At 34.0% G+C, this 57671-nt stretch carries 59 protein-coding genes (1 of these 59 only partly in view); 41 read left to right on the forward strand and 18 right to left on the reverse strand.

What is annotated here, in order from left to right; genetic code table 11:
* Positions 1–181: 181 nt before the first annotated feature.
* The 3 genes from K0R77_RS07770 to K0R77_RS07780 all read right to left on the reverse strand — a co-directional run bounded on the left by K0R77_RS07770 (position 182) and on the right by K0R77_RS07780 (position 2573).
* Positions 182–817: a hypothetical protein gene (locus tag K0R77_RS07770; protein WP_300350752.1), complete on the reverse strand. Its 636-nt coding sequence runs from the start codon at positions 815–817 to the stop codon at positions 182–184.
* 661 nt (positions 818–1478) lie between these two features.
* Positions 1479–2285, reverse strand: a complete 807-nt coding sequence (locus tag K0R77_RS07775; RefSeq protein WP_300350754.1) for a GLPGLI family protein — start codon at positions 2283–2285, stop codon at positions 1479–1481.
* Between the two features lie 66 nt (positions 2286–2351).
* Positions 2352–2573: a hypothetical protein gene (locus K0R77_RS07780; protein ID WP_300350756.1), complete on the reverse strand. Its 222-nt coding sequence runs from the start codon at positions 2571–2573 to the stop codon at positions 2352–2354.
* A gap of 127 nt (positions 2574–2700) precedes the next feature.
* Here K0R77_RS07780 and K0R77_RS07785 point away from each other — a divergent pair, with 127 nt between their 5' ends.
* On the forward strand, positions 2701–3042 hold the full coding sequence (locus tag K0R77_RS07785; protein ID WP_300350758.1) for a helix-turn-helix transcriptional regulator: 342 nt from the start codon (positions 2701–2703) through the stop codon (positions 3040–3042).
* Between the two features lie 136 nt (positions 3043–3178).
* On the opposite strand, the gene K0R77_RS07790 is transcribed toward K0R77_RS07785, so the two are convergent.
* Entirely contained in the window at positions 3179–4339 is a 1161-nt protein-coding gene (locus tag K0R77_RS07790; RefSeq protein ID WP_300350760.1) for a DUF4062 domain-containing protein, read from the reverse strand.
* A gap of 160 nt (positions 4340–4499) precedes the next feature.
* Entirely contained in the window at positions 4500–4748 is a 249-nt protein-coding gene (locus tag K0R77_RS07795; protein ID WP_300350762.1) for a hypothetical protein, read from the reverse strand.
* Positions 4749–5188: 440 nt separating this feature from the next.
* Here K0R77_RS07795 and K0R77_RS07800 point away from each other — a divergent pair, with 440 nt between their 5' ends.
* From K0R77_RS07800 to K0R77_RS07820, 5 genes are all read left to right on the forward strand, one after another.
* Positions 5189–5887 (forward strand): DUF6261 family protein, encoded by a 699-nt coding sequence (locus tag K0R77_RS07800; protein ID WP_300350764.1) that lies wholly within the window; start codon positions 5189–5191, stop codon positions 5885–5887.
* Positions 5888–6965: 1078 nt separating this feature from the next.
* On the forward strand, positions 6966–7199 hold the full coding sequence (locus tag K0R77_RS07805) for a hypothetical protein (RefSeq protein WP_300350766.1): 234 nt from the start codon (positions 6966–6968) through the stop codon (positions 7197–7199).
* On the forward strand, positions 7171–7416 hold the full coding sequence (locus tag K0R77_RS07810; RefSeq protein ID WP_300350768.1) for a hypothetical protein: 246 nt from the start codon (positions 7171–7173) through the stop codon (positions 7414–7416). The genes K0R77_RS07805 and K0R77_RS07810 overlap by 29 nt, the downstream gene beginning before the upstream one ends.
* A 17-nt stretch (positions 7417–7433) precedes the next feature.
* Positions 7434–8192 carry an NAD(P)-binding domain-containing protein gene (locus tag K0R77_RS07815; protein ID WP_300350770.1) on the forward strand — a complete coding sequence of 253 codons (759 nt, stop codon included), beginning with the start codon at positions 7434–7436 and terminating at the stop codon, positions 8190–8192.
* A gap of 90 nt (positions 8193–8282) precedes the next feature.
* A complete protein-coding gene (locus K0R77_RS07820) occupies positions 8283–9035 on the forward strand; it encodes a TonB-dependent receptor plug domain-containing protein (protein ID WP_300350772.1) in 753 nt (250 codons plus the stop codon).
* A 33-nt stretch (positions 9036–9068) separates the two neighbouring features.
* Here K0R77_RS07820 and tpx (K0R77_RS07825) read toward each other — a convergent pair whose 3' ends face one another.
* Positions 9069–9641, reverse strand: coding sequence for a thiol peroxidase (gene tpx, locus K0R77_RS07825; protein WP_300350774.1), 573 nt, complete (start codon positions 9639–9641; stop codon positions 9069–9071).
* A gap of 269 nt (positions 9642–9910) precedes the next feature.
* Between tpx (K0R77_RS07825) and K0R77_RS07830 the strand changes: the two genes are divergently transcribed.
* Both K0R77_RS07830 and K0R77_RS07835 read left to right on the forward strand, forming a co-directional pair.
* Positions 9911–11539, forward strand: coding sequence for an NADP-dependent glyceraldehyde-3-phosphate dehydrogenase (locus K0R77_RS07830; protein WP_300350776.1), 1629 nt, complete (start codon positions 9911–9913; stop codon positions 11537–11539).
* Positions 11540–11632: 93 nt separating this feature from the next.
* Positions 11633–12619, forward strand: a complete 987-nt coding sequence (locus K0R77_RS07835; protein WP_300350779.1) for a WG repeat-containing protein — start codon at positions 11633–11635, stop codon at positions 12617–12619.
* Between the two features lie 122 nt (positions 12620–12741).
* Here the strand turns inward: K0R77_RS07835 and K0R77_RS07840 are convergent, their stop codons facing one another.
* Complete coding sequence (locus K0R77_RS07840) at positions 12742–13572, reverse strand: alpha/beta hydrolase (RefSeq protein WP_300350782.1); 831 nt, start codon at positions 13570–13572, stop codon at positions 12742–12744.
* Positions 13573–14031: 459 nt separating this feature from the next.
* On the opposite strand from K0R77_RS07840, the gene K0R77_RS07845 reads away from it, so the two are divergent.
* On the forward strand, positions 14032–14526 hold the full coding sequence (locus K0R77_RS07845) for an RNA polymerase sigma factor (RefSeq protein ID WP_300350784.1): 495 nt from the start codon (positions 14032–14034) through the stop codon (positions 14524–14526).
* A 25-nt stretch (positions 14527–14551) separates the two neighbouring features.
* A complete protein-coding gene (locus K0R77_RS07850; RefSeq protein ID WP_300350786.1) occupies positions 14552–15151 on the forward strand; it encodes a hypothetical protein in 600 nt (199 codons plus the stop codon).
* 106 nt (positions 15152–15257) lie between these two features.
* Here the strand turns inward: K0R77_RS07850 and K0R77_RS07855 are convergent, their stop codons facing one another.
* Complete coding sequence (locus tag K0R77_RS07855) at positions 15258–15818, reverse strand: YdcF family protein (RefSeq protein ID WP_300350789.1); 561 nt, start codon at positions 15816–15818, stop codon at positions 15258–15260.
* The gene (locus tag K0R77_RS07860) at positions 15818–17365 is read right to left on the reverse strand and encodes a S41 family peptidase (protein WP_300350791.1); all 1548 of its coding nucleotides are present in this window, start codon (positions 17363–17365) and stop codon (positions 15818–15820) included. Before K0R77_RS07860 ends, K0R77_RS07855 begins: the two co-directional genes overlap by 1 nt.
* A 152-nt stretch (positions 17366–17517) precedes the next feature.
* On the opposite strand from K0R77_RS07860, the gene K0R77_RS07865 reads away from it, so the two are divergent.
* A complete protein-coding gene (locus K0R77_RS07865) occupies positions 17518–18612 on the forward strand; it encodes an MBL fold metallo-hydrolase (RefSeq protein WP_300350794.1) in 1095 nt (364 codons plus the stop codon).
* 1 nt (position 18613) lies between these two features.
* Here K0R77_RS07865 and K0R77_RS07870 read toward each other — a convergent pair whose 3' ends face one another.
* On the reverse strand, positions 18614–18901 hold the full coding sequence (locus K0R77_RS07870) for an N-acetyltransferase (RefSeq protein WP_300350796.1): 288 nt from the start codon (positions 18899–18901) through the stop codon (positions 18614–18616).
* A 289-nt stretch (positions 18902–19190) separates the two neighbouring features.
* On the opposite strand from K0R77_RS07870, the gene K0R77_RS07875 reads away from it, so the two are divergent.
* The gene (locus tag K0R77_RS07875) at positions 19191–19619 is read left to right on the forward strand and encodes a hypothetical protein (protein ID WP_300350799.1); all 429 of its coding nucleotides are present in this window, start codon (positions 19191–19193) and stop codon (positions 19617–19619) included.
* A gap of 136 nt (positions 19620–19755) precedes the next feature.
* A complete protein-coding gene (locus tag K0R77_RS07880) occupies positions 19756–20946 on the forward strand; it encodes an MFS transporter (RefSeq protein ID WP_300350802.1) in 1191 nt (396 codons plus the stop codon).
* A gap of 117 nt (positions 20947–21063) precedes the next feature.
* Here K0R77_RS07880 and K0R77_RS07885 read toward each other — a convergent pair whose 3' ends face one another.
* Positions 21064–23283 (reverse strand): NADP-dependent isocitrate dehydrogenase, encoded by a 2220-nt coding sequence (locus K0R77_RS07885; protein WP_300350804.1) that lies wholly within the window; start codon positions 23281–23283, stop codon positions 21064–21066.
* A 172-nt stretch (positions 23284–23455) separates the two neighbouring features.
* Between K0R77_RS07885 and tpx (K0R77_RS07890) the strand changes: the two genes are divergently transcribed.
* From tpx (K0R77_RS07890) to gcvP, 25 genes are all read left to right on the forward strand, one after another.
* Complete coding sequence (gene tpx / locus K0R77_RS07890) at positions 23456–23953, forward strand: thiol peroxidase (RefSeq protein ID WP_300350807.1); 498 nt, start codon at positions 23456–23458, stop codon at positions 23951–23953.
* A gap of 91 nt (positions 23954–24044) precedes the next feature.
* Entirely contained in the window at positions 24045–26369 is a 2325-nt protein-coding gene (locus K0R77_RS07895) for an adenylate/guanylate cyclase domain-containing protein (protein ID WP_300350810.1), read from the forward strand.
* A 10-nt stretch (positions 26370–26379) separates the two neighbouring features.
* Complete coding sequence (locus tag K0R77_RS07900) at positions 26380–28431, forward strand: adenylate/guanylate cyclase domain-containing protein (RefSeq protein ID WP_300350812.1); 2052 nt, start codon at positions 26380–26382, stop codon at positions 28429–28431.
* A gap of 28 nt (positions 28432–28459) precedes the next feature.
* On the forward strand, positions 28460–29044 hold the full coding sequence (locus K0R77_RS07905) for an HD domain-containing protein (protein ID WP_300350814.1): 585 nt from the start codon (positions 28460–28462) through the stop codon (positions 29042–29044).
* A gap of 8 nt (positions 29045–29052) precedes the next feature.
* Positions 29053–29931, forward strand: coding sequence for a YitT family protein (locus K0R77_RS07910; RefSeq protein ID WP_300350816.1), 879 nt, complete (start codon positions 29053–29055; stop codon positions 29929–29931).
* Between the two features lie 53 nt (positions 29932–29984).
* A complete protein-coding gene (locus tag K0R77_RS07915; protein WP_300350819.1) occupies positions 29985–30533 on the forward strand; it encodes a GNAT family N-acetyltransferase in 549 nt (182 codons plus the stop codon).
* Positions 30534–30602: 69 nt separating this feature from the next.
* Positions 30603–31814 carry a DUF763 domain-containing protein gene (locus K0R77_RS07920; RefSeq protein ID WP_300350821.1) on the forward strand — a complete coding sequence of 404 codons (1212 nt, stop codon included), beginning with the start codon at positions 30603–30605 and terminating at the stop codon, positions 31812–31814.
* Positions 31815–32096: 282 nt separating this feature from the next.
* Positions 32097–32687 carry a Crp/Fnr family transcriptional regulator gene (locus K0R77_RS07925; RefSeq protein ID WP_300350824.1) on the forward strand — a complete coding sequence of 197 codons (591 nt, stop codon included), beginning with the start codon at positions 32097–32099 and terminating at the stop codon, positions 32685–32687.
* A 77-nt stretch (positions 32688–32764) separates the two neighbouring features.
* Positions 32765–32920, forward strand: a complete 156-nt coding sequence (locus K0R77_RS07930; RefSeq protein ID WP_300350828.1) for a hypothetical protein — start codon at positions 32765–32767, stop codon at positions 32918–32920.
* 62 nt (positions 32921–32982) lie between these two features.
* Positions 32983–33171 carry a hypothetical protein gene (locus K0R77_RS07935; RefSeq protein ID WP_300350830.1) on the forward strand — a complete coding sequence of 63 codons (189 nt, stop codon included), beginning with the start codon at positions 32983–32985 and terminating at the stop codon, positions 33169–33171.
* Positions 33172–33282: 111 nt separating this feature from the next.
* Positions 33283–33807, forward strand: a complete 525-nt coding sequence (locus K0R77_RS07940; RefSeq protein WP_300350833.1) for a DinB family protein — start codon at positions 33283–33285, stop codon at positions 33805–33807.
* Positions 33808–33921: 114 nt separating this feature from the next.
* Complete coding sequence (locus tag K0R77_RS07945; protein ID WP_300350835.1) at positions 33922–34353, forward strand: VOC family protein; 432 nt, start codon at positions 33922–33924, stop codon at positions 34351–34353.
* A gap of 66 nt (positions 34354–34419) precedes the next feature.
* Positions 34420–34833 (forward strand): SRPBCC family protein, encoded by a 414-nt coding sequence (locus K0R77_RS07950; protein ID WP_300350838.1) that lies wholly within the window; start codon positions 34420–34422, stop codon positions 34831–34833.
* Between the two features lie 33 nt (positions 34834–34866).
* Positions 34867–35106 carry a hypothetical protein gene (locus K0R77_RS07955; protein WP_300350840.1) on the forward strand — a complete coding sequence of 80 codons (240 nt, stop codon included), beginning with the start codon at positions 34867–34869 and terminating at the stop codon, positions 35104–35106.
* A gap of 3 nt (positions 35107–35109) precedes the next feature.
* On the forward strand, positions 35110–35973 hold the full coding sequence (locus K0R77_RS07960; protein WP_300350843.1) for a VOC family protein: 864 nt from the start codon (positions 35110–35112) through the stop codon (positions 35971–35973).
* Between the two features lie 47 nt (positions 35974–36020).
* Positions 36021–36854 (forward strand): SDR family oxidoreductase, encoded by an 834-nt coding sequence (locus tag K0R77_RS07965; RefSeq protein ID WP_300350846.1) that lies wholly within the window; start codon positions 36021–36023, stop codon positions 36852–36854.
* 28 nt (positions 36855–36882) lie between these two features.
* Entirely contained in the window at positions 36883–37311 is a 429-nt protein-coding gene (locus tag K0R77_RS07970; protein WP_300350849.1) for an SRPBCC domain-containing protein, read from the forward strand.
* Positions 37312–37329: 18 nt separating this feature from the next.
* On the forward strand, positions 37330–37773 hold the full coding sequence (locus K0R77_RS07975; protein ID WP_300350852.1) for an SRPBCC domain-containing protein: 444 nt from the start codon (positions 37330–37332) through the stop codon (positions 37771–37773).
* Between the two features lie 85 nt (positions 37774–37858).
* Positions 37859–38317, forward strand: coding sequence for a hypothetical protein (locus K0R77_RS07980; RefSeq protein WP_300350855.1), 459 nt, complete (start codon positions 37859–37861; stop codon positions 38315–38317).
* A 175-nt stretch (positions 38318–38492) separates the two neighbouring features.
* Positions 38493–40496, forward strand: a complete 2004-nt coding sequence (locus K0R77_RS07985) for a S9 family peptidase (protein WP_300350858.1) — start codon at positions 38493–38495, stop codon at positions 40494–40496.
* A 542-nt stretch (positions 40497–41038) separates the two neighbouring features.
* The gene (locus tag K0R77_RS07990) at positions 41039–41593 is read left to right on the forward strand and encodes a sigma-70 family RNA polymerase sigma factor (protein ID WP_300350860.1); all 555 of its coding nucleotides are present in this window, start codon (positions 41039–41041) and stop codon (positions 41591–41593) included.
* A gap of 11 nt (positions 41594–41604) precedes the next feature.
* Positions 41605–41943, forward strand: a complete 339-nt coding sequence (locus tag K0R77_RS07995) for a hypothetical protein (protein ID WP_300350862.1) — start codon at positions 41605–41607, stop codon at positions 41941–41943.
* A 90-nt stretch (positions 41944–42033) separates the two neighbouring features.
* Positions 42034–42303: a hypothetical protein gene (locus tag K0R77_RS08000; RefSeq protein ID WP_300350865.1), complete on the forward strand. Its 270-nt coding sequence runs from the start codon at positions 42034–42036 to the stop codon at positions 42301–42303.
* A 355-nt stretch (positions 42304–42658) separates the two neighbouring features.
* Positions 42659–43309 (forward strand): DnaJ domain-containing protein, encoded by a 651-nt coding sequence (locus tag K0R77_RS08005; protein WP_300350868.1) that lies wholly within the window; start codon positions 42659–42661, stop codon positions 43307–43309.
* A gap of 672 nt (positions 43310–43981) precedes the next feature.
* Positions 43982–46840 (forward strand): aminomethyl-transferring glycine dehydrogenase, encoded by a 2859-nt coding sequence (gene gcvP, locus K0R77_RS08010; protein WP_300350870.1) that lies wholly within the window; start codon positions 43982–43984, stop codon positions 46838–46840.
* 98 nt (positions 46841–46938) lie between these two features.
* Here the strand turns inward: gcvP and K0R77_RS08015 are convergent, their stop codons facing one another.
* From K0R77_RS08015 to K0R77_RS08025, 3 genes are all read right to left on the reverse strand, one after another.
* Positions 46939–47373: a hypothetical protein gene (locus K0R77_RS08015; protein WP_300350873.1), complete on the reverse strand. Its 435-nt coding sequence runs from the start codon at positions 47371–47373 to the stop codon at positions 46939–46941.
* Positions 47374–47384: 11 nt separating this feature from the next.
* Complete coding sequence (locus K0R77_RS08020) at positions 47385–47735, reverse strand: hypothetical protein (protein ID WP_242800692.1); 351 nt, start codon at positions 47733–47735, stop codon at positions 47385–47387.
* A gap of 271 nt (positions 47736–48006) precedes the next feature.
* Entirely contained in the window at positions 48007–48744 is a 738-nt protein-coding gene (locus tag K0R77_RS08025; protein ID WP_300350878.1) for a hypothetical protein, read from the reverse strand.
* Between the two features lie 343 nt (positions 48745–49087).
* Between K0R77_RS08025 and K0R77_RS08030 the strand changes: the two genes are divergently transcribed.
* Positions 49088–52090, forward strand: a complete 3003-nt coding sequence (locus K0R77_RS08030) for a LamG-like jellyroll fold domain-containing protein (RefSeq protein ID WP_300350881.1) — start codon at positions 49088–49090, stop codon at positions 52088–52090.
* Positions 52091–52450: 360 nt separating this feature from the next.
* Here the strand turns inward: K0R77_RS08030 and K0R77_RS08035 are convergent, their stop codons facing one another.
* From K0R77_RS08035 to K0R77_RS08045, 3 genes are all read right to left on the reverse strand, one after another.
* Positions 52451–53164 carry an AAA family ATPase gene (locus K0R77_RS08035; RefSeq protein ID WP_300350883.1) on the reverse strand — a complete coding sequence of 238 codons (714 nt, stop codon included), beginning with the start codon at positions 53162–53164 and terminating at the stop codon, positions 52451–52453.
* A gap of 64 nt (positions 53165–53228) precedes the next feature.
* A complete protein-coding gene (locus K0R77_RS08040) occupies positions 53229–53729 on the reverse strand; it encodes a MepB family protein (RefSeq protein WP_300350886.1) in 501 nt (166 codons plus the stop codon).
* Between the two features lie 577 nt (positions 53730–54306).
* On the reverse strand, positions 54307–55038 hold the full coding sequence (locus K0R77_RS08045) for a DNA-formamidopyrimidine glycosylase family protein (RefSeq protein ID WP_300350888.1): 732 nt from the start codon (positions 55036–55038) through the stop codon (positions 54307–54309).
* Between the two features lie 70 nt (positions 55039–55108).
* On the opposite strand from K0R77_RS08045, the gene K0R77_RS08050 reads away from it, so the two are divergent.
* Entirely contained in the window at positions 55109–56464 is a 1356-nt protein-coding gene (locus K0R77_RS08050; protein ID WP_300351718.1) for a deoxyguanosinetriphosphate triphosphohydrolase, read from the forward strand.
* Between the two features lie 72 nt (positions 56465–56536).
* Positions 56537–57484 (forward strand): SPFH domain-containing protein, encoded by a 948-nt coding sequence (locus tag K0R77_RS08055; protein WP_300350891.1) that lies wholly within the window; start codon positions 56537–56539, stop codon positions 57482–57484.
* A 41-nt stretch (positions 57485–57525) separates the two neighbouring features.
* Here the strand turns inward: K0R77_RS08055 and K0R77_RS08060 are convergent, their stop codons facing one another.
* Positions 57526–57671, reverse strand: the 3' portion of a protein-coding gene (locus tag K0R77_RS08060; protein WP_300350894.1) for a DUF4377 domain-containing protein. Its footprint extends 127 nt past the window's final position; only the last 146 of its 273 coding nucleotides appear in the window; the start codon falls outside the window, past its right edge — the gene reads right to left on this strand; the stop codon is at positions 57526–57528.

A 57671-nucleotide genomic window follows, 5' to 3' on the forward strand; every position in this document is an offset into this window, starting at 1 on the left:
ACTTCGAGTAGCTTTTGAAAAAAGCGTACCGAGAAGTTTTGATTCTTAACTGTCTTTTATTCACAAGTTCTCGATACATTTTTCTACGCTTTGCTCCGAAAAACACTCGAACTGACGAATGGGAAATCTTACAAATATTAAAACCTGCCGTAAGGCAGGTTTTTTTGCAATAAGAAGACAATTATTTATTTCCTTTAAAAGTCACCCCAAGAGAAACCACAGGTTTTGAAAACTGATTCCCCTTTGCAAAATCTCCGTTTCCGAAAACGAACTGGTATCCGGCTCGGGTGGTAAGATACACCGATATATTCTCCTTAGTAATGCTTCCTAATTTCAGTGAAAAATCTAATCCGCCCTGTATATTATAAAAAATATCACGTTCGAGTTTTCGGGGGACCTCATACTCATTGACGATCCATATTCCGTCAATTTCATTGTACTGCGTTTGGGTACTTGTTTCATCGGGATTGACGAGGCTTAAAAAATACAGACCAGTTGAGAGATACGTGCTGAAAAAAACTTTTTCGTTATTGATCACATCATTTTGAACTAAAAAATTGAGAGTAATATGATTAGATCGTGTTCTGTCGGCTGAATATCCGAAATTTTCAGGATGTTTTTCGCTCATAAAGCTCAATGCTCCTCCCAATGAAACACGGTCGTTGATGTATGATCTCATGTTAATGTGTAACGCAGGCTGATATTTCCGGATTCCGGGCTGTAATTCTATTCCTGCATAAAATGCTATCTGATCTTTCTGTGCAAAACAGATTGGGCAGCTCAGTAAAAATACCAAAATATAAAGTGCTTTTTTCATGACAAAGAATTTTAAAGTTAATCATGTAAGAATGGAAAAATACTTTCTGAAAAAGCTTTAATCATCACTCTTTACTTATAAGACTTTAAAATTCTTGAAAGGTTGCCTTGGTTGGTGAATTTTGTGGAAATTGATAAAACCTGCTGAGAGGCAGGTTTTTTTTAGATGGCGCGGAATTTAAATCCGTGCCTTAGCTTTGTAAACGCTCACGGATTGCAAATCCGCGAGATTGGGATGCCGTCACTTCGAGTAGCTTTTGGAAGAAGCATACCGAGAAGTTTTGATTTTTGACTGTCTTTGATTCACAAGTTCTCGATACATTTTTTCTTCAGAAAAAACACTCGAACTGACGGATCTGTAAACTTTATTCATTGATTTATAAATAAGATTTTCCAATTCGTCACTTCGAGTAACTTTTAGAAGAAGCGTATCGAGAAGTTTTGATTCTTGACTGTCTTTGATTCACAAGTTCTCGATACATTTTTTCCTTCAGAAAAAACACTCGAACTGACGGAGCTGTAAACTTTATTCTTTATTCATTGATTGATAAATAAGATTTTCCAATTCGTCACTTCGAGTAGCTTTTGAAAAAAAGCGTATCGAGAAGTTTTGATTTAAAATATAAAAACCTGCTGTAAAGCAGGTTTTTTTGTGAGAAGATTTAATTTACTTTTAACTCAATAGGATTATACTGCTCATATAATTTTCTGGAATTTCTATTAAGCTGTCTTATGGTTTCAGGATCTGCATTATCTAAAATTTCTGAAAAGTCGGTAGTGAGATATGAATCTTTTATCCATTGGTATGCTTTTTCCTTTTTCACAGGTTTTATATTTTTATAAGAGTTAGCAAACTGGCAAACTCCTTTTCGTTTTTTAAAGCTGTATAATTTGTAATGAAAATCATTTTTTTCATCATACAATTCTACAATAAGACCGGGAAGTTTATTAAATTTGTATGGACCAAAGTTTAACGGAATTTTAGGATTGAAATACGCAATCCAGTTTCTTCCATATTTGGTAGTAACAGCTTTTTGGCATTTAGCATTTCCAATATTCTTAAATTCATTGACTAATTTCCATACGATATTATTAGGTTCATCGTAGGAAACATTTGCTGTAGTAATGGGTGTTGTAACATATATTTTGGCGGTAGTAGTGCCAATATTTTCCGGATATTCACTATTATAATTGTAAAGAGTTTTATAATCTTTCTCCATATCTCCTGTTATCTTAATTTTCTTATAATACTTTAAAGAATCTCCAACATAAACATTCATACTTTTAAAATAAGATTCTTTCTCATTCATCAGCAGAATGAAAGTTGTAAGTTCGCTTTTAGCGTTGGGTAAGTTACTTTTCTTATAATCTAGTGTATATCCCGCCTGATATTCTGTATTAAAACTTTTTTGAGCTTTTACTGAAAAAATAAAAAGAGTAAAAACTAATAATAATATATTTTTTTTCATAATGTAAGAAAGGCTATTCTTGGAATTACCAAAATAGCCAAATAAAAATTAATTTTAGATGAAAAACTACGATGTAGATGTAGAAGAAGTATAATAAACAAAACGTGTTGGAAATGTTCCACAAGCATTATAGTTTAGTTGTGACATCGTATTTTCTAAGTCTTTAGGTGTTGCATTCTTTACATAGTTATCATTAATTTGAAAAACTATACCACAAGTTGTTCTGAATGGTAAAGCACTTGCTAAAGTTCCGACGGCTATAGCTCCGATAATGAATAATTTTTTCATAATTGATATTTTTTTATAATTACAGTACAAAGGTAAATTTCATACACTAATTCTGCAATTCTCTATAAAATAAATTATTCCTTAAAAAATAAATTATTCGTACTTTCGCTTTATCAAAAAACATACTATGAATGTAAAGGGTAAACTTATAAGAGAGGCAAGAATGAGAAAAGATTTCTCGCAAGAATATTTGGCAAATGTTTTAGGTATTTCACAATCGCAATATTCTAAGCTTGAAAACGGTGATGTCAGTTTTGATATTCAAAAACTGGGACAGCTTTTAGACGAGCTTGAGCTCAATCCTTTGGAGATTATTGAGTTTTCTGAAAAACAAAAGCTGATTATTAATGCCCATAATTCTCATAACGCAATTGTGAACAATTCGGGAGAAATCAATTCTCCGTTGATTCAGAATGATGTGGAAGCAATTCGTAAAATTGTTCAGGAGGAATTGTCTAAGAAAAAGTAAAAGATATTTGTTTGAAATAAAAAAACCTGCTGTGAGGCAGGTTTCATATTTTTACATAGATGGCGTGGATTTTTAATTCGTGCCTTCCGTTCTTGTAAATGCTCACGGATTGCAAATCCTCAAAAACGTTTTTTTATTATATTTTTTTTCTAATTTCATTCAACTTTTCACTAAACTTTAATTGAGCTTCTTTATTTACTGATAATATTAAATTTAGATCTAATTTATCAATGTTGTTACCTAATAACCTTTGATCTTTAATATTATCTAATTGTCTCTTTATCTCATAAGGATAGTCCCAAAGTTTTTCAACAACATCAGACGCCATATCAGCTAAATAAATTTTCAAATCTGAAAAATCTTCGATAATATAAGTGCTTTTTACATCTATCATCCATTTTAATAGTTGTTCAAATATTTGTGAATATTTGACTGATATATAATATAATCCCTTAATATCTGATGGTTGTCCTTTTTCATTGACGAATTGGACTAAAACGGGAAATAAATTAATTAGATTACCTGTTATAGTTAATAATGATTTAAGACGATTTGAGCCCCATTCTGATAATTCTTCTAAATCGTCTATAAATTGCTTTGGTTCTACTAAAATGGAATACTTAATATCATTTTTTAGGAATTCTTTTTTTTCAATTTCATCTATAAATGTTTGGTAAAGAAATTCAAACTCGTAATAGTCTTCCTTTTCAATAAGAATTTTTAAACATTTTTCACTAACATTGATTTTGAAAAAATCATCTACATTTTTATCAAAAATATTTTTAACTCTCAAACTATCTTTAAATAAATAAGATAATTGATTTTTTAATGTTTCAATAATCTCTCGTGATTGTTCAAATGGAAATACCCATAAATTTCTCTTTGATCTAATATCATCAATGAATTCAAATATTTTATTATTATCAACAATTTTTGAAAAATCGGCGTGTTTATTATCTTTCCATATTGTCAGTGTTGTTAAGATGCTTTTATCAATAAAGCAAAAAATAGGAATTCCCTTTTGTTTTGCGGTCAAAAATTCAGTATTCGTTATTGACTTTCCACTTTCTATAATACTTCCATATCTACTTCCAACTACTAACACAAGAATATCTGCATTATCCTTAACCGTTTTTATACAGTTTTCTACGGCTGTTAGATCAGGGGAAACAGGAAAGCTATTATATTCTGATAAAATGGGATTATGTCCGGAATCTTTTATAAAATCACTAATATTTGCTCTTAAATGAGACAAATCATAGCAAGTGGAACTAATAAAAATATTAAGGTTATTCATTAATGAAAATTATTGGTTAATAGTTATATAATTTCAAATATAGTATATCTTATTTAATTTATTGAAGGTCAGAAAATACATATTACTACTATAAATCTACATAACGAATGTTCCATAATCAAAATTCCCCCGAAAATAATTTTAAAATGTCTTAGACTTGCTACTTTTTAAAAATATTTTTCATCATTTTTTCGATAGAATTTTTTGTTTCTTCAGAAATAATCTTTTCTGACTTCTTAACTAATTCACTTCTGAAGTTCTCACAACAAGCTTTGATTTCAAATCCTTTTGAAGTTTTGATGAATTGTGGATTCTTGTGATGCTCAGAACACTTTTGAGTTTCAATTTTTCTTTTAATTGAGTTGTAATCTAAATCATTCATGGTTATATAATTTCTGTTAGTTTTCAAATATATTTATTTTAAAATCTTAATAATTACGGATACCCGTAAACTGCTGATTTTATTTGAAATACTATTGCAATCTACAAATGCTCTTTTATAATTCTTCCAGTGTAAACACGGAAATTTTATCGTGAATCGACTATACAAGGTTAAATCCTGTATTAGCGGAATATGATATGGAAAATTTCATATTCTAAATAACCAAATCAAACCATTTGCATCCGTAGAACCTCACAAACACTCTTAAAACAAACCTCCTGCATCCGCATTTTGTTTAAAACAACCTTGTTTGTCACCTCCTGCAATTGCAGGAAGTCTCCTACAAGTTGCGGGAAACTTCTTGCAACTGCATTTTATTCCCCACAAAATGTTTTAAACTAAATGCAGAATTTTTTATATTTGTTTTGAGTAATTAATACATTTTTAACAAATAAACACATTAAACGATGAAAATTTCATTAGTGAGATTGAGCACTAAAGACCTTGCGACTTTGGCTCAAAGAATTATTACCAACATTCAGTCAGGAAAATATCCTGTGATTACCAATCATCCTCTTACCACAACTTTGCAAACCTCGTACACCGAATATGATCAAGTGTATACGAAGCAGATCTACAGCGGAAAAGGAAGCGAAGTTGCCATAGCAGACCATGAAAGGGATGTCGCTTACACCAACCTCAAAGCATTTCTCAACGGTTACCGACAGCTTCCTTCTGCACCCAATCATCAGTTGGCGGAAGATATATTTGGGATATTCAAGACCTTCGGACTGAATCTCGACCGCTTAAGCTATTCTTCACAGACTGCTCAAATGAAAAAGCTGATCGAAGAACTGGAGATTCCTGCAAACAGGCAGAAAATCGCTGTTCTTTCTTTGGATGCAGCATTTACCGAAATGAAAACCAAGCATGAAGCTTTTGAAACGTTGTTTGCAGATCAGGCAGAAGCCAATGCAGACCTCCGACAAATGACGAGTGCAAGCGCAATCCGCAAAGACCTTGAGAAAAACCTGAAATCGTACATCAATCTATTGACCGCAATGAAAGACGTTCCGGATTGGGAACTTCTCTACAGTGATACGAATGAGCTGGTAAAAGCAGCGAAAAATTCGGAAGTAAAGACGAAGGAAGAAAAACCATCTTAAATGATAGAATGACTCAGCAAATTGCTGAGTTTTTATTCAAATGACATGAAGTCGAGTCGTCAGTTCGAGTGTTTTTCCGAAGGAAAAATGTATCGAGAACTTTTTGAATAACCAACAAAACAACTTTATTTTTAGGCTCATTGGTTCTCGATACAAATTCTTTCAGAATTTTACTCGAACTGACGGATTTGTTACAACAACATTGTTTATAGTCATATTAAAAATAACCACTCCGTTTGTCATTCTGAAAGAATCTAAACCCGCATCTTTCCAACTATTTTCTAATACTATGCTGAGATCCCTACGGGATGACAAAGTGTGTGGGAATAAAATGATATTTTTGTATGATGAACTTGATTCGTCAGTTCGAGTGTTTTTCCAAAGGAAAAATGTATCGAGAACTTTTTGAATGAACAAACAAATTTTGTCTTAAGCTTCTGGTTCTCGATACAAATTCTTTCAGAATTTTACTCGAACTGACGGATTGGTTATAGTAACATTGCTTATAGTCATATTAAAAATAACCATCCTGTTTGTCATTCTGAAAGAATCTAAACCCGAATCTTTCCAACTAATTTCTAATACTATGCTGAGATCCCTACGGGATGACAAAGTGTGTGGGAATGTGGGAATAGATTGAGAAGAAAAGCAAGATCAAGCATTCTGTTTGTCATTCTGAAAGAATCTAAGAGATCCCTACGGGATGACAAAGTGTGTGGGAATGTGGGAATAGATTGAGAAGAAAAGCAAGATTAATCACTCTGTTTGTCATTCTGAAAGAATCTAAACCCGCATCTTTCCAACTAATTTCTAATACTATGCTGAGATCCCTACGGGATGACAAAGTGTGTGGAAATAAAATGATATTTTTGGATTATGAACTTGATTCGTCAGTTCGAGTGTTTTTCCGAAGGAAAAATGTATCGAGAACTTTTTGAATGAACAAACAAATTTTGTCTTAAGCTTCTGGTTCTCGATACAAATTCTTTTAGAATTTTACTCGAACTGACGGATTTTTCATAGCAGATATTATGAACTATGTTGATGAATGTTTGTATTAAAATGATATTTTTGAAATATGAAAATGTTTAAAGCCGATTTGTATGAGGTGCTAGATGAGAATGGAAATCTTGTTGGTGAACAGATTTTGGGATCTCTTTTGGGTAGAAAAGAACATTTGAAAGTGGATGGAGAAATTTATTATTACAAAAAAATAGATTTTTTCAGCCAGGAAACTCATTATAATAATAAAGCCGGAAGATTGGATGCTGAAAATAGATTCTGTGCACCAAAGAATATTTTATTACGGTGAAAAATATACGGAAATCTATTATTTTAAATCCAGAAGTTGGTATGAAAGTTCAATTTCACTGCATCAATTTGAAAGTGACCAACTGTTGGTGAAATTCAGAAGAAGATACAGTTTTTTAAAACCGATCTATGAAGTTCAGGTCAAAGAAAATTTTCACAACAAATTAGTTATTTTAGCATTTGTATTTTATTATATCAAACGCTACGAAGATTTATAAAGATTAATAATTTAAATATGAAAAAACTAGGAATCATCGGCTGCGGCTGGCTCGGAAATCATATCGCAGAACGGGTGTCAAACCAATATAAAATTTTTGCAACGACGACGACAGAATCAAAAATTAAAGATCTGGAATCTAAAGGATATCAGGCTACTTTGGCAAGTTTTCCCGATGAAACTAATTCAGAAATGAAGGAATGGGAAGTTGCTTCGCAATTAGATGCTATCATTATCAGCGTTCCGTTTTCCGGAATCAGAGGTGTGCAAATTCCGATGAATGGCAAACGGGAAAACCTAATGAAATTTCTTGGAGATTATAAAGGTCAGTTGTTTTTGATGAGCTCAACCGGAGTTTATCCTCAAGAGGAAAAAGAATTTACAGAAGAAGATCAACCCGCCGAAAACGTTGAGAGTGAAAACTTCATTCTAAATAAATTCCCTCACACCAATATTTTGAGATTAGCTGGATTGATGGGAGATCAACGGCTTTTAAAGAATTATAATATATCCAATTTAGATCAGTTGGTCAATCATATTCATTATGTGGATATTTGTTCGGTTGTTGAAAAAATGTTGGATCATCAATCTCAATCCAAAGTGTATAATGTTGTAGCTCCGATTTATCCGAATAAAGAAGAAATTATTAATGCTCAAAAGGATTTGCCTTACAAGGGAGAGAGAACAACGATTGGAAGAACTATTTCTCCCGAAAAATTGATTAAAGAATTGAATTTTGAATTTCAATATCCTGATCCGAGATATTTTCATTTGTAATTTTTTTTAATAATAAGTTTATTTTAGAAAAATCTAAGTCGGCTTTCCAACCTTTCTTCTGAATCCCGCATCTTTATATAAAAAGAGACGATGAAAATCACCATACCAAAACCATGTCACGAAAATTGGGAAATGATGACTCCCGAAGAAAAAGGAAGATTCTGTTCTGTCTGTTCTAAAACAGTCAGAGATTTTACTGTGGCTTCTGATGCTGAAATAGTAGAGGCTTTTTCAGAGTCTACAGAAAATATTTGTGGTAATTTTTATGACTCACAGCTCAATAGAAACCTGCAGTATTCTTATATCAATTCATTGTTTACAAAATTTGCTGTGGGTTTTATCCTGACAACCGGAGGTTTTGTTTCCATAAATGCACAGCAAAAAGTTGAAAATGATACTTTAAAGGTTGAAGAAATAGGGGAAGTAGTGATTTTTCCGGCATTCAATAAAGTAACAACCCGGAAAATGGTCGTTGGAGCATCTACAGTAGTATCGGAAGATGTTTTGAAGAATGCTCAAAAAAACAAAATGTCAGAAATTTCAACCAAATCACCCGGATTAATTATTAATTCTATGCCAAAAGATAGTCTTGGCAAAAGACAAATGACGATTGGTGGAGCAAATTCAAGCATAAACGAGAACTCAGATCCATTAGTAGTAATGAATGAAAAAATAATAAGTTTAAAAGAATTTAGAGAACTGGATTCCAACGCTATAAAAAGTGTGAATATTCTGAAAGGTCCGTCTGCAACTGCAATATATGGTGAAAAAGGAAAAAACGGAGTCATTTTGATAACTATGAAAAAGAAATGGAAGTCTAAAAAAATAACCTCTAGCAATTAATTACCAGAGGTTTTATTATTTTTAAAGCAAAAATTAATTTTTCACCGCGTTAATCGCCGCTTCATAATTCGGTTCGTGTGAAATATCATCTACCTGCTCTTCATAGATAATTTTTCCTGAAGGATCGATCACGACAACAGCTCTGCTTAAAAGTCCTTTCATGACAGAGTCTGTAATTTCTACACCATATGTTTTTCCAAAATCAGAACGGAAATCTGAAAGCATTACTACATTTTTTATGCCTTCTGCGCCGCAAAATCTCTTTTGTGCAAAAGGTAAATCTTTAGAAATACAAAGAACAACCGTGTTTGGAATATTGGCAGCATCTTCATTGAAATGATGAACAGAGGCCGAACAAACTCCGGTATCAACACTCGGAAAAATATTAAGAATCACAAACTTTCCTTTGTAAGAATCGAGAGTTTGGTCTTTCATTGCAACATCTGTAAGGGTAAATTTTGGAGCAGGTTGATTTACCGATGGTAATTTTGCATAAGTATGTACAGGTTTTCCTCCCATCAAAACAGTGTTTGCTGTCTTAGAATTTTGAGCGAAAGTAAGTACCGAAAAACACAATAATGTACTGAAAACTAATTTTGAAAACATAAATTTTATTTTTAAGTCAGCTTAAATTAAACTTTAACTGTAAATTTTTATGAATTTAACTCAATTCAATCTTCGATTTGTAGTATAAAATAAAAGCTTAGACAGGTTTCAGCAAAATTATTCTTTTTTCCATTACCAAAAATTAAATTTAATTCAAACACCCGAAAAATAGAGCAAATCTATGAATTGGCTATTCCGAAAGTCAATCTTTAGCTCTAACTTTATTCTTTCAAATTTTCAAATTCAAATTATTAAAAAAAGAAAAATTTATGAGTTCAGCAAATACAGAATTATTCAAAGAAATTTTTAAAAGTGAAAACGAAATCCCCGAAGAATATAAAGTTCAGGAAATTCATCAGAGAGTCTATCTTTTAAACGGCGAATTGGTAGAGTGGAAGGGAGAAGTTACGGAAATTTACTCGCCGGTCTGTATCCGAACGGAAAACGGTTTAGAAAGAAAACTGTTGGGAAGCATTCCCAACATCGGTCCGGATGAAGCAATGGAAGTTCTTGAAGCTTCAGTAAAAGCTTACAATAACGGTCTTGGAGAATGGCCGACAATGTCTGTGGAAGAGCGTATCAAATGTATGCAGAAGTTTGTGTATTTAATGATCAAAGAACGTGATCTCATCATCAAATTACTTATGTGGGAAATAGGGAAAACTTTACCTGATTCTACCAAAGAATTTGACCGTACAGTAGATTATATCAACCAAACCATCGATGCCTTAAAAGATCTTGACCGTGAATCTTCACGTTTTCAGCAGGCAGAAGGCACGATTGCGCAGATCAGGAGAGCTCCGCTTGGCGTGGTTTTGAGTATGGGACCTTTCAATTATCCTTTGAATGAAATTTTCACCACATTGATTCCTGCTTTAATTATGGGAAATACAATCTTATTTAAACTTCCTAAACATGGCGTTTTAGCACATTATCCCTTATTAAAAGCATTTAAAGAATCTTTCCCGAAAGGAACGGTAAATACTTTATATGGAAAAGGTTCGGAAATCATCACGCCGATCATGGAAAGTGGAAAAGTGAACGTTTTGGCTTTTATTGGTTCGAGCAAAGTAGCCAACGGACTAAAAAAACTGCATCCGAAAGTAAACAGATTAAGAGCAATTCTTAGTTTAGATGCAAAAAATGCAGCCATCGTTACCAAAAATGCCAATCTCGATATTGCGGTAAGCGAAATTATTCTCGGAGCACTTTCTTTCAACGGACAGCGTTGTACTGCATTGAAATTAATCTTCGTGCAGAAAGATGTTGCTGAAGAATTTACTCAAAAGCTAACAGCTGCAGTTTCTGCAATGAAAGGAGGACTTCCGTGGGAAAAAGATGTAAAAATAACACCGCTTCCTGAAGTCAACAAACCTCCTTATCTGGAAGAATGCATCGATGATGCTGTATCAAAAGGGGCAAAAGTTTTAAATGAAAATGGCGGTTATAATGAGGCTTCATTTGTTTTTCCGGCGGTTGTTTATCCTGTGAACAGTGACATGAAATTGTATCATGAAGAGCAATTTGGTCCTGTAATTCCTGTTGTGGCGTTTGATGATATTGAAGAGCCGATTGATTATCAGGTGAATGCCGATCATGGAATGCAGGTGAGTATTTTTAGTGAAGATCCTTTGGAAGTTTCAAAACTGATCGATCCGTTTGTGAATCTGGTAAGCCGTGTGAATATCAATTGTCAGGCTCAGAGAGGTCCCGATGTTTTTCCGTTTACCGGAAGAAAAGATTCTGCAGAAGGAACGCTTTCTGTTTTTGATGCGCTTCGTTCGTTCTCAATCAGATCATTGGTGGCTGCGAAATCTACGGAATCCAACAAAAATTTATTGAACACCATTGTCAGGGATCATGATTCTAATTTTTTGAGTACGGATTATCTGTTTTAATCTAGATTATTTAATATAAAAACCTGCTTCAAAGCAGGTTTTTTTGTACGTTCGTCATAATTAGATTACTTTTACAAAACACCAATATTAATCATGAAATTAATCTTCACCTGCCTCATTGTTTTATCAAGCTTTATTTCTAAGGCACAAAATTTAATTCCTTTTAATGATAACGGAAAGTATGGACTTTGCGATACAGAAGGGAAGATCCTGCTGGAACCGATATATTCGGATACTGATTTCTTTTCTTCCAAAACCAATGGCTATTCTGTAAAAAAAGATGGGAAATATGGCTTACTCAATAAAGATCTGAAAGCTGTAATTCCGTTTATTTCTGTAGAACCAATCAGTAAAACTGCGGATGGTTATGCAGTTTATTTTTCTGAAAAAGAATTGCATTATTATTCTAATGATTACCGGCTTCTGAAGAAAAGAGTTTTAGAAAGTACACCGAATACGTACAGTCCGGTAACTGCAGAATATGCTAACCAATCAGACAGTTATACCAATGAAAAAGTGTTGGAGCTTTTTAAGAAAAAATATGCTAAAAAAGGGATGTACAATGTGGTGTCGGCAAATAACACCTATTATAGTATCTGCTCAGAAAATGAAAATGGAAAATGCAGTCCTTTAGCAGTTTTTCTTCCCAGAATATCTGCTTTTCTCATTAATGATGGCGAAAAAGAATATAAAAGTGTTACCTGGAATCCCGGGACATCGAAGTATTATATCCTAGTGCAGACCGGAGCTAAGGAATATGTGATCGATCAGGATCAAAAGACTGTTTTTCCGGCAAAAGAATATGAAAGACTGTATGTAATTAAAAATTATATAGGATATAAAGAACAAAATTCATCTTCAAAGAAAAGTATCACTCATTATTTCATACTCAATTCCGGGGTGACTGTTGAAAACAAGTTTTCGTCTTTTGATCCTGCAAAAAGTCTTTCGGTTAACGGAAGAAACTTTGATGTTTTCAAAGCAAAGATCAATAATTATGATAGTCACCAGTCACAAAATGTCTATATAGGTGAAAATGGAAAACAATATTTCAAAGTAGATTTTACATTTGACAATTAAATATTTAAATTTAAATTGAGTTTTATTAATAATAAAACCTGCTGTGAGGCAGGTTTATTTGTTCAATTGATGGTAATGATTTATAATCCTCATCAGAAAACCGTTTAAATATCTAAATATTATTAATTCATCATAAGAAAATTCACCAAAACATTGTTTAATTTATCGGCGTGTGTTACATTAAGTCCGTGAGGTGCGCCTTCTATCACTATAAAATCATTGTTGGGAATTCCTGCTGCTGCCTGTCTTCCTGCAGTTGCGATCGGTACGATCTGATCATCATCACCATGTACAATTAATGTTTTTACTTTGACATTGGAAAGTTCGGGACGGAAATCTGTGTTTGCCCAGCTTTCAGCACATTTGATGGTGGCGAGAGGAGAGGCACATGAGGCGATGCTCCAGTCATAATTCAGTTGTGCCTGACTTACAGTTTGTGAAAGTAGTCCGTAATTGTAAAAGTTTTTGTGGAAAGTTTCCAAGAAAGTTACCCTGTCTTTTTTCAGGTTATCCATGATTTCATTTAAATCTGCTTCAGGAACACCGTCCGGATTGTCTTCTTTCTGTTTTACGATAGGAATGATTGAAGAAATTAATGCGATCTTATCTACGTTTTCCGAACCGTAATTGGTCAGATAACGTACTACTTCGCCGCCACCCATTGAAAATCCGAAAAGGATGACATTCTTTAATTCTAATTGTGTAATTAACTCGTGAAGATCTGCAGTCAGCCCGTTGTAATCGTATCCTTCATTCGTTGGAGAAGATTTTCCGAAACCACGTCTGTCGTAGGTGATTACACGGTAACCAAGCTCTAGAAGTACAGGAACTTGAAGTTCCCAAGATTTTCCGCTTAGTGGCCATCCGTGAATTAAAATAATCGGTTGTCCGCTACCGAAGTCTTCGTAATAAAGTTCAAAATCTTTGCTGTCTTGTTTTTTAATGTAAGGCATATTGATATTTTTTGTGATGTGTTTTTTTTAAACACAAATTTTGCGCCACCACAGGTTTGAAATAAAGATGTGGTATGTGTTTTTAAGGATTTGATAATTTTTTGACAAAAGTTTAGATGAGGTTTTTGCTTTTAAGTAATCACTATATTTTTTTGCGCATATTACCTTTTCAAGATTCTTTTTACCGCGAATATTAGGCTTGACAAGGTTTAATTTTGTAAACTTTTATTAAGTTTTCAATTAAGCGAATGGTTTGTCATTCCGCAGGAATTTAAGCATCTCTACAAAAGTTTTTAGATTCCTGTGGAATGACAATACTGTTTTTTTGTCGATTTTATGAAAGTGTAATAGTCATAAATGTTAACCTTATATTTAATGACTAAAATAAATACTTGAGAAAAAGAATGAAAACTGTAACATATATTTTAAAACACTACTAACTCCATAGAGTTGAAAGCCATGACCTCAGTAGAACAGGAATTTTTACATAAAATAGAAAAACATAAAGGAATCATTTTTAAGATTTCTAAAATGTACATGGATGATAAAGACGACCGCGACGATCTTTTTCAGGAGATCACGTATCAGGTCTGGAAAGCGTATTCCGGTTTCAGAGGTGAGAGTGAATTTTCAACCTGGCTGTACAGAATTGCTTTAAATACCGCCATTGTCTTTTTAAAATCAGAAAAGAAAAGAAGTTTCATCGGAAACGAAGATTTTACAGATTATAAAATCATTGAGGATGAATACAATCATGAAAAAGAAGAAAAACTTTCTGAAATGTACAAAGCGATTAATCGATTGAATCCCATTGATAAAGCCTTTATATTTTATTATCTGGAAGATTTTTCAGGAAGAGAAATCGCCGAACAAATGGGAATCTCCGAAGGAAATGTGCGTGTAAAAATGAACCGCGCAAAAAATAAACTCAAAGATATCTTAAACTCAAAATAAGTTTTAATTTAAAAAAAATAACAAAATGAATATAGATGAACTGAAAAACGCATGGAACGATGATGTTTCTGATGATACACCGGAAATCAGCATTGAACAGAATAACAAGATTAATCTTCCGCTCGAGAAAATCAGAAAAAATATGAGAATGGAATTCTGGTCAACAATCGGAATACTGATCTTTGGTTTTGCCGTTGTATGGATTCCCGTTCCCGAAGCTCCGTTTAAATTTAAATTTTACCTTACCGTGTTGTTGTTTTCAATGGTGATCGTGGTATCATTTTTCTTCAGTAAGTTTTTTAAACTGTATAAAGATATCAGCAGTCCAATGTTGAAAACCTATGATTCACTGAAGGATTTGATGTATCAGTTTGACCTGAATAAGCAGTATTACCTGTCGTTTATGCTTTCGTTTGTACCTTTTCTGGTGTGCGAACTGATTATCGTGATTGAATTTCTCCCTCACCGTAAACCATTGAGTGATGTTAAAGTTGCCACAACAATTATATCTGCACTTGCAATCGGAATGTTCGGACTTTTTCTACTTGGGAAATATTGGTACAGGATTTTTTATGGAAAGTATGTTCAGCAGATTGAAAATCTTTTGATTGAACTTAAAAAATAATTTATAATTTGTTTCAAAGATTTTCGGCGGGCTTTCAGCCCGCCGAAAATCTTTGAAAATCTGCAAAATTTGTCTCCCGTTAGAATTTTGGAAAACATTTTTATAATCATTGCGTATAATATGCCGGAAATTCCCTTATCATTGAATACAGATCACGCCATTCAAAATATTTAGGGGTTACACTGCTCACATTCATAAAACCTTGATCTTTAAAAAGCTTTTTTGTTCTTGTAACATGGAAATATTGTGAAACAACAACAATACTTTTAAAGCGTAAAGAATCCTTCATTTTTAAAGTATTGGCAACACTTAATCTGGTGTTGCTTCCAAAATTATCGACGATGATCAAAGAATCGGGAATGCCTTTGCTGACGAGAAATGTTTTCATTTTATCAGCTTCATAAAATCCTTCTTTTCCTAAACCTCCGCTTACAAGTATTTTTTTTACACGATGACTTTCATAAAGCTCCATTCCTTTTTCCAAACGTTTCTCAAGCCTATGTGATAAGGTTCCGTCTTCATTTACTTTGCTTCCCAGAATTAAAGCAACATCAGCCTTTCTTCCTTGATCAGACATTCCATCGACAACAATAAATGTGGTGTGAATCAAGAACCAAACAATCATTAAGGCGGAAATTATTTTTAAAGATTTAATTAAATTTTTCATCAGTCTGTAATTTTTCTGCTTTCTTTCTCCTTCGCAATTTCCTGCTTCACCCAATCCAGCTGTATATCCCTTTTATCAAGAATATCCTGCATACTTTGTTCAATTTCAACATCAGGAACAACTCCTTTTTGAGTATTGGTAAAATCAATATTAGGCTGCACAAGTAGTAAACCAATCGGAAGATCTATCTTTGAATTCGGAAGTTTTTGGTAAGAGTAAAATCCGGCAACCGTTCCATCGTTTGCGCCACCTGTTTCTTCGCCAACTAATGTCACTCGTTTGTCATATTTTAATTTAGATGAAATGATTGACGAAGCAGAAAAACTTCCGCCGTTAATTAAGACATAAACCTTTCCTTTAAAAGCATCCTTTTTTGGTTTTGTAGATTTATTTTCTTTCATTTTATAGTAGGCGATTCCGTCTTTTCCTTTATAAACGCTGAATGCCTGAGAGAAAAAATATCCGGGATAAAGCAGACTTTTTATTGTGTATTGCAACGGATTTGATTTTCTGAAATAATTGGTTTTTAAAGGGGTGATTCTTGAAGTCAACTGAGAAGGTTTGATCAGAATAAACGGTTCAGGAGCAAGATAAGAATATAAATTGTTGATCTCGTACAGTGAGCCGCCGTAATTATTTCTAATGTCGATGATGAGATATGAAGATTCTGCATTTTTGATTTTGGCAAAAGATTCTTTGTAAAAACGATCAGAAAAACTTCTTGAAAAGCTCTGAATTTTCATGTAAGCAATTGTGCTGTCTTTATCTAAAAACTTAAAATTTCTATTGTAAGAGCTCGTTGAAGCTACATAATCATTGACTTTCTTTTCTTCAGTCCGTTTTTTTTCTGCTTTATCTTTTTTTAATTCTTCTTTATTCTTAGATTCTCTTTTAAGGTTGACTATTCTTCTTTCATTATCAAAAAGTGTTTCAACTTTTGCGCTGTCCATTATTCCTTTTTCGGCAACGTAGAAACTGAAAAAAACATCTTTCAGATAATAATCCTGAAACGTTGTATTATAACCGTCGCTGCTGATTAATTCTCGATATTTTTTAAGATAATCAGAAACCGGAATTTCATTGATGCTTATAATTTCAGTTCCTGGTTTTATATTTTCTACGGAATCTTTATTTTCAACAATATACAGATGATTATCTTCGACAAAATATTCAAAGCGTCCGAAAAGCCCTTTTTTATTCTTTAAAACTTTAATTTCTTTTCTGTTGAATTTTTTTGCCGGAATCCTCAATGCCAAATGTCCCTCACGAATTTTTGCGATAACGGGCTGTAATTTAAAATAAAACTGAACCGGCGTGCGTGGGCGGTTGATTGTTTTTTTCAGACTGTCAAATTTAAAATCCAGTTCTTTTTTTGAAATGTACCAATTCAGTTTCGGATGCATTTCCTGAAGTTTTTGGTAAGCAAAATCCACGTCCTGATGCAGTTTTTCGGGTGTTATGGTAGATTGGGTATGTTTGTTTTCTCTTTTTATCGAGGTGCACGAAGCTAAAATCAGCAATGTAAGTATGTATAGAAAGTGTTTCAATGAATTAGTTTTATTTAAAAGATTAAATTTATAAAGTTTCAGATAATTTCATTCAAAAAAAGTAAAATTTATCCTTAATCGTCATGATAGGAAGTCGACATCATGAAGATGTAAGAAAAGTTATACATTTGAAGTTTATATTAAATTAAAAAATGATCTATTTAATCATCATTATAGCACTTATCGTTGTCTTAACGTTTATCGTATTATCCCAACAGGTTTTCGGAACAAAACCAAAGGGGAAACGTCTTGAAAGAATGCTCAAGTCTGAACATTACAGAAATAAACAGTTTCAGAATCTCAGTTATACACCCTCTTTAGCAGAGGGTTACAGTATGCCGAAAGTGATGTACGATTTCTTTTTTAAAAAGAAAGATCCTTTTTTAAAACCTCACCACAACGTTCCCGCAATTCATACCGATTTGAAAAATCTTCCAAAAGACGAGGATGTTTTTATCTGGATGGGACATTCTTCTTATTATATACAAAGCGACGGAGTTTCTTTTTTGATTGATCCTGTTTTGAGCAGCTACGGCTCGCCGTTTAAATTTTTTAATAAAGCTTTTGCAGGTGCAGATCTTTTTAAGCCTGAAGATATCCCGAATGTTGATTATCTGGTGATTACGCATGATCATTACGATCACTTAGATTACCCGACTGTGAAGGCTATTCGCTCAAAAGTTGAAAAGGTAATCATGCCTTTAGGAGTCGGAGCGCATTTTGAAAGATGGGGTTACCACGAAAATCAGCTTTTGGAAGAAGAGTGGGGTGCTGTGGTTGAACTTAAAAACGATATTAAGATCACTTTTACTCCAGCAAGACATTTCTCGGGAAGAAAACTGCACAGAAACAATACACTCTGGACATCTTATGTTTTGGAAACTGCAACCAAGAAACTGTTTTTAGGAGGTGATAGTGGTTACGACACACATTTTAAAATGATTGGTGAAAAATACGGACCTTTCGATTATGCCATTATGGAAAACGGACAGTACAATGCAGCCTGGAAATATATTCACTCCTTGCCGGAAGATGTGATTCAGGCGAGTTTAGATATTAAAGCGAAGAATATCATTCCTGTTCATTCAGGGAAATTTGCACTTGCTCTTCACCCGTGGAATGAGCCGCTACAGAAAGTGACGACTTTAGGGCAAGAAAAAAATATGAATATTCTCACTCCAAAAATCGGTGAGGTTTTAGATTTAAATAAAAATGATTACCAATTTTCGGTATGGTGGCAAGATTGATTTATTCGTGCCAGATTCCTTTATATCTTTTCGGATGATTTTCAAGTTGTTGTCTCACAAAGTCACATTCGGGATCGATCATCAGATCTTTTTCTTCTGCAAAACGTACCAATTCGTCTAAAAGCATTTTGGCATATCCGTGACCTTCAAGATTTTCATCGATCTTGGTGTAATAAACATTCATCAACCTACCGTCAACCGCTATCGACATATAGCCGACTTTTTGATCATCTATCAAGAGTTGTAGCTCATCCTGATATGGAGTGATCTTAAATTTTATATTTCCCATGATTCTGATTTTTGAATAAAAACTCTTTCTTAAAATTACAAATTAAAATAATAGTTTGAGATCTTTTTTAAACAATCTTAACCTAATTTATATTTATTTAAAATTGAAATAGAGTTAAAAGCTGTTTTTAAAATATTTTATAGAATTTAAAAATGATAACATTACCCTTTATTTATTGTTAATTATTCAAAATAAATAATCATTATTTATGTTTTAATAAATTTTTGTGAGTGGTTTATTTTGTTTGGCATTTATATTGAGAGTATTCCTATAGATAAAATTATCAGAAATGAAAAAAATATTAATCACAGCATTATTGATCGGAACTTTTAGTTTAGGATATGCGCAGTCAGATTACTACAACGATTACAGAAGAAGTGTAACAGACGTTAATTGGCAGACTGTTGTTGCTGATTTGTTACTTTCTAATACACAGGCAAACCAATTATACTCGCTTAACGATCAATATACAGATTATAATGGCTGGAACAGAGTTTATGCAAATAATCCGGATAGATGGAGAACAGACCGGTATTCTGAAATCGAAAGAATTCTGGGAAGAGATAAGTATGCAAAATTTAAAAATAAATATTACAAAGGACAAAATCCGGTAGCTGTTTACAATCGAAATAAAAATAACGACAAAAGATACAAGCACATGGATAAAAAAGCGAAAGTTTATCAATCTAACAAAGGTAAAGCTCATAAAAACAAGTAAACTAATTATCAATTATAAATATTTTCAAAAAGGAAATGACTGTTCGTAAGTTCAGTCATTTTTTGTTTTTTTATGTTAAGTTATCAGTCTAACTTTGCAGCGACCAATTTCAAATAGAATTTAAAGGCAGATAAAAATGAAAACGCTCAAAGAAAAAAATAAATTCATTGCTACTATATTGGCTTTTGCAGTCATTCCGATGTCTGGTTTGGCAACAGATATTTATTTGCCGTCGATGCCAAGTATGGCAACAGAACTCCATCAGCCGGAAAGCAGTATTCAGCTCACACTTTCTATATTTCTGATTAGTTACGGGCTTACCCAGTTTTTTGCAGGAAGTGTTGTCGATTCATTTGGAAGATTTAGGGTTTCTGCAATTTCTTTGGCTTTATTTGTTGTAAGTTTTTTAATTACAGCGTTAACGAAGGATATTCTGGTAATTTATGCAATGCGTGTTTTGCAGGGAATTTTATCAGGATTTGCAGTGGTTTCCAAACGTGCTTTTTTTGTGGATGTTTATGAAGGAGAACAACGAAAACATTACCTGAGCATCATGACAATTGTCTGGTCAGTCGGTCCTATTATCGCTCCGTTTATCGGCGGTTATTTGCAGAAATTATTCGGATGGCAGTCTAATTTCTATGTTTTGGCAGGATATAGTTTGATTCTGCTGATTTCAGAGTTAATGTTTTCCGGTGAAACTTTAAAGATCAAAAAGCCATTTTATTTCGATTATGTACTCAAAGAATATGATCTCATGTTCAGAACCAAAGATTTTTTCTACGGAATGCTAATGTGCGGAGTGAGTTATGCAATGGTCATTTTCTTTAATCTTTGCGGAGCTTTTATTATTGAACATAAAATGGGATATTCAGAAGTTGTTGCAGGGTACGTTTCTCTCATTCTTGGTTTTGCCTGGATGACAGGAGGATTTCTTGGTAAGGCTTTAATCAGAAAAGCATTCCTGCCAAAAATACGTTATGCCAATTTTGTACAGATTTTTTTGATTGTTTTAATGATTTTCTGTTCCTATTTTCTGAATACTATTTACAGTCTGGTCGCATTTGCATTCGTGATTCATGTGACGGCAGGATTTATTTTTAATAATTATTTTGCGTACTGCATCGGGAGATTTCCAAATTCTGCAGGTATTGCAGGAGGTTTAACGGGAGGTGTTGCATTTATCATCACGTCAGCCATCAGCTATGGAATTGTAGCTATGATAAAACCCGAAATTCAGCTTGACGTTGCAGAAGGATATTTTGTGTTGGGAATTTTGGGATTGATTATTTTGAGTATTACTAAATTAAGGAAAGCTCATGTTTGATTGTAAATTGAGAATAATTCTATTTGAATAAATATAAACACGAATAATTAGTGTTTAAAAGTCAAAAACAAAAAAGCTCCTTAAAAAAGGAGCTTTCAATTTATATTAATCCGAAAATTAGATTCCGTCAATAATTTCATTTAAAACTGTGCTTGGTCTCATTGCTTCATACGTTTTGTAAGTGTCAGTTTTGTAGTAACCGTCAATGTTTTGAGGCTTACCTTGAGCACCGATTAATTCAGCATTGATAACTTCTTCGTTTTCGTGCATTGCTTCTGCAACCGGAGCAAATTGATCGGCTAATTCAGCATCTTTTGTTTGGTTAGCCAAAGCTTCCGCCCAATACATTGCCAAATAGAAGTGAGAACCTCTGTTATCGATTTGTCCGATTTTTCTTGCAGGAGATTTGTCTGTAGCTAAGAATTTAGCGTTTGCTTCATCCAATGTATCGGCTAAAACCTGAGATTTTGTGTTTCCCTGAGTTTGAGCTAAATGTTCCAAAGAAGCTTGTAACGCCAAGAATTCACCTAGAGAATCCCATCTTAAATATCCTTCTTCCAGGAATTGTTCAATGTGTTTTGGAGCAGAACCTCCTGCACCCGTCTCAAATAAACCACCACCGTTCATTAATGGAACGATAGAAAGCATTTTTGCAGAAGTTCCCAGTTCAAGAATTGGGAAAAGGTCAGTTAAATAATCTCTCAATACGTTTCCTGAAACAGAAATTGTATCTTTTCCTTCTCTTGCTCTTTTCAACGTTTCCGTCATTGCGTCTTTTACATCAAGAATCTTAATGTCAAGTCCGTTTGTATCGTGATCGGCAAGATATTTTTCTACTTTTTTGATGATTTCTCTGTCGTGCGCTCTTCCTTTGTCTAACCAGAAAATTGCAGGCGTATCTGATAATCTTGATCTGTTTACCGCTAATTTTACCCAGTCTTGGATTGGAGCATCTTTAGTCTGACACATTCTGAAAATATCGCTTTTTTCTACTTTTTGAGAAAGAAGAACATTTCCTGCTTCATCCTGAACTTCAATTGTTCCGTCTGCAGTTGCTTGGAAAGTTTTGTCGTGAGAGCCGTATTCTTCAGCTTTTTGAGCCATTAAACCAACGTTCGGAACAGAACCCATTGTTGTAGGATCCAATTTTCCGTGAGCTCTCATATCATCGATTACAGACTGATAGAAACCTGCGTAAGAACGATCCGGAATGATACAAACCGTATCTTCTTCCTTACCTTCTTTGTTCCACATTTTACCTCCGCCTCTTACCAAAGCAGCCATAGATGCATCAACGATGATATCAGAAGGAACGTGAAAATTAGTAATTCCTTTGTCAGAATTTACCATAGCCACTCTTGGTCCGTTTGTTAAAGCCGTTTCAATATCAGCTTTAATGTCAGCTTCTTGAGCATTTCCTTTGATTTTTTCGAAAAGATCGGCAAGACCGTTATTTGGATTAACATCTAAAGACTTGAAAGTCTCAGCATATTTAGTGAAAACATCTTTAAAGAAAGTTTCTACGATCGCTCCGAAAATAATCGGATCAGAGATTTTCATCATCGTAGCCTTTAAGTGAGCAGAAAGAAGTACGTTTTTGCTTTTAGCTTCTTCGATAGCTTCCTGTACGAAAGCTTTCAAAGCGTTTAAATTCATTACAGAAGAATCGATAATTTCTCCAGCCTGAAGACCTGCGAAATCTTTTAATAAAGTTTCAGCACCGTCATTTCCTTTGAATACGATTTTATATTTAGTAGCATTTTCTAACGTCGTTGAAGTTTCAGTTCCGTAGAAATCTCCGTTGTTCATGTGAGCAACGTCAGTTTTACTGTCAGAAGCCCAGTCTCCCATTCTGTGAGGGTTTGCTTTTGCGTAGTTTTTAACAGCTTTTGGAGCACGTCTGTCAGAATTTCCTTCTCTTAACACAGGATTTACAGCACTTCCCAATACTTTAGCATATTTAGCTTTGATTGCTTTTTCCTCGTCATTTTTTGGTTCGGCAGGATAATTTGGAACTGCGAAACCTTTAGATTGTAATTCAGCAATAGCCTCGTCTAACTGAGGTGCAGAAGCTGAAATATTTGGTAATTTGATAATGTTTGCATCAGGTTGAGTCGCCAATTGACCTAATTGAGCCAACGCATCATCGATTTTCTGATCATCTTTCAAAAACTCAGGGAAGTTTGCTAAAATTCTTCCTGCCAAAGAAATATCCGGAACTGCGATCTCAATGTTTGCTGATTTTGTAAATGCTTTTACAATCGGTAAAAACGAGTGTGTTGCCAACATTGGAGCCTCATCCGTTAATGTGTAATAGATTTTTGATTTGTCTGACATTATACTGTTATTTATTATTTGATTTTTTAGTTCCACAAATTTAGTTAAAATTTAATTTTTTTAGATTAAACCTAAATAAGATTTTCCACTTTAAGAATTATTTAACCTTTATTTCACATCAAACAGTGGGAAATTTCAATAAATTTGATAAACTTAAAAAAAAAAATAAATTATGTCAAATATTACATTGAAAGGAAACGAAGTACATACGCTTGGAAAACTTCCGGAAGTAGGATTTACAGTAAAAGAATTTGCATTGGTAGATTCAGGCTTAAATGTAAAAACTTTGGAAAGCTATGAAGGAAAGAAGAAAGTTTTTAATATTTTCCCTAGTATTGATACCCCAACGTGTGCATCCTCTGCAAGAAAATTTAATGAAGAAGCAAATAATTTAGAAAATACTGTAGTAATCAATGTTTCTAAAGATTTACCATTTGCTTTAAACAGATTTTGTGCTGCTGAAGGTTTGAATAATGTGGAAACACTTTCAGATTTCAGAGGAACTTTCGGTGACGATTATGAAGTAACAATTACAGATTCTCCGATGAAAGGTCTCTTGAGCCGTGCCGTAATCGTGACTGACGAAAACAATAAAGTCGTTTACACAGAACAGGTTTCTGAGATTGCAAACGAACCAAATTATGAGGCGGCTTTAGACGCTTTGAAATAATAAAAAAGTATTTCTCACCAATTTGAATCATTCTGTTAGTTTAATAGAATGATTTTTTTATTTTTGTGAATAAACGATATAACCACCCTAATTGAAAAATAAAACTACATCTTTTATTATAATCTGTTTTCTTTTTTACGGGAATACAGTTTTTAGAGCGCAGGAATCTGTCGAGATTTTAGAACTGAAAAAGAAATTATCTTTCGCGAAAACTGACGACGAAAAAATTGAAGGTAACAAAAAACTTTTCAGTACCTATTTTCTTGCAAAAAATATTGATAGTGCTCTAGTTTATGCAAAAAATATAATTCCTATTGGGAAAAAAAAGAAGGATACAAACAAACAAGGCGAAACGCATTTGGTTGTTGCCGAATTGTACTTAGCTAAAGCAGATTTCAATTCGTTCAATTTTCATTTGAAAAAAGGTGAACAATTCTTAGAAAATTCTACTGATTATAATAGCAAAGCAATGTTGAATCATATGCTTGCTATATCAAATGTTTATAAAAAGAATAATGATGAAGCTTCAAAATATTTTCAAAAGAATATTAAATATTATAAAGAGGGAAAAGATATCAGTAAGCATTTTGTGATGTTTGCTTATCAGGGTTTGTTTTCTAATAGTTACACACAAAGTAAATTTAGTGACACTTATGAAGCAGCAAATACATACGTTAGTTTTGTAAAAAAGAATTATCCAGATAAACTTAATCAAGCATATTTAGTCTTAGGAAGCTTTTATATAGGCACCAAAAATCACGATAAAGCTATTGATTCTTTTAAAAAAAGTATAGAATTTACCGACAAAAAAGACAAGGAGCAGATTAATGGTACTTATAGCTTATTAGCATTATGTTATGAAGATAAAAAAGAATTAGATTCTGCTAAATATTATTTAGATAAGTCTTATGATTATTTTAAAGACAGCAATTCGCCTAGTTTAGCAACTATATATTATGGTTATGCGTTGTTGAATAAACATGACAAAAACTATACGCTTGCAGAAAATTATATACATAAAGCACTAAATCTAATTCCTGCACAAGATATTGCATCTACTAAATTTACCTATCAGTCGGTTTTGCACGATATTCAGGTTACAAAATTGCTTTCAGAGAACAATAAATCTTCAAATAAGGAAGAGCTTGAAACTTTGTTAAAAGATTTAAATTCCGAATCTGAATATATAAGAAATACGAACACTTTTATTGTTCCTCAACTTGTTATTCAAAACAATCAAAATTTATCTAAAGTGCATGAAAAGTTGGGCAATTATGAACAAGCCCTATTTTATCATAAAAAGTATATCGAAGAAAATGAGAAAATATATGGCTTAGAGAAAATGAAACAGCTCTCAAATCTTCAATCCGAAACCGAGCTCAAGAGTGAAAGAATCCGAATAAAATTAGAAGAAGAAACCAAAAGAATTCAGCTTCAGAAAGAAATAGAGTTAAAAGCACTCCGTTTTGAATTTGAAAAAAAACAAGCAGCCGCCAAAACTGATGAAGAACGAAAAAGACTAGCACTTGAGGAAGATTTAAAACGAAAAGAAATTCAGATTAAATTCGATGAAGAGCAAAGAGCGGTTGCTTTAAAATATAATCAGGAAAAAAATATCGCAAAAATCAATCAGGAGAAAAAAGATGCTATTGCAAAAGCAGATCTTGAAAGTTCTAAAAATCAGAAAAATATGTGGGCAGTAGGAGCTGGTTTATCGCTTTTATTGCTTGGGTTTGCCGGTTTTTCATATAATCAAAAACGGAAAGACAATAAAAAAATAGCCGAGGAAAAACTGAAATCTGATCAACTTTTATTAAATATTCTTCCTCATGAAGTGGCTGAAGAGCTCAAAGAAAAAGGAAAAACAAATGCAAAACATTTCGATGAAGTTTCTGTATTGTTTACAGATTTTGTCAATTTTACAGCAAATTCCGAAAGAATCGGTGTTCAGGAAGTTCTCAATGAACTTAATATCTGTTTTACAGAATTCGACAGCATCATGGAGAAATATGGTTTGGAAAAGATAAAAACTATTGGTGACGCATATTTGGCGGTAAGTGGTTTGCCGCTTTCTAATGGTCAACACGCAAAAAATGCGGTAGATGCAAGTCTGGAAATTCTATCTTATATTCAACATCGCAAACAGGAAAACCCAAATGCTTTGGATATCAGAATCGGAATCCACTCAGGACCTGTGATTGCCGGAATTGTGGGTGTAAAAAAATTCGCCTATGATATTTGGGGAGACACGGTAAATACAGCGGCGAGAATGGAGCAGAACAGCATACCGGGAAGGGTAAATATTTCCGAAGCAACCTATCAATTAATAAAAGAAGATTTTACCTTTGACTATCGCGGAAAGATCGAGACCAAGGGTAAAGGCGCAATGGAGATGTATTTTGTTAATCAAATTTAATTTTATCAGTGTGAAAAAAAATCTACTCTTTAAATTTCTATTTTTTGCATTCGTTGTGTTGCAAACATTTTCTTTTGCTCAAAATTCTCTTGAGAAACCGAGAGTTTTTACGGATAAAGAAATTAAAAATGGTGCGTCAATCAATGAAGCCAGTAAATTTTTCGCGGGCGATGATCCTGCTTTTGCTTCACCACGATTCGATGATTCTTCATGGAAACATGTCAATTTTAATTCTAAAAAAGTTTATTCATGGAATCCTATGAAATTAAATTCTAAAAAAGGTTCTAAAAATGATCAGATTTATTGGGTTCGTTACTATTTTAAAATAGATTCTGCATCTGTGAATGAGCCTTTGAGTTTTGATGTCAATCAGCTTGGTGCTTCAGAACTTTATTTGAACGGAAAAAAGATCGAAAGCATTGGTAAAATTGGAAACGAAAAATCAAAAGAATTTAGGATAAAAAACAGGATTCCCGAGATATTTACTTTAGATAATACTGAAGTGAATGTTTTAGCCATAAGGTTTTTACCAATTGTCGGGGCGAAAAAAAAGACTATCAATCTGAGTCCTGTTGCAATCAGTATAGAACTTGTTTCTGCAAATAAGTTTATCAGAGCTAAAGCTGAAATGGTGCAGTATTTCAATTTTTACACCATGTTGATTTGCGGAATATTTGGTGCATTAGGATTTATTCATCTATTGCTGTTTATTTTTTATAGAAAAGCGGTTTATAATCTGTATTTCTCTACTTATAATTTTTCGATTTCTTTGATGAGTTATATCGTCTTGCTCCTCTCCGAAATGACTGATCCTTTACTTCTTGATTCTTATACTTTTCTTTCATTTCTTTCGGTAATGTTATTCGGTACTTCACTTACAGGTTTCGTCAATACATTATTTGGCAGAACTAAAAAAAGACTGAAAATCATGTTGATTATTTCGGCAGCAATTTTTATTCTTTATTATTTCAGTGCTGCTTCTGCGGCTAGCTTAGCATTTTTTTACCTTTCTTTCGTGGCTTTTGAATCTTTTTATTTAATAGTCAGAGCGATGATCAGAAGAGAAAAATCAGCTTTTATTGTTGGGGGAGGGGTTTTGGTATTCTTTCTTTTTATTGTTATGGTCATCATTTTTATGTTTTTAAATAAATTGAATACCATTGATATAAGCGAAACAATGGGAGATGATTTTATAGGATATGTGTTGATCTTTATTTTCATCAGTTTTCCTATTTCAATCTCTGCTTATCTGGGTTGGCAATTTGCCTCAACCAATTTAAGTTTAGTAAAACAACTCGATGAAGTAAACCGATTATCAGATGTAAATCTTAAACAGGAACAAGAAAAACAGCAAATTCTTCAGGATCAAAATGATTTGCTTGAAAAGCAGGTTGATGAACGAACCTTTGAATTACAGAAAGAAAAACAAAAAACAGAAAACTTACTTCTAAATATTCTTCCGCACGAAGTTGCCGAAGAACTCAAGGAAAACGGAAGCTCTGAAGCCAAATATTATGATGAGGTGACTGTTTTATTTACCGATTTTGTTAATTTTACCCAGAATTCAGAGAAAATGGGTGCCGAAAAAATGCTGGTTGAACTGAACGAATGTTTTACGGCTTTTGATATGATCATGGAGAAACATGGCTTAGAAAAGATAAAAACCATTGGTGATGCGTATTTGGCAGTTTGTGGTTTACCTATCAAAAATGAATGTCATGCTTACAAAACGGTTTTAGTAGCTTTGGATATTATTAATTTTATTGAAGAGAGGAAAAAGACTAATCCTGATGTTTTAGATATTAGAATCGGGATCAATTCGGGTTCTTTGATTGCAGGAATTGTCGGTGTTAAAAAATTCGCTTACGATATTTGGGGAGACACAGTAAACACCGCGGCAAGAATGGAACAAAACAGTGAAAAAGGAAAAATAAATATTTCTGAATCAACATATCAGTTGGTGAAAGATAAAATAGTTTGCGAATACAGAGGTAAAATTCATACGAAAGGAAAAGGCGAGATGGATATGTATTTTGCATTTGAAACTAAAAAAGACTTATAAAAAAATAACCCATTCTTTATTTTTAAATATGGAATACGAAAAAATAAAAAAGCACATTTTAAATCTGCTTAAGGAAAAACTTCCTGAGCATTTATCTTATCATAGTGTAAACCACATTAAAGACGTTATAGAATCTGTAGAGCAGATTGCTGTTTCTGAAAACGTGAACGATGAAGATCTGGTATTACTAAAGACCGCAGCATTATTTCATGATACCGGATTTTTGTATGGCTCAAAAAATCACGAAGAAAAATCTTGTGAGATCGCACAGCAATATCTGCCTGATTATGAATATTCTCAATCTCAGATTGATAAAATAAACGGGATGATCATGGCGACAAAAATTCCGCAGACTCCGAATAATAATTTAGAAGAAATCCTTGCCGATGCCGATCTGGATTATCTTGGAAGAGATGATTTTTTTGTCATCGGAGATAAATTGTTTGAAGAACTTTCAATGTTTGGAATCGTCAATTCAGAACAGGACTGGAATCTTCTTCAGGAAAAATTTCTTGAAAGTCATCATTATTTTACCAAAACTGCGATCGACAACAGAAAACAGAAAAAGCAGGCAAATCTTGATATCATCAAATCAAAACTAAAAAACTACTGATCATTATTATGAGCTCAGCAACCAAACATGGCCCGTTATTTACCATTTCAGATATTATTTATCTGGTTTTAGGAGTGATTTCTGCAAGTTTTGCTTTGAAATCTTTTCTCGTTCCCAATCACTTTTTAGACGGTGGTGTTACCGGAATTTCACTTTTATTGTACGAAGTCTATCATTGGAATTTAGGGCTGACTTTATTTATTTTAAATATTCCTTTTATTATTCTTGCGTACTTTCAGATCGGGAAACATTTTGCAATCAGAAGCAGTCTTACGATTCTTTTAATTGCATTGACAATGTATTTCATTCCTTTTCCGGAACTGACGCATGATAAACTATTAGTTGCAATGTTTGGAGGTTTCTTTTTAGGAATTGGAATTGGGCTTTCCATGCGTGGAGGCGGAACCTTCGACGGAATGGAAGTTTTGGCATTGTTGACTTTCAAAAAAAGCAGTTTCAGTATCACTGAAATTATTTTAGGAATGAATGTCATTATTTTCATTATTGCCGCAAAATTCTTGAAAGTAGAAACCGCTTTGTATGCGATTATGACGTATCTCGTTGCAAGTCAGATTACTAAATACGTAATCGAAGGGATCGAAGCTTACACCGGCGTAACCATCGTTTCAGGAAACAGTGAAGAGATCAAAAAAGCTTTGGTTTTAACGATGAACAGAGGAATCACGGTTTACAAAGGAGAAAGAGGTTTTATGAAAGAATCTTTTGAACACAGCTCTGATGCAGATATTATTTTTACGATTGTTACAAGACTTGAAGTCAGAAAATTACAGAATATTGTACGTTCAATAGACCCGAAAGCATTTATATTTACCCAAACCGTCAGAGAACCGCAAGGCGGAATTGTAAAGGAAATTATAAAGCATTAAAATTTAAAATCTTGAGAATATCTTCAAGGTTTTTTTATTTAAATATGAATGTAATGAAAGACATTGAAAAATACATATTTACTTCTCAAAGACTAGGATTTAGAAACTGGAAATCAACCGATATCGAAGATTTATTTGAAATAAATTCAGATAATAGAGTGATGGAATTTTTTCCAAATATTGCAACGAAAAAACAGACCATCGATTTTGTTGAACGAATGAAAACTCAATTCAAGAACAAAGGGTTTTGCTATTTTGCGGTTGATAAACTTGAAAATAATGAGTTTATTGGTTTTATTGGTCTTTCTGAGCAAACATTTGATTCTGAATTCACACCCTGCGTAGATATTGGTTGGAGAATAAAATTCAGCGAATGGAATAAAGGATTGGCTACTGAAGGAGCTAAAAGATGTCTTGATTATGCTTTGAATGACTTAAAGATTGAAAATATATACTCAATTGCTCCGAAAATAAATCTAAAATCTGAGCAGGTAATGGTGAAAATAGGTTTAAAAAAACAATATGAATTTGAGCATCCTTTACTGATGAATGATTCTCGTTTAAAAGATTGTGTTTTATATAAGACAGAAAAAAATAATTAAAAATATGCATACAGCCTTATGAATTTCGTTCGTAAGGCTTAATTTTGTACAACAACCAACAACCAGATAATGAAACGTTCCGGAACCGCCACATTACCTCTTCACTACGGAAAAGTCCCTCCCTGGCTTTACGAACGGATGTCTGTACTCGGACTTTCCATTGTAGAAGTTATGTTGGCTGACTATGGAAAGAATGAAGTGCTGAAAAGATTGGCAGATCCATTCTGGTTTCAGAGTTTCGGCGCTGTCATGGGAATGGATTGGCATTCTTCAGGAATTACCACTTCAGTAATGGGATCGTTGAAACAAAGCATCAACCCGAGATCCAAAGAACTTGGAATTTATATCTGCGGTGGAAAAGGCAGATTTTCCAAAGAAACGCCCAACGAACTTCTTATCATCGCCGATAAAACAGGTTTAAATGGAACAGAGCTGGTCCGGGCAAGTAAGCTGTCTGCAAAAGTCGACAACACGGCAATTCAGGATGGTTACCAGTTGTATTTACACAACTTTATCGTTTCAAACGAAGGAAATTGGGCAGTTGTACAGCAGGGAATGAACGATTCAGACGGAACGGCGAGACGTTATCATTGGCATTCTGAAAATATGGAATCATTTGTAGACGAACCCCACAAAGGAATTCAAGGAATCAATCAGGGTCAGATTCTGAATTTGACAGCCAGTGAAGCTAAAGAAAGCCGAAAAGGAATTCTGGAAATTTCTCATACCAATTCAGAAAAAATAATGCAGGATTTTGCCAATCTGATTTTACCAGCACATCACGATGTTCGTGCTTCTGATGTTGATTTAAAAAAACTGGGAACACTTCTGTACATGACCAGAGAAAACCAGCCTCAAAATTTTGAAGAACTATTATTACTAAAAGGAGTTGGACCGCGTACTTTACAAAGTCTTGCTTTGGTAAGTGAGGTTATTCACGGTGCGCCGTCAAGATTCCGGGATCCTGCGAGATTTTCTTTTGCTCATGGCGGAAAAGACGGGCATCCGTTTCCTGTTCCGTTGAAGGTTTACGATGAAACCATCGGAATTCTGCAAAAAGGAATCGAAAAATCAAAATTGGGGAATTCTGACAAATTGAAATCCATCAATAAACTTCATACGATTATTTCAGAAGCTGAGAAAAATTTTACTCCGGATTTTAATATTAATGATGTGATTGAAGAAGAACGTCAAAATTCATGGCGATTTGGTGGAAAAACAGTTTTCGGAGATGCTGAAAAACCTTCAAAACCCAAACCGATTCAGCTTTCTTTATTTTAAAATTAAATTTTAAATTATAGTTGATTATCCACTTTGTCATTCCGTAGGAATCTCAACGGTTTAAACCAAACTCTTCGCCGAGATTCCTACGGAATGACAAAGCGGATCTTAAATTATATTAAAAATAAAAGGTTTTTAAAAAATCACGTTTTTTATTTATAGGATAAAGATCATTTTCAAGAAAATTTTATGGTTAAAACACTTTTTCCGTTAAGGAAAAAAAATATGTTTAATTATTCCAATAAAAATTTTAATTTTAAAAAACTTAAAAACATAGATTGAATGACGAACAAAGCCTTAGAAATCTGTTATGATTTTCCGTTTTTTCTGGATGAAGAACTTGTTGAAATTTTTCATGCTCACGAAAAAGTATATTTCCAAAAAGGAGACTGCATTCTCGAAGAAGGAAAAACTGCCAACGAATATTATATTTTAGAAAAAGGTCTGGCCCGATCATTCGTCAATGATTTTAACGGAAATGAAGTAACGACACATTTTTTCGTGGAAAACGAAATTATTATTGAGGTTTCTTCTTTATTTCAGAGAATTCCAACCCAGGAAAATATCGTTTGCATTACAGATTGCGAATGCTGGAAGTTCAGCTTTGATACTTTTCAGGAATTATTTCACAAAATCCCGAACCTTAGAGAATGGGGAAGAGCATGGATGTCTCATCAGCTTTTTATTTGCAAACAGCGTTCTGTAGAAATGTTTACCCTGTCTGCAACAAAACGTTATCTCAATCTTTTAGAGCAAAAACATCAGGTGATACAGTTTGCCCCGCTTAAACAAATAGCTTCATATCTTGGAGTTACCGATACTTCATTAAGCCGAATCCGAAAAGAATTGGTCTCTCATCCGAAGAAAAATTAAATCTTGTCTTATGGCAAGTTGATTTTCATGGCAACTTGGTAATTTTGGTTAAAAGTTTTAACATTAAAAATTACAAAATGAAAATTAATCAGATTTATGTCAACCTTCCTGTAAAAGATATTCAGAAAACAAAAAAATTCTGGAGTAATGTAGGATTTACAATTAACGAACAGTTTTCAGATGAGAAAGCGGTCTGTGTGGTTTTAAATGATAATACATTTGTCATGTTTTAACTGAAGAATATTTTCAGACTTTTTCTGAAAGACCTGTTCCAAAAGGAGACACTACACAGGTTTTGGTTGCCATTGGTTTAAACAGTCGTCAAGAAGTTGACGAGATTGTAAATGCAGCAGTTGCAAACGGTGCCACTCAACATGAGGAACCTCAGGATCACGGATGGATGTATCAAAATTCATTTTGGGACATCAACGGTCACGGCTGGAATGTAATGTTTGCAGATATATCTCAAATGCCTACTGAATAATATTTAAAAACAAAAGCCACAAAATTTCATCCAATTTTCACAAATAAAATCTGCGTAATCTGCGAGATAAAAAGAATCTGTATAAATCTGCGGAAATAAAAATCAAACAATATGGACACACCAAAATCAAAGAAATTAGAGATCATCATTCCTGCATTTCGGGGGCACAGCCAGAATTTTATGATGGTTCTTGACGGAATTTCAGAAGAAGATGCTTTGAAAAGAATTGAAGGAAGGACGAATCACATTATCTGGATGGTAGGGAACTTTCTTGATATGCGTTATGCAATGGGAAATGTACTCGGACTTGAAGAAGAATTTGAATTTAAACAATATTTCTCTCAGGGAAAAGCATTGGATGAAAGTTTTAAATATCCTACTTTACAACAGTTGAGAGATAGTTTTCATAAAATTTCACCCTTAGTGTATCAAAAGTTATTGGAAGTTTCAGATGAAGATATGGAAAAAGCTTTCCCGATGGGGATGAACATTGATTTTTTTCCGGAAAATGTGCTCAATTTTGTTGGGATGTGCATCGGTCGTGAAGATTATCTTTCCGGGCAAATCGGATTAATGCGCAGAATTCTTGGCTATGAAGGAATGAAGTATGACTTTGACGAGAATATGAAATATTGATTAAAGATTAAAGATTAAAGATTAAAGATTAAAGATTAATTTCAACTAACTAACTAACTAACTAACTAACTAACTAACTAACTAACTAACTAACTAACTAACTAACACAAAATCATGGCAAAATTAAATCCATACCTCAATTTTGATGGTAAAGCAGAAGAAGCTTTTACGTTTTACAAATCTATTTTCGGTGGAGAATTCGTTGGCGGAATCCACAAAATGGGAAATGCTCCCGGAACTGAAAATTTATCTGACGAAGAAAAAAATCGCGTAATGCACATTGCACTTCCGGTGGGTGGTGATCTTTTAATGGCTTCAGACATCGTTCCGTCATTCGGACAGACATTAACGGTTGGAAATAACAATTACGTTTCTATTTTCCCGGACTCGAGAGAAGATGCAGACAGGATTTTCAAAGCACTTTCAGAAGACGGAAATATCGAAATGCCTATTGAAGACCAGTTTTGGGGCGACTATTTTGGAAGCTTTCAGGATAAATTCGGAGTTTACTGGATGGTCAATTATAATGAAGAGTACACAAAATAATCTTATATTTAAGCAATAAAAGGGTGACTGAATTTTGGTTGCCCTTACTTTTAAAACAAATAAACGATGGATCCGATAAAAATAGACATTACGATTTTAGCACCTGCAGAAAAAGTCTGGGACTATTTCAGTACTCCAAAGCATATTATGAAATGGAATTTTGCTCACGAAAGCTGGGAATGTCCAAGATCTGAAAATGACTTGAGAGTCGGTGGAAAATTCAACAACAGAATGGAAGCCAAAGACGGAAGTTTCGGTTTTGATTTTATTGGAATTTATGATGAGGTTATTCCGAATGAGAGAATTAAATATCACATTGAGGATGGTAGAAATGTAGAAGTCATATTTGAAAAGATAGACGGAAATACGACAAAGGTTATTGAGATTTTCGATCCTGAAAAACAAAACTCAGTCGAAATGCAGCGTGATGGGTGGTATGCAATTTTGAACAACTTCCACAAGTACGTGGAAAATCACTGAAATAAGAGTTGAATCATGATCAATCTGGTCATAATGGCAAGATGTTTAAAATCTTTTGATAATGATCATCATGCTGAAAAAAATAATTTTCTGCAGGGAGTGGTTACAGTCCCCGCAAGAAGAGCGTTGGAAAATAAAAAAATTGACTCATTAGAAAAACTCTCCTATTTTTCTGAAAATGAGATCATGCAACTTCATGGTTTTGGGAAAAATACAATGAAGAAGCTGAAAAACTATATGCAGGAACAGCGAGTTTCTTTTAAAAAAAATTAAACAATGAATAACGATATTTTTCCATGCCTCTGGTACGATGGAGACGGCAAAGAATCAGCAGAATTTTACTGCAACGTTTTTAACGGAGCAATCACGGCAGACACGCCCGTTGTATTAAATATTGATCTTTTTGGTCAGAAACTAATGCTTTTAAACGGAGGTCCGCAATTTGAAAAAAACGCTTCTGTTTCTTTTATGGTCATGTGTGAAACGGAAGATGAAGTTCAGAAATATTGGGAGCAATTAGAGCAAGGAGGAATTGTTTTGATGCCTCTCGATTCTTATCCGTGGAGTAAAAAGTACGGTTGGGTTCGCGATAAATTCGGAGTGACATGGCAATTGTATTTGGGTGAAAAAGAAAATGAACAGAAAATTATTCCGACGCTGATGTTCCTTCATCAAAACAATGGAAAAGCAATGGAAGCGATGGAATTGTATACTCGGGTTTTTCCGAATTCCAAAATTGGCAAAGTTTTAAAATATGGAGACGGGGTAGGAGATGAAAGCCATGAAGTTCCGGAAAATGTACAGCACGCTCATTTTGAAATTGACGGTTATTCTATGTTCTGTATGGATAATTCTTACGATCACAAATTTGACTTCAACGAAGGAATTTCTATGGTTGTCATGACCAACGATCAGGAACAGACAGATCACCTTTGGAATTCACTTACCAGCGATGGAGGAAGAGAAAGTATGTGCGGTTGGCTGAAAGATAAATTCGGATTCAGCTGGCAAATTGTGCCGAAAAAATTGATTCAATTGATGAATGATCCCGATCCCGAAAAAGCTCAACAAGTTGTTCAGGCAATGATGAAAATGCAGAAAATCATCATCAAAGATTTGGAGGAAGCTTATCATTCATAAATCTTTCGGCTTGCTGTTTGATGTGATTTGTGTAAAAAGATTTGCCTATGAGAACACAGAACAAGTCAAAATCTCTGTCAAAAGTACCTAAAGATGGATTGTATCCTGAAATCATCAGAGAAAATTACTTAGGAAGCAAAAAATTGCATAACAAGACAGCCGTAATTTCCGGTGGAGACAGCGGAATCGGGCAGTCTGTAGCCGTTCATTTTGTGAGAGAAGGTGCAGATGTTGTTATCATTTATAAAGAAAATGATAAAGATGCAAAAGAAACCCTCAAACTTGTAGAAAAAGAAGGTCAGAAATGTATCTTAATGAAAGGGGACATTTCTAAAAAAGCCTTCAGGAATAAATGTCTGGAAAGAATAAAAAAAGAATGGAAAGAAATTGATGTTCTGGTCAATAATGCAGGAATTCAGTTTCCGAAAAGTGATGTTGAAAAGATTTCCGACGATCAGATTTCCGAAACTTTTAATGTCAATATTATTTCTATGATTTCTTTTACGAGAGATCTTTTAAAATTGATGAAAAAAGGCGGAAGAATAATCTGCACAACCTCTGTCACAGCATACCGTGGAAGTGAGCATTTGGTAGACTACTCAGCAACAAAAGGTGCAATTGCCACTTTTATCAGATCATTATCTGTAAATCTTGCCGAAAAGAAAATTTTGGTAAACGGAGTTGCTCCTGGTCCAATTTGGACTCCTTTAGTGAAAGAAACTTTTGAAGATATTGCATCTTTCGGGAAAGATACGCCACTAAAAAGAGCAGGTCAACCTTCGGAAGTTGCTCCGGCTTATGTGTTTTTAGCTTCAGAAGATTCAAGCTTTATTACCGGAGAAATTATCCACATCAATGGCGGCGATTTTGTCGGAGGATAAATAATTTTACCTAAAACCTAAAAATTATATGGAAACTTTAGAATATAATATTGAAATAGATGCTACTCCGGAAAGAGTATGGACTGTACTTTGGGACGATTTGAGCTATAGACAATGGACTTCTGCATTCACCGAAGGTTCATTTTATATTGGAACTTGGGAAGAAGATAGTCTAATGAAATTTTTTGATCCCAATAACAACGGAATGTACAGCCGTGTTTTAAAAAATGATCCGAATAAAGAAATGACTTTTCTGCACTTAGGTGAAATCTACGACGGAGTAGAAGTTCCTCAGGATTGGGGAGATGCTATAGAATCCTATATTTTGGAAGAAACTGAAACAGGAACAAACTTAACCGCAAAAATCAACACTTCGGAGGAATTTAAAGGCTTTTTTGAAGATAAATTTCCGGCGGCACTTCAGAATGTTAAAAACTTATCTGAAAATCAATTATAATTTACAAAATTTAAAATTATGGAAACATTATCATACGAAATCATCATCGATGCTCCAAAACAGAAAATATGGGATGTCCTTTGGGGAGAAAACACTTACAGTGAATGGACGAAATTTTTCAGTCCGGGTTCTCAAATGAGATCCGACTGGAAAGTCGGCGGAAAAACCTATTTTGTAAACCAAGAAGGCGCAGGAATGGTTTCTACCATCGACAGTCTGGAAGAACCTGATCAGATTATTTTTAAACATTTAGGAATGGTCGACAAAAATGGAGTGGAAGACACCGAAAGCATGGAAATCAAGCAATGGAGCGGTTGTTTTGAAAAATATATTCTTATAGACTATGATGGCAAAACCAAACTTCATACAGAAGTTCAGATCGAAAAAAACTGGGAAGAGCATATGAACAACGGTTTTGAAAAAGGCCTTCAAGTCGTTAAAAATCTTGCAGAAGCAAATTAATGCTAACCCAAATATCTGTTTAGGGTATTTGTAAGATTATGGTTTTTGATTTAGCTTTGCGGTCATTAAAAATAATGCGATAAATATGAAATTACTGAGCATTCTCTTCGTTACATTTATTTTAGCTTTAATTGGAAGCAAACTAATTCAGGGAAGCTGGGATTTTTTATTTGCCGGAAACTTAGGAATGGCAGTTTTCATTATTTTCACCGGGTTTTCTCACTTTAAATTTCAAAAAGGAATGGCATTAATGATTCCTGATTTTATTCCGGCTAAATTATTTTGGGTGTATTTCACAGGAATTATTGAGATAGCTGCAGGAATCGGTTTAATGATTCCTTCAATTCGTGAGATTACCGCTATTTTGCTAATTATATTTTATGTTTTGGTTTTTATTGCCAATATCAATTCATCTAAAAAAAATGTAAATATTTTCAAAGGAGATTACAGCGGTCAAGGAATGGATTATCTTTATAAGCAAAGGTTACCCATGCAAATTATTTTGATTGTATGGACGTGGTATTTTGGAATTTATTTAAATTAAATCAAATAAATTTTTACATCATTATAAAAACGGAGAGTATTGTACTTTCCGTTTTTTTGTAAGTAACTTCATGATTTAGAGAAAAGGATGTAACAATTTTGCGCTTTTAGTTGTCTAATTAAGATATAATTAATTGAAATAACTGATCGTTTTTTTAACTAAATCCATACATATTATGAATATTAATACTAAAATTTTAACTACTGCTCAGATTGTTATATCAGCAATAATGATAAATGCACAGACTTCTACAACAAAATTACCAGGAGACCCAACATTGGTTTCCTCAAAGGCTACTTTGGAAAAACTAAGCACTTATGATAAAGGAAACTTTAAATACAAAGTTGAAGATTATTTTGCAAGACCCAAAGCCTCACAGTTTAAAATCTCGCCAGACGGGAAATATTTGTCTTATAAAGAAAAGGATAAAGACAGCAAAAATCATGTTTTCGTAAAAGACCTGGCAACGGGAAAAGCTACCAAAGCACTTGTTGAAAAAGAAGATCTGATCAGAAGTTACGGTTGGTTAAATAAAAAACGTCTTTTTTATACTCAGGACAAGAGCGGAAATGAAAATCTCCATTTGTATGCGGCAGATATTGATGGTAAAAATCTCAAAGACCTCACTCCTTTTGATGGCGTAACCATTGGTTTGGTTCAGATCATAAAAGATACAGACTATGTGGTGGTCACTATGAATAAAAATAATAAGCAAATTTTCGAGCCTTTCAAAATAAACTTTGTTACTGGTGAAATGACTCAGCTTTTTGAAAATAAAGATCCTAAAAATCCTATTGACGGTTACCTTTTTGATAAAGAAGGAAACTTGAGAGGTTATACGATTTTAGAAAACGGATTAACAACGAAAACGTATTATAAGAATCTGCAATCCGGAAAGTTTGATCTTCTTAAATCAACGGATTGGAAAGATACATTCAGTATCATGAGATTCAATGACCATTCAAAAAATAAAGATGAGGCATATGTTGTTACGAATCTAGATAGTGACAAATCAAGAATTGTTCTGTATGATTTAAAGAAAAATGCTGTCATTAAAGAAGTTTACTCTAATCCTACCTTTGATGTGAACTCTGTAAGTATGGCTGGTAAAAACAGAAATTATGAATTAGATTATATCAGTTATAACGGAATCAAAAATGAAATCATTCCTGTAAGTCAATTTTATAAGGAAGTTGATACTCAGTTAAAATCTGAATTTGGTGACAAACAGTTTTATGTAGTTTCTTCTGATGATAGCGATTCTAAGCTTTTAGTAATTGTTGACAGTGATAAATTATACGGGAAATATTACGAGTATGATGTAAAATCTAAAAAACTAAAACTTCTTGTAGATCTTATGCCTCAGTTGAAAGAAGAGGATATGGCAGAAATGAGACCTATCGAATTTAAAAGCAGAGATGGTTTGACAATTCATGGGTATATTACATTGCCAAAAGCTGCTGTTGATGGTCAGAAAGTTCCTTTGATAGTAAATCCTCACGGCGGTCCGCAGGGAATCAGAGATGATTGGGGATTCAATCCTGAGACCCAATTATTTGCAAGTCGTGGTTATGCAACTTTACAGGTTAATTTCAGAATTTCTGGTGGTTATGGTAAAGAATTTCAGAATTCGGGCTACAAACAAATCGGAAGAAAAGCAATGGATGATGTGGAAGACGGAGTAAAATATGCAATCTCGCAAGGTTGGGTAGATAAAGATAAAATTGCCATCTATGGCGGAAGTCACGGTGGTTATGCTACTTTGATGGGATTGATCAAAACACCAGATTTATATTCTTGTGGTGTTGATTACGTGGGTGTTTCAAATATCTTCACATTCTTCGATTCTTTCCCTGAATACTGGAAACCGTACAAAGAAATGGTTAAACAGATATGGTATGATTTAGACAATCCTGAAGAAGCAAAAATTGCAAAAGAGGTTTCACCTGTTTTCCAGATTGATAAAATTAAAAAGCCGTTGTTTGTGGTTCAGGGAGCAAACGATCCGAGAGTTAACATTAACGAATCAGATCAAATCGTAAAAGCTTTGAGAAATAAAGGCTTTGAAGTTCCTTACATGGTAAAATACGATGAAGGACACGGATTCGGAAAAGAACCCAACAGACTTGAGTTGTATAAATATATGCTGGGTTTCTTCGCAGAAAATTTTAATAAATAATTTTATGAATGTTCGTTTTTAATCATAACACTAAAATCATCAGTCATTTTGTCATTCCGTAGGAATCTAAACTGCTTTATTTTCAGTGTGTTGAGATTCCTACGGAATGACAAGCAAACCATTAAAACTAAGTTATTACTAATTACGGACATTCATTAATAATTTAAATAAAAGTTTATAAAAACAACGGAAAGTATTTTGCTTTCCGTTTTTTTTAAATAACAACACAATTTTCTCACAATATTTCAGCGCACAGAATTCCCCTCCTTTGGAGGGGTGGATCAATTTTCAAAGAAAATTGAGACGGGGTGGTTCTATAGCCCGGATAGAAACGGCATCCTTTTTTTGCAGTGGACGCAGCGAAGTGGAGACCACTGCAAAAAAGATATAGTGGATAGCCGGATAAGCTTTAAAAAAATATTGTAACAAAAACACGATTAACAAACGAAAAACTGAAATGTCAAAAAAAATCTTTACATTCATTAAAGTAAAACAAAAAGGACAATCGTCATAGCAATATGGAGATTGCCGAGAAAATAACAATGCCACAGAAGGAAAAGGAAAACATTATTTCGCAGACCGTATCAAACTACGGTGGAAAACTGATGTCTTTCATTCGTCCGAAAGTGAAAAATACCGAAGATGCGGAAGATATTCTGCAGGAAGTCTGGTACCAGTTCAGCAGTTTGACCAATCTTTCTGAAATTGTAAATGTTGGCGGATGGTTGTATCGCGTTACTTCAAATAAAATCATTGATAAATACAGAAAAAAGAAAACCGAAAACCTTGAAGATTTCGTCTACGAAGATGAAGACGGTTCGTTTTCGATAAAAGATATTCTGTTGCTCGACGACAGCGCCGGACCGGATGTGAAAATGTTTCAGGATGAAATCTGGAAAAAGTTATTTGAAGTTTTAGAAGAACTTCCCGAAAAACAGAAATTGGTCTACATAGAAAATGAACTCAATGATAAAACTTTACAGGAAATCGCTGATGAACAGGGAGAAAATATCAAAACCATCATCAGTAGAAAAAATTATGCAGTGAAGCATTTGAGAAACAGATTGAGACAGTTGTACGAAGATTTAAATAATTAGAAATAAATAAAATGAACAATAAATATAAAAAAAGCTGGGCACTTTTAATTTTATGTCCACCATTGATTTTCCTTGCCGTTGCGCTGATTGTAATGTGGTTGTGGAACTGCATTCTTCCCGAAGTTATTGGTGTGAAAAGTATCAATTTCTGGCAGGCGATGGGAATTTTGGTTTTGAGTAAAATTCTTTTTGGAGGTTTCCACGGAAAATTCGGAAGGGGAATGAGAGATATGAAAGAAAAACATCTGAGACATAAAATGGAGGGAATGTCTGCAGAAGAAAAAGAAAAATTCAAAGAAGTCTGGAGACAGAAATGCTCAACCGGATTCTTCAACAGAAATAACGAATAGTTTGAAATTTTAAGGAAGTAGTAAAGTAAAAACTAAAACGAATTCGTCTCTATAAAAAACAAGAAGTAGTAAAATTTAAAATTTAAGAAAATGAAAAATTCAGTATTAAAAGGTGTTCTTGGAGCACTTGCCGTTGCCGGAGTTGCAATGGTTACCAAAAAAGTAATTGAAAGAAAAAGATTTGTAAGAGGTATTTTCAACGAATACGGAATCAAAGAAAAATCACCTTTCGGATTGGCTGATAAGATCAGAGAAATGGATGAAGAACAGTATCAGGAACTGAAAGGAAAGTTCAAGAAAGAATTTGCCTCAAGATGTTGTAGAAAACATGCGAAAAAAGAAGATCTTACAGAAGCATAATAGTAAAAAATAACTAAATTGAAATTGTTTAATTCCGGTGCGGGAAGCAAAGCTTCCCGCACCGGAATTTTTTCTTTAAAGAGTGGTTGATATTTTTGAAGCCGCTATTTAAACTTTTTTTACTAATTAAAATCAACATAAAGTTTGTCATTCCGTAGGAATCTCGGCAATAAATATAAATAATAGCTTAGATTCCTACGGAATGACAAACTCGGAAAATATTCTCAATTATACAAAAAAACTCAGCGACCCTTGCGTTAAAAAAAAAGAGATTGCTTTGCTTCGCTAGCAATGACAAAAATCGTATAAATAAAAGTACAAAGAAAATAAAATTCTTATTTTTGTATTCACTTACATGAAAGACTACTATTATTTTCTCGGTGTTTCTCAGGATGCTTCAGATGAAGACGTCAAAAAAGCATATAGAAAACTTTCATTAAAATACCATCCCGATAAAAATCAAAACGATGATTTTTTTGCAGAACGTTTCAAAGAAATTCAGGAAGCATATGAGACTTTGAGCGACCGGGGTAGAAGAATTACGTATGATCAAAATTTAGAAAGTCATCAGAAAACTTTCAGATATACCGTTCCACCGGCGATTAAAACTTTTTCGGCTAATAAAATCCATGCGAAAAAAGGAGAGGAGATTATCATTACATGGCAAACTCAGAATGCCGATGTAGTCAAAGTTTTACCATTTGGATTGGAAAAAGCTTATGGAGAAAGAATTTTTAAAATTACAGAATTTAAAAACGGAAAATTTCAGTTGCTGCTGCATGCGACCAATTCACTTTTGCACAAAACGGTCGTACAAGGAATTACGATAACAGAGGTTTTTGAATCTGATGGTGAAAAGTTCAGAGATAAGGCAGAAGAACTATTTAAATCACAGCCACGAACTGCAACAAATCCTAAAGGTCAGCCAAAAATTTTCAGATTAATTTTTGGACTATTGATTTTAGCTTTAGCAATTTATTTTTTAATCAGCAGTCTAACTAACTAACTAACTAACTAACTAACTAACTAACTAACTAACTAACTAACTAACTATGCCAATTTCTTATTTCCCGGGCATTTTTTGCAACGTTTCCCTTTCTTGAATTTTTTACAGCAAGATTTTTTGTCGCCACATAACATTTCTTCATTCTTGAAAGAAAATACCGGAGTCAATGGCGGAACTTTAAACGGAGTAATGATATTCATGTTGCAAATATATTAATTTAGAATAAATATAATTAATAAAATTTAAATTTTCTTTAAATGCTGATTAACAGATGATTTGAGGGAATGCTTTAAGTCTAATTTACCCTCTATTTATATTTTCCATAACTGAAAAGCTTAGTGAGCTTTTATAAATGAAACGGCTTTGTGAAACTTAAAAACAGTTAATAGTAGAAAAACTCAGTGCACTTTGTGTTCAAATTTGGCACTATAATTTATGAAAATCGCTCAAATATTTAAGTTGTAAAAAGAACTATTGAACCAAAATCGCTTCAATAGATGATTTGAATAAATTAATATCACTGCTTGTAATCACACATTCGCAAGTTTCAAAACCTGCATTTTAAAGCCAATTGTAAAAAGCCAATCGCCAACAATGACTTAGGTTGCGAAATCAGTTTAAAAATCGTAATTTTACGAATCTTTTTTTTCAAACAAAATCTAATATATAAAAATGAATACAGAGCAGTTTGTGAGCCGTCACATTTCCCTAAATGAAGCCGATAAGCAGGCAATGTTGGAAAAAGTTGGCGTTTCAAGTATCGAAGAATTGATTTCTCAAACCATTCCATCATCTATCCGTTTAGAAAGTGATCTGAATATTTCAGAACCTCTTTCAGAATACCAGATGCTGAATCATTCGAAAGAATTGGCAGCGAAGAATACTGATTATACAAGCTATATCGGTTTTGGATATCACAATACATTGTTGCCATCGGCGATTCAGAGAAATATCTTTGAAAACCCAAGCTGGTACACAGCGTACACACCTTATCAGGCGGAGATCGCTCAGGGAAGATTAGAAGCTTTGCTTAATTATCAGACTGTTGTGTGCGATTTGACAGGTTTTGCTTTGGCAAACGCGTCTTTGCTGGATGAATCTACAGCTGCTGCAGAAGCAATGCATATGTTCTTCAACAACAGAACGAAAGATCAGAAAAAAGCAGGAGCAAACAAGTTTTTTATCTCTGATTTAGTTTTGCCTCAAACCGTTTCTGTTTTAAAAACAAAAGCTGAAGGTTTAGCAATCGAAATCGTAGAAGGTGATCACAAAACACATCAGTTCGACGAATCTTATTACGGAGTGTTATTACAGTATCCAGGCAAAAACGGAATCGTTTTAGACTATACAGAAGATATCGTGGAATACAAAAAATTAGATTTACAAGTTGTTGTAGCTTGTGATCCGATGGCTTTGGTTAAATTGAAATCTCCTGCATCAATGGGCGCTGACTGTGCTGTTGGAACTTCACAGAGATTTGGTATTCCATTAGGTTACGGTGGTCCTCACGCAGCATTTTTCTCTTGTAAAGAAGATTACAAAAGAGATATTCCGGGAAGAATCATCGGGGTTTCTCAGGATATGTACGGAAAACGTGCGTTGAGAATGGCTTTGCAAACGAGAGAGCAGCATATTAAGAGAGAAAGAGCAACCTCAAACATCTGTACTGCTCAGGTTCTTTTAGCAGTTATGGCAGGAATGTATGCTGTTTATCATGGTCCGAAAGGATTAAATTATATTGCTGATCAAATTCACTTTAAAGCAAATGCTTTGAAAGGCGGATTAAAAGCTTTAGGTTATCAGACTGTTGAAGAGCCGATTTTTGACACGGTAAAAATCGTAATGTCTGAAGATGAGAAAGCAAGATTGATGAGAATGATGCTTGATCACAGACTGAATCTTAATTATTTCACAGAAGGAGTTGTAAGCATTGCGATCAACGAAAGTACAACATTGGAAAAATTAAATGTTCTGATGGCTTCTTTTGCTCAGTTTAAAGATAAGCAGACTTTCAAATTAGAAATAAAAGAAGGATATAGCATTCCAGAAGAAAATCTTAGAAAAGATGAGATTCTTACGGAAGAAGTGTTCAACAAATATCATACAGAGACAGAATTGATGCGTTACATCAAGCGTCTTGAAAGAAAAGATTTATCATTAACGCATTCGATGATCTCTCTTGGTTCATGTACAATGAAATTGAACGCGGCGACTCAGATGTTGCCACTTTCGTGGGCAGATTGGGGAAGTGTTCACCCGTTTGTCCCGGTAAATCAGGCAGGAGGTTATCAGGAAATGATCAAAGAATTAGAAAAAGATCTTTCTGAAATCACAGGCTTTGCAGGAACTTCTCTTCAGCCAAATTCAGGAGCTCAGGGAGAATATGCAGGTTTGATGGTGATCAGAGAATATCACATTTCAAGAGGCGAAGGTCACAGAAATGTGGTTTTGATTCCTCAGTCTGCACACGGAACAAATCCGGCTTCTGCAGCAATGGCAGGAATGAAGATTGTTGTCGTTAAAAACCTTGAAAGTGGGGAAATTGATTTTGAAGATTTCAAAGCTAAAGCAGAAGCTAATTCTGAAAACTTATCTTGTGTAATGATCACATACCCTTCAACGTACGGGTTTTTTGATGCAAACATTAAAGAAATTACTCAATTGGTTCACGATCACGGTGGACAGGTTTATATGGACGGTGCGAACATGAACGCTCAGGTAGGATATACAAGTCCTGGAAACATCGGAGCAGACGTTTGTCACTTAAATCTTCATAAAACTTTCGCAATTCCTCACGGAGGTGGAGGTCCTGGTGTTGGCCCGATCTGTGTTGCGAAACACTTAGTTCCTTTCTTGCCTACCAATGCAAACATTAAAGTAGGTTCAAAAGAAGCGATCGAAGGAATTTCTGCAGCACCTTACGGTTCTGGATTGATTTTGAATATTTCTTACGCTTACATCAAAATGTTGGGAACTTCAGGTTTGAAAAAAGCAACTGAACATGCGATTTTAAATGCAAATTATTTAAAAGAAATCTTAGCAGAACATTTCCCTATTTTATATTCAAATACAGAAGGTAGAGTAGCGCACGAATGTATCGTAGATTTCCGTCAGTTCAAATCTTTAGGAATTGAAGTGGCTGATGTAGCAAAAAGATTAATGGACTACGGTTTCCATGCGCCTACGGTTTCTTTCCCGGTTGCAGGAACTTTAATGATCGAGCCTACAGAATCTGAAAGCAAATCTGAAATCGACCGTTTTGCAGAAGCTCTTATCGCAATCAAACAAGAGATTGATGAGATTGCTAATGGCGAAGCAGATCAGTCGAACAACGTCTTGAAAAATGCTCCTCACACTGAGCAATTGGTAATTTCTGATTCTTGGGATAAACCATACAGCAGAGAAAAGGCAGCTTATCCTCTACATTGGGTAAGAGATCACAAATTCTTTGCATCAGTTTCTAGAGTTGACGAAGCTTACGGAGACAGAAACTTAGTTTGTACTTGTGAGCCGATTGAAGCTTATATGTAATTAAAAGTTTTTATATAATTAATCCCTTTCAGTGATGAGAGGGATTTTTTGTTATTAGGATCAGCTTTTAATATAGATTTTATAGGTAAGTTTTTAAATTAAAACGTTGAAATTCTGCTTAAGCATGCAATTAATTCTGGTAAACTGTATACGCCATCATTTATAAGAATACATTTATCTTTATTTCCAAATGAGTTAGCAGTGTATATTTTTTGATTATCAATGATAAATAGTACTTTGTTTTTGTTTCCGAAAGAATTTGCAGAATGAACTTTTTGACCATCAATAACAAGCACTATTTTGTCTTTATTTCCAAAAGAATTTGCAGAATAGACCTTTTGACCATCAATAATAAGTATCATCTTGTTATTGTTTCCGAAAGAATTAGCGGTATATATTTTTTGATTATCAATAATAAGTACTACTTTGTCTTTATTTCCAAAGGAATTTACAGAATAAATTTTTTGATTATCTATTATAAAAATTACTTTATCCTTGTTTCCAAAAGAATTTGCAATATAAATTTTAGTCATATTTATTTTAATTAATTTTTGGTTTCAGTTGATAAAATATTGGAAGTTACTTGTAAAATATTTTCAATGTTTTTTCTGTTTTTACCCATGTCGAAAGCACCGCCAAACATCATACCTGTTTTTGGAGAAGATGTTATTGATACTTTCGTTAAGCTATCAGAAATTATTGTAAGCTGGATTGGAATATTTTCTCCCCAGCTGAATAGACTTACTCCTGCTTTTACTAGGATTCGTCCAGATAATTTGTCTGCGTTCTCAATTTTCATTCCATTAATTTTAGGAATGGCTTTGCATAGTGCATCAAATACTTTTTCTTTATTAAATGGAAATTCACTTTCTCCATTATGATCTAAAAATGCCATAATTTATTATTTAAATATTTTCGTAAGTATGATTACTAAATATTTAAATTCCTTACGGGAATCCATAAAAACATTTAGATATAAATAAATCCCTTTCAGTTTTGAGAGGGATTTATTTTTGTAGAAATTGTTTTGAATTGTGTTTAAGGTTTGGAACTTTGCGAAAGTGGGGCAATGGGGGGGATATATTTTCAATTTTGCGTAAAATGTTGAACCAAAGAACAAACGTTGAACTTTGCAGTTTCGCCTCACTATCATAGCAGAAGTAGTTTTATTTCCCACTCATATTTTGGTCATAAAAATCTGTAAATTTGCTTATAAGTTCATCTAAATTTTCTCTGTTAAATTCTCCAAAACCTAAAGTCATAATGTGTCCTTCGGTATTATTTGATAAAATACGGTTGAAATTTTCGATATAAGTATGAGCGTGTCCTTGCGATTGTAATTCCGCATTTATCATTTTCATCCAATATTTTTCGTCTTTTTCTTCTATCGAGTAAGTTAAATAGGGTAGAATAAAAGGAACAAATTTATCATATTGCTTATTTTTGTGTGGATTTAAATTGTCATTTGGCCAAACCCTGAAATTTTCATGTAAGTTTAAATTTTCAGATTTAACAATTGTAGCTGTTTCATTTTTCGCAATTTCTGAAATAATTTCCCCCTTATTTTGAGCATATAACCAAAACCAAGCTAAATCCCAAGCTGTTGCACCTTTGTGATTTATTAAGTTATAAGGATGAAATATTGAGTCTATTGCAACATAACCTTTTCCATTTCCGACTGTGTTTCTAATAATTTCTATTAAATCATCGTGATTGGAAATTTTTTGCATCGGATTTCCATTTATAAAGCCATAAATATAATTTGATGTCCAATTTGAAGGTTTATGATATTTGTTGTTATTGATATCTTCGTTTTTTTTTTCAAATCGTGAACTCAATTTTTCATTCTCGTTTAATTCATTCTCTTTTTGCTGTTTGGTTTTGAAAAAGTCAAAAATTCCCATATTTGTCGATTGTTGGTTTACTATTTCTGCTAAGATTTGTCTTCACGCAGTGCATAAATCCAAACTATAATCAAATATAAAAAAAGTCTTCCGAAAACGGTTAATTTGTTATAATCAATTTTAATTAATTCGAACATGAAACAAAAAGCATGAGAAAGGCAACTTAAATTAGATATGTTTTTCTCCTATTAATCGTACTAATAATCTGGTTGATTAAACAAAAATTTTACCCTTTTGTCTGATGTTTTATCGTAATTGATTGATTTATAGTGGTCAGCAGGATGGTGCAGGATGCTCATATTTATGTTTGTGATTAGCTTGGTTAACACAAAATTAATATTACATGAACAAGAAAACTTTACTCATTAAGCAAGCTTTAAAATCTTTGCTGTTGTGTGGATTGACCTTATCCGCTGCTGGCTTAGATGCTCAGACATTAGCATTTCCGGAAGCTACCGGATTCGGCAGATTTACCACAGGAGCAAGAGGTGCAGCAAATCCTCAAATCTATTTAGTTACCAATTTGAATGACAGCGGCGCAGGTTCGTTCCGAGATGCGGTAAGTCAGCCGGGTCGTTTTGTTATTTTTAAAGTGGGAGGTATTGTTAATTTACAATCAGTTGTGGCTGTGGCTGCCAATACAACAATTGCAGGACAGACTGCACCCGGAGAAGGAATTTTGTTTTTAGGACCAAGAGTGTCATTTTCAGGAGCCAATAATACGATTGCTAGATATATGCGTATCCGTTATGGCGGAACATCTCAAAATCAGGATGCATCAGGAATCGCCAACGGAGCTAATATCATTTTAGATCATATGACTTTTACCTGGGGAACAGATGAAGTTTTTTCTGTGAACTGGGATAACAACGGAACGAGTCCTGATAACATAACGATTCAGAATTCTATCATCGGACAAGGAATGCACCGACACAATCACTCTGCAGGTGGATTGATGCAGCCGCCACCAGGAGGGAAAATCAGTTTGATCGGGAACTTATATATCTGTAATAAAACACGTAATAATAAGATTAAAGGAATCAATGAGTTTGTCAATAATGTAGTTTATAATTGGGGTAATTACGGAAATAGCTATGGTCACACACAGTCTGGTGAAGCTTACATCATGGGTGGAGATTCTGCAGGAGCTTCGTATGCCAATATTATAAACAATTATTTTATCGGAGGTCCTAATACAAGTGGTACGGTTTCTACACCTTTCAGCGTAGGAAATGCCAACTTCAATTTATATGGTTCCGGAAATTATTTTGATAACAATAAAAACGGAGTTTTGGACGGAACTTTAGTTCCGCAGGATTTAACAGGATATCCGGTCGGAGATATTACGGCAATACAGGCAACTTCTTACGATTATCCGATGAAAAATCCAACTTTAACTGCACAGGCTGCATTTGATAATATTGTTGCGGGAGTTGGAGCATCTTATCCACAACGGGATCAGGTAGATCAGCTGATGATTTCGGATCTGTCGTCAAAAGGAACAACTGCTACTTATGTTTATGTACAGACTGATTTAACGACTCAATTTGGTTTTACCAATGGTGGTGCAGGACACATTTATGGTGCTCCAGCTCCTTTGGATATGGATAATGACGGAATGCCGGATGCATGGGAAACTGCCAACGGGCTGAATCCTAACGTTGCTGATGCTTTGGCAGTAAGTACAACACACGCTCCGTATTTAAATATCGAGGTATATATTAACGGTTTACCCAATACAGCTCCTCCGACTTTTATTATTCCACCATCTAATCTTAATTTTACTAATCCATTGACTGCGGGAACTCCGGCTTCCAGTTCATTAACGGTTAACTGGAATGATAATGCTGCTAATGAAACAAATTATATACTGGAGCGTTCTAACGATGGTACTAACTTTACGGTCATTGCAACTTTACCTGCGAACACAATAACTTACAATGAAACAGGTTTAACGCCGAACACTCAATATTATTACAGAGTGAAAGCAACCAATGCATCAGAATCTTCGGTGTATACAGCCAATGCGTCGATCACAACGCCGCCCGTTCCTTCGGCTCCTACGCAGGCAGCGAATCCGACTCCTGCAAATAATAATACCAATATAGAATTGAACAACGGTAACCTGCTTTTAAAATGGACAGGCAGTACCAACACAACAAGTTACTCAGTGTTTTTTGGAACAGATCCTCAAAATTTAAACAATGTTGCTACTGTACCTTATTCTGTAACACCGTCATATCAACTCTCTAATTTAAACCCGGCAATCAATTACTACTGGAGAATTGATGCTGGTAACACTCTCGGCATTGCAACAGGAAATGTGTGGAGTTTCCGTGCTATTACACCAAGTCTTGTCGGGAACTGGCCATTTGCCGAGGTTCCTTTATCCGGCGAACAGATTACTGATGTAACGTCTTTTGCTAATCACGGAATCTTAAATGCAGCCTATGATAATGCCAACGTGAGAGTACCTGGAAAAGAAAACAATGCCCTTGATCTGGCAACTTCGCCGGCTACTCCGTATATTGCAAGTATTCCGCATCAGGAGCAGATTTTATTTAATACAAATTCTTTTACCGTTTCTTACTGGATGAAAGCTCCGGCAAGTATGATCCCATCTTCTTCGTCAACCAGTCTTTACGTGTTGTGTAAGGGTTCGATCACTGCCAATACTACAACAGGTGCAACGGGAAAACGCTTTAACATAGAGATCAAAGGAGGCCAGCTGAGGTATGCAATCGATGATAATGTGACGAAAAAGGAAATCACTTCACCAATTGCCAACTTTTTTAATGGTAACTGGGTGCATGTTGTGATTCAGAGAGATGTTACTGCTCATAAAATGAGAATTTATACGAATGGTGTTCTAAGTTCTGAGGGAGATGAGACTGCGGTTACAGGTATTGGTGAAGCAAGTGATTTTATCATCGGAAACATCGGTGAGCTCGAGTTTCAGGCAACTGCCAATGCCTCGGCTCCTTATAAAGGTGCATTTGATGAACTGAAAATGTACAATTACGCATTAACTTCAGCTGAAATATCTGCTTTGTACAATCAGGCAGTATTGGGTAATGCGGAATTCAGTATCAGTAAAAATGTGGGAACGGTATATCCAAATCCTGTAAAAGATCAGATTTTCATTAAACTTCCTGAGTATAAAAAATCTAGTTTAACAGCAATCGTAATGGATATGACCGGAAAAGTGATCATCAAAGAAAAGTTGAATGCTAACGGAAACGGAATTTTTAATTTAAATATTGCCGGTAGAAAAGTATCAGGAAATTATATTCTGAATGTTTCAGGAGATAATTTGAACAGCAATTTCAAAATTATTGTTCAGTAGAAAATAAGAGCACACTTTTATACATTCATATTTTCAAAAGGAAATCCTTTCAATTTATTGAAAGGATTTTTTTATTATGACAATCTAAAATTCCACTCCTTTGGAGGGGAGAAGAAAATCCGAAGAATTTTTTACTGGATGTTTTTGTTGGTGATATGATGAATGTAAACAGTGACAAAGATATACGTTGGTAACGAGTGGAACCACTTGGCTTGTGCTTTCATAATGCTGTGATGATGTTGGGTAAGTTGTTTTATTCTTTCTTATATCAGCATATTTGACCATTACTGCTTAATTTTCCAAGAATTGATTTTTCTGTTACTTATAATTTCTATGTGGTGGAGGATGTTTTGTTCTATTTTAGACTTTTTGTTTAGCTTCCAGTTTCCCAATCAAATTTCCTTTCACAACAGTAAAAGTATAATCTTTAGCTTCAGCAAAAGAAATCTCATATTTCCTTGCAATATTTCTTAAATCTTCGGGAAATTTTGATAAAAGGTGATCATAAAAGCGATCCAGAAATTCTTTTGAAGGCATTTCGTATTTTATTCTAAGCTGGAAACGTCTAATGATCGCTGTATCAATGATTTCTGCATGATTGGTGGCGCAAAGTAAAAGTGCATTTTCTGGATAATAATCGATTAATTGAATCAAGGTATTGACGAGTCGTCTCATTTCGCCCACATCTTTGTCGTCGCTTCCACGAGCTTTTCCGATTTGGTCGAGTTCATCTAAAAATAAAACAGATCTTTCTCTTGCAGCTTTATCGAAGATCATTTTGATATTTTGTGAAGTTTCACCGATTCTTGAAGAAACGATATTGCTAAGATTTAGAATAATGATATTTTTACCCAAAGCATTCGCAACCGATTTTGCCGTCATGGTTTTTCCGCAACCTGAACTTCCTTCGAGAAGAATTTTGTTATTGACGGGAAGCCCGTATTCCATTAGTTCCTTAGAGTAAGTCTGTTCTTTGATGAGCTGTACAAACTGCTGCTTATTTTGTGGTGTAAGGAAAACATCATCGAGCGTTACTTCTTCTTTATCCTGAATGATGAGGTTGTACAGATTCATTTTTTAGCTTTGTTTAAACTGTTGTCGTAGCAAAGATAATTCTTTAGAATCTTTTAGAATTTAATTATAGATCGAAGTTTAAAATCGTTTTGAATTTTTCAAGATAATTTTCATCTGAAAAATCGATGAAGAAATTTTTCTGCCAAGTCTGAGTTTTAGTCGCTTGTTTATTTTGGGGAAAATCCCAATCCGGATAAACTCTGAATCCGCGTTTTCCTTCCCTGGAAACGGTTGTCAGAATTTGTTTTTGAGACATAATATTTTTAGGAAAAAAGAAAAATCCAAATTTTTCATTGTTTTCACAAGCAATGATATAAAAATCAAAGGGATCTTCGAAAGTGAAAGGCTCGGTTTGTTTACTTGAAAGATTTCTCTTCCACAAAGTCACAAATTGTCCGATTTTCTTAGGAGTGATTTTAGCTTTTCTGAATTTGATGCTGGAGTGATCAAGTCTGAAACTATGACCAAAATATTCTTCACATTCAGGATCCTGCAGAAGATTGGAAATGATTAAACTGAGTTTAGAAAAAACTAAATTTTGAAGTTGCCCGAGTTCTGTAATCATTTATTATGTTTTTTGCGCTGTTTTACTCCGGTTGAGTAAAACAGCGGGCAGTTTTTGTTGGTAACTGCAAACATAATAATATCATCTGATAAATTTGCTGAATAGTATTTTTTTATTTCCTATTAGTTGTTTTCTCTTTTCACTGTTGCGATATAAGAAGAAACTAAAACTGCGCATGTTGCTACTCCGATAATTGCGATCATAATTTTTGAATTTTTATTTATATTAATATTTATTGTGAATTCTGTAATGCAATATTACGGCTTTCAAATTGTATAGGCAATACAAATATTATGATGTATATCAGTTTGTTACGGTATTATTAAGCTATTTTAGACTAAATATTAATTGAATAATTTTAAAATTTAACTGTAAATTGTCCGTATAATAAATTATTTTATTCGTAAAATAATGTGAATTTGTTAATGTATTCGTATTTTGTATTTAAGACTCGATAATTCAAATAAGATAAAAATGCTTTGCATAACAAAAATTAAAGCACTTAAAAATCATGCTTCGACGATCAAAATGAATAAAATTTAATGATTTAAATCTAGATTTTTAGTTTGGGGCAAGATCAATACAATTTCTGATCATTTTTGCAGAAAAAACTCGTCCGTTTACTTTTTCCTGTATCTTTTTTTACAGTTGCCGCTCCACAGATCGGGCAGTTTTTCTGATGATAAATCTGAAAATGCTTACTCAGAACATTTGCTTTCTTCCATTTTTTAAAGTCGAAGCCGTAGTTTCTTGCTTCTGCAATAATTTCTTGAAGTTTTTTCGGTGGTAAATTTCCGATCAGACTTTCCGGATGAATACCAACTCTGAATAACGCTTCATTTTTGATAATATTTCCGACTCCGGAGAAAATATCCTGATTCATCAACGCGTCACAGATCATCATTTTTGGAGCTGCTTTTAAAGTCTTTTCAGTTTTTTCGGGATTCCATCTGTCACTCATAATATCTGCTTCCCAATCGATTTTTAATAGATAACTTTCATCAATAACCTTTACGACACAAGTGTAAAAATACATTCCGCCATCTTTGAAGGTTAAACCCAATTTAAGGGTATCAATATCTTTCCTGTTATACAAACTGTAAGAACCGAACATCATTAGGTGAATTTTGAAAATAATTTTATCAAAAATCAGATACGTCTGCTTCCCGAAAATTTTTATTTCACGGAGAACTTCTCCTTTGATTTCGGAATTTTCAGGAACTTCGCTTCCATTGACTTCAATTACTTTTTTACCTACAAATTTTTGCAGATCTTCTTTCATGAGAACGATTGTTGGACCTTCAGGCATAATATTGTTTTCAAGAAAAACTCAAATATTATTCCTTTAAAAGTAAAAATTGAATTAATTTTGGAAAATGATGAATTTGAACCAGATTTTCACCAGTCAGCGTACCGGGAACAATCCAAATACTGTTGCTTCAAGAACAGATTTTCAGAGAGATTTTGACCGTATTATTTTTTCGTCGGCATTCAGAAGGCTGCAGAACAAAACCCAGGTTTTTCCGCTTCCGGGAAGTGTTTTTGTGCATAACCGTCTTACGCATTCGCTTGAGGTTTCTTCTGTTGGAAGAAGTTTGGGAAGTGTGATCGGAGAATATATAGCAGAAAATCATAAAAGCGATCTTACCGAAGAATCTAAAAATTTTTACCAGCATAATTTAGGAAATGTAATTGCTGCAGCATGTCTTTGCCATGATGTGGGAAATCCCGCTTTCGGACATTCGGGAGAAGATGCAATTGCCAGCTATTTTGACCGGAATGAAAATGACCTTAAACCTAAATTCAACGAAAAAGAATGGGCTGATCTGGTTAATTTTGAAGGAAATGCCAATGCTATCCGGGTTTTAGCTCAACAACAGCAAGGTAAAGATGCGGGTGGAACTCAGCTGACGTTTGCAACCTTAGCAAGTATTGCAAAATATCCTTGTGAAGCAATTGCTAAGAAAAAAGGAATTATTCATCGAAAAAAATTCGGATTTTTTCAAAATGAGAAAGATATTTTTCTTGAAATTGCAAAAGGAACCAATTTAATTTCAGAAAGCGAAGATCCGCATATTTTTAAAAGACACCCTTTTGTATGGTTAGTAGAGGCAGCCGATGACATCTGCTACAATATTATCGACATGGAAGATGCACACAGATTGGGAATTGTTTCAACAGCAGATTGTCAGAATCTGTTTTTTGAGCTGGTAAAATCCGAAACCGATGATGTAGACAGGGTTAAGAGAAAGCTTGATTCTATTGGAAATGACAACGAAAAGATCTCCTATTTAAGAGCAAAAGTAATTAATGCTTTGATTAATAAATCGATCTCAATGTACAAGCAAAATTTCGACAAAATTCTTGAAGGAAATCTCGACAAAGCTCTGCTTGATATGTACAAAAGTGAAAACAAGGCTTTGCAGGATATAGAGAGCTTTTCAGTCGAAAAAATATACAATCATAAAGCAGTCGTGGAAATTGAAAACGCAGGATACAATGTAATGTACGAGCTTCTTGATCATTTTATACCTTCTATTTTAAAATCTGAAGATAAAATCAAATCTTATGATACAAAAGCTTTAAAATTAATTCCAAAACAGTTCATTTACGAAGAGGGAAGTGATTACCAGAAAGTTTTGGGTGTGGTTGATTTCGTTTCCGGAATGACGGATAATTATGCAACTGATCTTTATCGGAAAATAAAAGGAATCGATATCGGAATGACGATGTAATTTATTCATTTTACATTTCATTATTTGCCTGAAAAATTGTATCTTATCACCTAATTCATAAATAAAAACAATATGGTGTATTTAGGTATTTTGGTCTTTTTCGGACTTGTCACATTATTCGCTTCTTTTTTTACAGTAAAGCAGGAATCTGCAGCTGTGGTGGAAAGATTAGGTAAATTTTTAAAGGTTAGTCATGCAGGTTTGCATCTGAAAATTCCTTTTTTGGATCAGATTTCCAAACGTCTCAATCTTAGAATTCAGCAATTGGATGTCATCATAGATACCAAAACTCTGGACAATGTTTTCATTAAAATGAAAGTTTCCGTTCAGTATCAGGTAATCAGAGAAAATGTGAAAGATGCATATTATCGTTTGGAAAATCCTGAAAATCAGATTACGTCTTACGTATTTGATGTCGTACGTGCTGAAGTTCCGAAAACAAAATTAGATGATGTTTTTGTAAGAAAAGATGATATTGCAATTGCCGTTAAAAGTGAATTGCAGGAGGCGATGCAAAGTTACGGTTATGATATTATCAAAGCTTTAGTTACGGATATCGATCCTGACGAACAGGTAAAACACGCCATGAACAGGATCAACGCTGCAGAACGTGAAAAAACCGCTGCAGAATATGAATCTGAAGCTCAGAGAATAAGAATTGTTGCGGTTGCAAAAGCTGAGGCAGAATCTAAAAAACTTCAGGGACAAGGTATTGCCGACCAAAGAAGAGAAATTGCAAAAGGTCTTGAAGAATCTGTAAAAATGCTGAATGCTGCAAACATCAATGCACAGGAAGCTTCTGCGCTGATCGTAGTAACCCAGCATTACGATACGTTACAGTCGATTGGAGCTAATAACAGAAGTAATTTGGTTTTGCTTCCAAATTCTCCGACAGCCGCAAGCTCGATGCTGAATGATCTGGTTGTTTCAATGGCAGCAACACAAAAAATGGATGAATTCAGTAAAATTCAACTTCCGAATCCTCCGAAAAATCGAGGTGGTCATCAGGAAGAACACTAAACTAAATACAAATCCCTTTCAATTTTTTGAAAGGGATTTTTTTATTTCTTGGTTTTGGAAACCTGTTTTACCAAAGTGTATTTGATTGACGAACCATCCATTGGCGGATTTTCAATTTTTTCTGTTTTAACCTTTAAAACATATTCAAAGCCCGGTTCGTAAGTGAAGCCTTCGATGTTGTTGTAGA

It is taken from the genome of Chryseobacterium sp. (assembly GCF_029240215.1).
GTDB lineage: Bacteria > Bacteroidota > Bacteroidia > Flavobacteriales > Weeksellaceae > Chryseobacterium.

Excerpts from the sequence above, each read along its gene's own strand:
- K0R77_RS07770 (WP_300350752.1), bottom strand. The coding sequence starts at position 817 with ATGAAAAAAGCACTTTATATTTTGGTATTTTTACTGAGCTGCCCAATC.
- K0R77_RS07775 (WP_300350754.1), bottom strand. The coding sequence starts at position 2,285 with ATGAAAAAAAATATATTATTATTAGTTTTTACTCTTTTTATTTTTTCA.
- K0R77_RS07780 (WP_300350756.1), bottom strand. The coding sequence starts at position 2,573 with ATGAAAAAATTATTCATTATCGGAGCTATAGCCGTCGGAACTTTAGCA.
- K0R77_RS07785 (WP_300350758.1), top strand. The coding sequence starts at position 2,701 with ATGAATGTAAAGGGTAAACTTATAAGAGAGGCAAGAATGAGAAAAGAT.
- K0R77_RS07790 (WP_300350760.1), bottom strand. The coding sequence starts at position 4,339 with ATGAATAACCTTAATATTTTTATTAGTTCCACTTGCTATGATTTGTCT.
- K0R77_RS07800 (WP_300350764.1), top strand. The coding sequence starts at position 5,189 with ATGAAAATTTCATTAGTGAGATTGAGCACTAAAGACCTTGCGACTTTG.
- K0R77_RS07805 (WP_300350766.1), top strand. The coding sequence starts at position 6,966 with ATGAAAATGTTTAAAGCCGATTTGTATGAGGTGCTAGATGAGAATGGA.
- K0R77_RS07815 (WP_300350770.1), top strand. The coding sequence starts at position 7,434 with ATGAAAAAACTAGGAATCATCGGCTGCGGCTGGCTCGGAAATCATATC.
- K0R77_RS07820 (WP_300350772.1), top strand. The coding sequence starts at position 8,283 with ATGAAAATCACCATACCAAAACCATGTCACGAAAATTGGGAAATGATG.
- tpx (WP_300350774.1), bottom strand. The coding sequence starts at position 9,641 with ATGTTTTCAAAATTAGTTTTCAGTACATTATTGTGTTTTTCGGTACTT.
- K0R77_RS07830 (WP_300350776.1), top strand. The coding sequence starts at position 9,911 with ATGAGTTCAGCAAATACAGAATTATTCAAAGAAATTTTTAAAAGTGAA.
- K0R77_RS07835 (WP_300350779.1), top strand. The coding sequence starts at position 11,633 with ATGAAATTAATCTTCACCTGCCTCATTGTTTTATCAAGCTTTATTTCT.
- K0R77_RS07840 (WP_300350782.1), bottom strand. The coding sequence starts at position 13,572 with ATGCCTTACATTAAAAAACAAGACAGCAAAGATTTTGAACTTTATTAC.
- K0R77_RS07845 (WP_300350784.1), top strand. The coding sequence starts at position 14,032 with ATGACCTCAGTAGAACAGGAATTTTTACATAAAATAGAAAAACATAAA.
- K0R77_RS07850 (WP_300350786.1), top strand. The coding sequence starts at position 14,552 with ATGAATATAGATGAACTGAAAAACGCATGGAACGATGATGTTTCTGAT.
- K0R77_RS07855 (WP_300350789.1), bottom strand. The coding sequence starts at position 15,818 with ATGAAAAATTTAATTAAATCTTTAAAAATAATTTCCGCCTTAATGATT.
- K0R77_RS07865 (WP_300350794.1), top strand. The coding sequence starts at position 17,518 with ATGATCTATTTAATCATCATTATAGCACTTATCGTTGTCTTAACGTTT.
- K0R77_RS07870 (WP_300350796.1), bottom strand. The coding sequence starts at position 18,901 with ATGGGAAATATAAAATTTAAGATCACTCCATATCAGGATGAGCTACAA.
- K0R77_RS07875 (WP_300350799.1), top strand. The coding sequence starts at position 19,191 with ATGAAAAAAATATTAATCACAGCATTATTGATCGGAACTTTTAGTTTA.
- K0R77_RS07880 (WP_300350802.1), top strand. The coding sequence starts at position 19,756 with ATGAAAACGCTCAAAGAAAAAAATAAATTCATTGCTACTATATTGGCT.
- K0R77_RS07885 (WP_300350804.1), bottom strand. The coding sequence starts at position 23,283 with ATGTCAGACAAATCAAAAATCTATTACACATTAACGGATGAGGCTCCA.
- tpx (WP_300350807.1), top strand. The coding sequence starts at position 23,456 with ATGTCAAATATTACATTGAAAGGAAACGAAGTACATACGCTTGGAAAA.
- K0R77_RS07905 (WP_300350814.1), top strand. The coding sequence starts at position 28,460 with ATGGAATACGAAAAAATAAAAAAGCACATTTTAAATCTGCTTAAGGAA.
- K0R77_RS07910 (WP_300350816.1), top strand. The coding sequence starts at position 29,053 with ATGAGCTCAGCAACCAAACATGGCCCGTTATTTACCATTTCAGATATT.
- K0R77_RS07915 (WP_300350819.1), top strand. The coding sequence starts at position 29,985 with ATGAAAGACATTGAAAAATACATATTTACTTCTCAAAGACTAGGATTT.
- K0R77_RS07920 (WP_300350821.1), top strand. The coding sequence starts at position 30,603 with ATGAAACGTTCCGGAACCGCCACATTACCTCTTCACTACGGAAAAGTC.
- K0R77_RS07925 (WP_300350824.1), top strand. The coding sequence starts at position 32,097 with ATGACGAACAAAGCCTTAGAAATCTGTTATGATTTTCCGTTTTTTCTG.
- K0R77_RS07930 (WP_300350828.1), top strand. The coding sequence starts at position 32,765 with ATGAAAATTAATCAGATTTATGTCAACCTTCCTGTAAAAGATATTCAG.
- K0R77_RS07940 (WP_300350833.1), top strand. The coding sequence starts at position 33,283 with ATGGACACACCAAAATCAAAGAAATTAGAGATCATCATTCCTGCATTT.
- K0R77_RS07945 (WP_300350835.1), top strand. The coding sequence starts at position 33,922 with ATGGCAAAATTAAATCCATACCTCAATTTTGATGGTAAAGCAGAAGAA.
- K0R77_RS07950 (WP_300350838.1), top strand. The coding sequence starts at position 34,420 with ATGGATCCGATAAAAATAGACATTACGATTTTAGCACCTGCAGAAAAA.
- K0R77_RS07955 (WP_300350840.1), top strand. The coding sequence starts at position 34,867 with ATGGCAAGATGTTTAAAATCTTTTGATAATGATCATCATGCTGAAAAA.
- K0R77_RS07960 (WP_300350843.1), top strand. The coding sequence starts at position 35,110 with ATGAATAACGATATTTTTCCATGCCTCTGGTACGATGGAGACGGCAAA.
- K0R77_RS07965 (WP_300350846.1), top strand. The coding sequence starts at position 36,021 with ATGAGAACACAGAACAAGTCAAAATCTCTGTCAAAAGTACCTAAAGAT.
- K0R77_RS07970 (WP_300350849.1), top strand. The coding sequence starts at position 36,883 with ATGGAAACTTTAGAATATAATATTGAAATAGATGCTACTCCGGAAAGA.
- K0R77_RS07975 (WP_300350852.1), top strand. The coding sequence starts at position 37,330 with ATGGAAACATTATCATACGAAATCATCATCGATGCTCCAAAACAGAAA.
- K0R77_RS07980 (WP_300350855.1), top strand. The coding sequence starts at position 37,859 with ATGAAATTACTGAGCATTCTCTTCGTTACATTTATTTTAGCTTTAATT.
- K0R77_RS07985 (WP_300350858.1), top strand. The coding sequence starts at position 38,493 with ATGAATATTAATACTAAAATTTTAACTACTGCTCAGATTGTTATATCA.
- K0R77_RS07990 (WP_300350860.1), top strand. The coding sequence starts at position 41,039 with ATGCCACAGAAGGAAAAGGAAAACATTATTTCGCAGACCGTATCAAAC.
- K0R77_RS07995 (WP_300350862.1), top strand. The coding sequence starts at position 41,605 with ATGAACAATAAATATAAAAAAAGCTGGGCACTTTTAATTTTATGTCCA.
- K0R77_RS08000 (WP_300350865.1), top strand. The coding sequence starts at position 42,034 with ATGAAAAATTCAGTATTAAAAGGTGTTCTTGGAGCACTTGCCGTTGCC.
- K0R77_RS08005 (WP_300350868.1), top strand. The coding sequence starts at position 42,659 with ATGAAAGACTACTATTATTTTCTCGGTGTTTCTCAGGATGCTTCAGAT.
- gcvP (WP_300350870.1), top strand. The coding sequence starts at position 43,982 with ATGAATACAGAGCAGTTTGTGAGCCGTCACATTTCCCTAAATGAAGCC.
- K0R77_RS08015 (WP_300350873.1), bottom strand. The coding sequence starts at position 47,373 with ATGACTAAAATTTATATTGCAAATTCTTTTGGAAACAAGGATAAAGTA.
- K0R77_RS08020 (WP_242800692.1), bottom strand. The coding sequence starts at position 47,735 with ATGGCATTTTTAGATCATAATGGAGAAAGTGAATTTCCATTTAATAAA.
- K0R77_RS08025 (WP_300350878.1), bottom strand. The coding sequence starts at position 48,744 with ATGGGAATTTTTGACTTTTTCAAAACCAAACAGCAAAAAGAGAATGAA.
- K0R77_RS08030 (WP_300350881.1), top strand. The coding sequence starts at position 49,088 with ATGAACAAGAAAACTTTACTCATTAAGCAAGCTTTAAAATCTTTGCTG.
- K0R77_RS08035 (WP_300350883.1), bottom strand. The coding sequence starts at position 53,164 with ATGAATCTGTACAACCTCATCATTCAGGATAAAGAAGAAGTAACGCTC.
- K0R77_RS08040 (WP_300350886.1), bottom strand. The coding sequence starts at position 53,729 with ATGATTACAGAACTCGGGCAACTTCAAAATTTAGTTTTTTCTAAACTC.
- K0R77_RS08045 (WP_300350888.1), bottom strand. The coding sequence starts at position 55,038 with ATGCCTGAAGGTCCAACAATCGTTCTCATGAAAGAAGATCTGCAAAAA.
- K0R77_RS08050 (WP_300351718.1), top strand. The coding sequence starts at position 55,109 with ATGAATTTGAACCAGATTTTCACCAGTCAGCGTACCGGGAACAATCCA.
- K0R77_RS08055 (WP_300350891.1), top strand. The coding sequence starts at position 56,537 with ATGGTGTATTTAGGTATTTTGGTCTTTTTCGGACTTGTCACATTATTC.